This is a genomic window from Streptomyces sp. NPDC048506 (assembly GCF_040651315.1).
Lineage (GTDB): Bacteria > Actinomycetota > Actinomycetes > Streptomycetales > Streptomycetaceae > Streptomyces.
On sequence record NZ_JBEZIX010000027.1, the window covers coordinates 1 to 54,741 of the forward strand.

56 protein-coding genes, 2 pseudogenes and 1 riboswitch (1 of these 59 only partly in view) are annotated in these 54,741 nt (G+C 72.8%); of the genes and pseudogenes, 32 read left to right on the top strand and 26 right to left on the bottom strand.

Annotated elements, in window-relative coordinates; translation table 11 throughout:
- Positions 1 to 123 precede the first annotated feature (123 nt).
- From AB0C96_RS22220 to AB0C96_RS22235, 4 genes are all read left to right on the top strand, one after another.
- Positions 124 to 1,089: an aldo/keto reductase gene (locus AB0C96_RS22220; protein ID WP_362919420.1), complete on the top strand. Its 966-nt coding sequence runs from the start codon at positions 124 to 126 to the stop codon at positions 1,087 to 1,089.
- Between the two features lie 213 nt (positions 1,090 to 1,302).
- A complete protein-coding gene (locus AB0C96_RS22225) occupies positions 1,303 to 1,971 on the top strand; it encodes a uracil-DNA glycosylase (RefSeq protein WP_362919526.1) in 669 nt (222 codons plus the stop codon).
- A 164-nt stretch (positions 1,972 to 2,135) separates the two neighbouring features.
- Entirely contained in the window at positions 2,136 to 2,684 is a 549-nt protein-coding gene (locus AB0C96_RS22230; protein ID WP_362919528.1) for a hypothetical protein, read from the top strand.
- 178 nt (positions 2,685 to 2,862) lie between these two features.
- Positions 2,863 to 3,771 carry a Gfo/Idh/MocA family oxidoreductase gene (locus AB0C96_RS22235; RefSeq protein WP_362919421.1) on the top strand — a complete coding sequence of 303 codons (909 nt, stop codon included), beginning with the start codon at positions 2,863 to 2,865 and terminating at the stop codon, positions 3,769 to 3,771.
- Here AB0C96_RS22235 and lnt read toward each other — a convergent pair.
- From lnt to AB0C96_RS22260, 5 genes are all read right to left on the bottom strand, one after another.
- Positions 3,740 to 5,272: an apolipoprotein N-acyltransferase gene (gene lnt, locus AB0C96_RS22240; protein WP_362919422.1), complete on the bottom strand. Its 1,533-nt coding sequence runs from the start codon at positions 5,270 to 5,272 to the stop codon at positions 3,740 to 3,742. The genes AB0C96_RS22235 and lnt overlap by 32 nt on opposite strands.
- Before the next feature lie 119 nt (positions 5,273 to 5,391).
- Complete coding sequence (locus AB0C96_RS22245; RefSeq protein WP_362919423.1) at positions 5,392 to 5,874, bottom strand: nuclear transport factor 2 family protein; 483 nt, start codon at positions 5,872 to 5,874, stop codon at positions 5,392 to 5,394.
- Between the two features lie 75 nt (positions 5,875 to 5,949).
- The gene (locus tag AB0C96_RS22250) at positions 5,950 to 7,929 is read right to left on the bottom strand and encodes an ABC transporter ATP-binding protein (RefSeq protein WP_362919424.1); all 1,980 of its coding nucleotides are present in this window, start codon (positions 7,927 to 7,929) and stop codon (positions 5,950 to 5,952) included.
- A 247-nt stretch (positions 7,930 to 8,176) separates the two neighbouring features.
- Positions 8,177 to 9,718: a GAF domain-containing protein gene (locus AB0C96_RS22255; protein ID WP_362919425.1), complete on the bottom strand. Its 1,542-nt coding sequence runs from the start codon at positions 9,716 to 9,718 to the stop codon at positions 8,177 to 8,179.
- Between the two features lie 42 nt (positions 9,719 to 9,760).
- Positions 9,761 to 10,285, bottom strand: coding sequence for a helix-turn-helix domain-containing protein (locus AB0C96_RS22260; RefSeq protein ID WP_362919426.1), 525 nt, complete (start codon positions 10,283 to 10,285; stop codon positions 9,761 to 9,763).
- Between the two features lie 104 nt (positions 10,286 to 10,389).
- Between AB0C96_RS22260 and AB0C96_RS22265 the strand changes: the two genes are divergently transcribed.
- Both AB0C96_RS22265 and AB0C96_RS22270 read left to right on the top strand, forming a co-directional pair.
- Positions 10,390 to 11,178 (top strand): methyltransferase domain-containing protein, encoded by a 789-nt coding sequence (locus tag AB0C96_RS22265; RefSeq protein WP_362919427.1) that lies wholly within the window; start codon positions 10,390 to 10,392, stop codon positions 11,176 to 11,178.
- Positions 11,179 to 11,417: 239 nt separating this feature from the next.
- The gene (locus AB0C96_RS22270; protein ID WP_362919428.1) at positions 11,418 to 11,858 is read left to right on the top strand and encodes an STAS domain-containing protein; all 441 of its coding nucleotides are present in this window, start codon (positions 11,418 to 11,420) and stop codon (positions 11,856 to 11,858) included.
- Positions 11,859 to 11,870: 12 nt separating this feature from the next.
- Here AB0C96_RS22270 and AB0C96_RS22275 read toward each other — a convergent pair whose 3' ends face one another.
- From AB0C96_RS22275 to AB0C96_RS22285, 3 genes are all read right to left on the bottom strand, one after another.
- Entirely contained in the window at positions 11,871 to 12,359 is a 489-nt protein-coding gene (locus AB0C96_RS22275; RefSeq protein ID WP_362919429.1) for a glutathione peroxidase, read from the bottom strand.
- On the bottom strand, positions 12,319 to 12,630 hold the full coding sequence (locus AB0C96_RS22280; protein ID WP_362919430.1) for a hypothetical protein: 312 nt from the start codon (positions 12,628 to 12,630) through the stop codon (positions 12,319 to 12,321). Before AB0C96_RS22280 ends, AB0C96_RS22275 begins: the two co-directional genes overlap by 41 nt.
- A 204-nt stretch (positions 12,631 to 12,834) precedes the next feature.
- Positions 12,835 to 14,475, bottom strand: coding sequence for an FAD-dependent monooxygenase (locus AB0C96_RS22285; protein ID WP_362919431.1), 1,641 nt, complete (start codon positions 14,473 to 14,475; stop codon positions 12,835 to 12,837).
- 255 nt (positions 14,476 to 14,730) lie between these two features.
- Between AB0C96_RS22285 and AB0C96_RS22290 the strand changes: the two genes are divergently transcribed.
- The 7 genes from AB0C96_RS22290 to AB0C96_RS22320 all read left to right on the top strand — a co-directional run bounded on the left by AB0C96_RS22290 (position 14,731) and on the right by AB0C96_RS22320 (position 20,132).
- Positions 14,731 to 15,849: a SchA/CurD-like domain-containing protein gene (locus tag AB0C96_RS22290; RefSeq protein ID WP_362919432.1), complete on the top strand. Its 1,119-nt coding sequence runs from the start codon at positions 14,731 to 14,733 to the stop codon at positions 15,847 to 15,849.
- 71 nt (positions 15,850 to 15,920) lie between these two features.
- On the top strand, positions 15,921 to 16,355 hold the full coding sequence (locus AB0C96_RS22295) for a cupin domain-containing protein (RefSeq protein WP_362919433.1): 435 nt from the start codon (positions 15,921 to 15,923) through the stop codon (positions 16,353 to 16,355).
- 100 nt (positions 16,356 to 16,455) lie between these two features.
- Positions 16,456 to 17,724, top strand: coding sequence for a beta-ketoacyl-[acyl-carrier-protein] synthase family protein (locus AB0C96_RS22300; protein WP_362919434.1), 1,269 nt, complete (start codon positions 16,456 to 16,458; stop codon positions 17,722 to 17,724).
- Positions 17,721 to 18,971 (top strand): ketosynthase chain-length factor, encoded by a 1,251-nt coding sequence (locus AB0C96_RS22305; protein ID WP_362919435.1) that lies wholly within the window; start codon positions 17,721 to 17,723, stop codon positions 18,969 to 18,971. Before AB0C96_RS22300 ends, AB0C96_RS22305 begins: the two co-directional genes overlap by 4 nt.
- A 15-nt stretch (positions 18,972 to 18,986) precedes the next feature.
- Entirely contained in the window at positions 18,987 to 19,271 is a 285-nt protein-coding gene (locus AB0C96_RS22310; RefSeq protein WP_362919436.1) for an acyl carrier protein, read from the top strand.
- Between the two features lies 1 nt (position 19,272).
- The gene (locus tag AB0C96_RS22315) at positions 19,273 to 19,743 is read left to right on the top strand and encodes an SRPBCC family protein (protein ID WP_362919437.1); all 471 of its coding nucleotides are present in this window, start codon (positions 19,273 to 19,275) and stop codon (positions 19,741 to 19,743) included.
- A 56-nt stretch (positions 19,744 to 19,799) separates the two neighbouring features.
- On the top strand, positions 19,800 to 20,132 hold the full coding sequence (locus tag AB0C96_RS22320; RefSeq protein WP_362919438.1) for a TcmI family type II polyketide cyclase: 333 nt from the start codon (positions 19,800 to 19,802) through the stop codon (positions 20,130 to 20,132).
- A gap of 127 nt (positions 20,133 to 20,259) precedes the next feature.
- Here the strand turns inward: AB0C96_RS22320 and AB0C96_RS22325 are convergent, their stop codons facing one another.
- The 4 genes from AB0C96_RS22325 to AB0C96_RS22340 all read right to left on the bottom strand — a co-directional run bounded on the left by AB0C96_RS22325 (position 20,260) and on the right by AB0C96_RS22340 (position 23,688).
- The gene (locus AB0C96_RS22325) at positions 20,260 to 21,288 is read right to left on the bottom strand and encodes a methyltransferase (RefSeq protein ID WP_362919439.1); all 1,029 of its coding nucleotides are present in this window, start codon (positions 21,286 to 21,288) and stop codon (positions 20,260 to 20,262) included.
- A gap of 70 nt (positions 21,289 to 21,358) precedes the next feature.
- Positions 21,359 to 22,420, bottom strand: coding sequence for a right-handed parallel beta-helix repeat-containing protein (locus tag AB0C96_RS22330; protein ID WP_362919440.1), 1,062 nt, complete (start codon positions 22,418 to 22,420; stop codon positions 21,359 to 21,361).
- 125 nt (positions 22,421 to 22,545) lie between these two features.
- Positions 22,546 to 22,791: a hypothetical protein gene (locus AB0C96_RS22335; RefSeq protein WP_362919441.1), complete on the bottom strand. Its 246-nt coding sequence runs from the start codon at positions 22,789 to 22,791 to the stop codon at positions 22,546 to 22,548.
- 96 nt (positions 22,792 to 22,887) lie between these two features.
- Positions 22,888 to 23,688: a TetR/AcrR family transcriptional regulator gene (locus tag AB0C96_RS22340; RefSeq protein ID WP_362919442.1), complete on the bottom strand. Its 801-nt coding sequence runs from the start codon at positions 23,686 to 23,688 to the stop codon at positions 22,888 to 22,890.
- An 80-nt stretch (positions 23,689 to 23,768) separates the two neighbouring features.
- On the opposite strand from AB0C96_RS22340, the gene AB0C96_RS22345 reads away from it, so the two are divergent.
- Both AB0C96_RS22345 and AB0C96_RS22350 read left to right on the top strand, forming a co-directional pair.
- Positions 23,769 to 26,078, top strand: coding sequence for an excinuclease ABC subunit UvrA (locus tag AB0C96_RS22345; protein ID WP_362919443.1), 2,310 nt, complete (start codon positions 23,769 to 23,771; stop codon positions 26,076 to 26,078).
- 73 nt (positions 26,079 to 26,151) lie between these two features.
- The gene (locus tag AB0C96_RS22350) at positions 26,152 to 27,054 is read left to right on the top strand and encodes a siderophore-interacting protein (protein ID WP_362919444.1); all 903 of its coding nucleotides are present in this window, start codon (positions 26,152 to 26,154) and stop codon (positions 27,052 to 27,054) included.
- Positions 27,055 to 27,099: 45 nt separating this feature from the next.
- Here AB0C96_RS22350 and AB0C96_RS22355 read toward each other — a convergent pair whose 3' ends face one another.
- Positions 27,100 to 27,477: a VOC family protein gene (locus AB0C96_RS22355; RefSeq protein ID WP_362919445.1), complete on the bottom strand. Its 378-nt coding sequence runs from the start codon at positions 27,475 to 27,477 to the stop codon at positions 27,100 to 27,102.
- 283 nt (positions 27,478 to 27,760) lie between these two features.
- Between AB0C96_RS22355 and AB0C96_RS22360 the strand changes: the two genes are divergently transcribed.
- Complete coding sequence (locus tag AB0C96_RS22360) at positions 27,761 to 28,144, top strand: metalloregulator ArsR/SmtB family transcription factor (protein WP_362919446.1); 384 nt, start codon at positions 27,761 to 27,763, stop codon at positions 28,142 to 28,144.
- Between the two features lie 6 nt (positions 28,145 to 28,150).
- Entirely contained in the window at positions 28,151 to 28,546 is a 396-nt protein-coding gene (locus tag AB0C96_RS22365) for a hypothetical protein (RefSeq protein WP_362919447.1), read from the top strand.
- A 115-nt stretch (positions 28,547 to 28,661) separates the two neighbouring features.
- Here the strand turns inward: AB0C96_RS22365 and AB0C96_RS22370 are convergent.
- Positions 28,662 to 29,361, bottom strand: a pseudogene (locus tag AB0C96_RS22370) (leucine zipper domain-containing protein); the annotation flags it as partial.
- A gap of 49 nt (positions 29,362 to 29,410) precedes the next feature.
- Positions 29,411 to 29,809 (bottom strand): VOC family protein, encoded by a 399-nt coding sequence (locus tag AB0C96_RS22375; RefSeq protein ID WP_362919448.1) that lies wholly within the window; start codon positions 29,807 to 29,809, stop codon positions 29,411 to 29,413.
- 92 nt (positions 29,810 to 29,901) lie between these two features.
- On the opposite strand from AB0C96_RS22375, the gene AB0C96_RS22380 reads away from it, so the two are divergent.
- Positions 29,902 to 30,891, top strand: coding sequence for a YafY family protein (locus tag AB0C96_RS22380; RefSeq protein ID WP_362919450.1), 990 nt, complete (start codon positions 29,902 to 29,904; stop codon positions 30,889 to 30,891).
- Between the two features lie 265 nt (positions 30,892 to 31,156).
- Here AB0C96_RS22380 and AB0C96_RS22385 read toward each other — a convergent pair whose 3' ends face one another.
- Positions 31,157 to 31,906, bottom strand: a complete 750-nt coding sequence (locus tag AB0C96_RS22385; protein ID WP_362919451.1) for a CDP-alcohol phosphatidyltransferase family protein — start codon at positions 31,904 to 31,906, stop codon at positions 31,157 to 31,159.
- Positions 31,907 to 32,016: 110 nt separating this feature from the next.
- On the opposite strand from AB0C96_RS22385, the gene AB0C96_RS22390 reads away from it, so the two are divergent.
- The 5 genes and pseudogenes from AB0C96_RS22390 to AB0C96_RS22410 all read left to right on the top strand — a co-directional run.
- Positions 32,017 to 33,006: a zinc-binding alcohol dehydrogenase gene (locus AB0C96_RS22390; RefSeq protein WP_362919452.1), complete on the top strand. Its 990-nt coding sequence runs from the start codon at positions 32,017 to 32,019 to the stop codon at positions 33,004 to 33,006.
- An 89-nt stretch (positions 33,007 to 33,095) separates the two neighbouring features.
- Positions 33,096 to 33,494, top strand: coding sequence for a 6-carboxytetrahydropterin synthase (locus AB0C96_RS22395; protein WP_362919453.1), 399 nt, complete (start codon positions 33,096 to 33,098; stop codon positions 33,492 to 33,494).
- Positions 33,491 to 34,612 carry a glycosyltransferase family 4 protein gene (locus tag AB0C96_RS22400; protein WP_362919454.1) on the top strand — a complete coding sequence of 374 codons (1,122 nt, stop codon included), beginning with the start codon at positions 33,491 to 33,493 and terminating at the stop codon, positions 34,610 to 34,612. The genes AB0C96_RS22395 and AB0C96_RS22400 overlap by 4 nt, the downstream gene beginning before the upstream one ends.
- Positions 34,609 to 35,484, top strand: a complete 876-nt coding sequence (locus tag AB0C96_RS22405; protein ID WP_362919455.1) for a class I SAM-dependent methyltransferase — start codon at positions 34,609 to 34,611, stop codon at positions 35,482 to 35,484. Before AB0C96_RS22400 ends, AB0C96_RS22405 begins: the two co-directional genes overlap by 4 nt.
- A pseudogene (locus tag AB0C96_RS22410) lies at positions 35,484 to 36,401 on the top strand (lysylphosphatidylglycerol synthase transmembrane domain-containing protein); the annotation flags it as partial. The gene AB0C96_RS22405 and the pseudogene AB0C96_RS22410, both read left to right, overlap by 1 nt.
- Before the next feature lie 34 nt (positions 36,402 to 36,435).
- Here AB0C96_RS22410 and AB0C96_RS22415 read toward each other — a convergent pair.
- Both AB0C96_RS22415 and AB0C96_RS22420 read right to left on the bottom strand, forming a co-directional pair.
- Complete coding sequence (locus AB0C96_RS22415; protein ID WP_362919456.1) at positions 36,436 to 37,311, bottom strand: RibD family protein; 876 nt, start codon at positions 37,309 to 37,311, stop codon at positions 36,436 to 36,438.
- Positions 37,304 to 38,086 (bottom strand): creatininase family protein, encoded by a 783-nt coding sequence (locus AB0C96_RS22420; RefSeq protein ID WP_362919457.1) that lies wholly within the window; start codon positions 38,084 to 38,086, stop codon positions 37,304 to 37,306. Before AB0C96_RS22420 ends, AB0C96_RS22415 begins: the two co-directional genes overlap by 8 nt.
- A gap of 218 nt (positions 38,087 to 38,304) precedes the next feature.
- On the opposite strand from AB0C96_RS22420, the gene ribA reads away from it, so the two are divergent.
- Positions 38,305 to 38,913: a GTP cyclohydrolase II gene (gene ribA / locus AB0C96_RS22425; RefSeq protein WP_362919529.1), complete on the top strand. Its 609-nt coding sequence runs from the start codon at positions 38,305 to 38,307 to the stop codon at positions 38,911 to 38,913.
- 91 nt (positions 38,914 to 39,004) lie between these two features.
- Here ribA and AB0C96_RS22430 read toward each other — a convergent pair whose 3' ends face one another.
- Together AB0C96_RS22430 and AB0C96_RS22435 are read right to left on the bottom strand one after the other, a co-directional pair.
- Complete coding sequence (locus AB0C96_RS22430; protein ID WP_362919458.1) at positions 39,005 to 39,754, bottom strand: CbtA family protein; 750 nt, start codon at positions 39,752 to 39,754, stop codon at positions 39,005 to 39,007.
- A 15-nt stretch (positions 39,755 to 39,769) separates the two neighbouring features.
- A complete protein-coding gene (locus tag AB0C96_RS22435) occupies positions 39,770 to 39,988 on the bottom strand; it encodes a CbtB domain-containing protein (RefSeq protein ID WP_362919460.1) in 219 nt (72 codons plus the stop codon).
- A 63-nt stretch (positions 39,989 to 40,051) separates the two neighbouring features.
- A riboswitch (cobalamin riboswitch) is annotated at positions 40,052 to 40,137 on the bottom strand.
- 157 nt (positions 40,138 to 40,294) lie between these two features.
- On the opposite strand from AB0C96_RS22435, the gene AB0C96_RS22440 reads away from it, so the two are divergent.
- The 5 genes from AB0C96_RS22440 to AB0C96_RS22460 all read left to right on the top strand — a co-directional run bounded on the left by AB0C96_RS22440 (position 40,295) and on the right by AB0C96_RS22460 (position 47,200).
- A complete protein-coding gene (locus AB0C96_RS22440; RefSeq protein ID WP_362919461.1) occupies positions 40,295 to 40,867 on the top strand; it encodes a histidine phosphatase family protein in 573 nt (190 codons plus the stop codon).
- Between the two features lie 137 nt (positions 40,868 to 41,004).
- Positions 41,005 to 41,445: an SPW repeat protein gene (locus AB0C96_RS22445; protein WP_362919462.1), complete on the top strand. Its 441-nt coding sequence runs from the start codon at positions 41,005 to 41,007 to the stop codon at positions 41,443 to 41,445.
- Positions 41,446 to 42,048: 603 nt separating this feature from the next.
- On the top strand, positions 42,049 to 43,089 hold the full coding sequence (locus tag AB0C96_RS22450) for a methyltransferase (RefSeq protein WP_362919463.1): 1,041 nt from the start codon (positions 42,049 to 42,051) through the stop codon (positions 43,087 to 43,089).
- A gap of 159 nt (positions 43,090 to 43,248) precedes the next feature.
- Positions 43,249 to 45,075, top strand: coding sequence for an alkyl sulfatase dimerization domain-containing protein (locus AB0C96_RS22455; protein WP_362919464.1), 1,827 nt, complete (start codon positions 43,249 to 43,251; stop codon positions 45,073 to 45,075).
- A 94-nt stretch (positions 45,076 to 45,169) separates the two neighbouring features.
- A complete protein-coding gene (locus tag AB0C96_RS22460) occupies positions 45,170 to 47,200 on the top strand; it encodes an NB-ARC domain-containing protein (protein WP_362919465.1) in 2,031 nt (676 codons plus the stop codon).
- A gap of 40 nt (positions 47,201 to 47,240) precedes the next feature.
- Here the strand turns inward: AB0C96_RS22460 and AB0C96_RS22465 are convergent, their stop codons facing one another.
- The 5 genes from AB0C96_RS22465 to AB0C96_RS22485 are packed head-to-tail and all read right to left on the bottom strand — an operon-like array spanning position 47,241 to position 51,069.
- Positions 47,241 to 48,278, bottom strand: coding sequence for a serine hydrolase domain-containing protein (locus tag AB0C96_RS22465; protein WP_362919466.1), 1,038 nt, complete (start codon positions 48,276 to 48,278; stop codon positions 47,241 to 47,243).
- The gene (locus AB0C96_RS22470; RefSeq protein ID WP_362919467.1) at positions 48,278 to 49,198 is read right to left on the bottom strand and encodes a hypothetical protein; all 921 of its coding nucleotides are present in this window, start codon (positions 49,196 to 49,198) and stop codon (positions 48,278 to 48,280) included. Before AB0C96_RS22470 ends, AB0C96_RS22465 begins: the two co-directional genes overlap by 1 nt.
- Positions 49,195 to 50,178: a hypothetical protein gene (locus AB0C96_RS22475; RefSeq protein ID WP_362919468.1), complete on the bottom strand. Its 984-nt coding sequence runs from the start codon at positions 50,176 to 50,178 to the stop codon at positions 49,195 to 49,197. Before AB0C96_RS22475 ends, AB0C96_RS22470 begins: the two co-directional genes overlap by 4 nt.
- Positions 50,175 to 50,876: a hypothetical protein gene (locus AB0C96_RS22480; protein ID WP_362919469.1), complete on the bottom strand. Its 702-nt coding sequence runs from the start codon at positions 50,874 to 50,876 to the stop codon at positions 50,175 to 50,177. The genes AB0C96_RS22475 and AB0C96_RS22480 overlap by 4 nt, the downstream gene beginning before the upstream one ends.
- A 10-nt stretch (positions 50,877 to 50,886) precedes the next feature.
- Positions 50,887 to 51,069, bottom strand: coding sequence for a hypothetical protein (locus AB0C96_RS22485; RefSeq protein WP_362919530.1), 183 nt, complete (start codon positions 51,067 to 51,069; stop codon positions 50,887 to 50,889).
- A 584-nt stretch (positions 51,070 to 51,653) separates the two neighbouring features.
- Between AB0C96_RS22485 and AB0C96_RS22490 the strand changes: the two genes are divergently transcribed.
- The 3 genes from AB0C96_RS22490 (at position 51,654) to AB0C96_RS22500 (ending at position 53,494) form a co-directional block, all read left to right on the top strand.
- Positions 51,654 to 52,205: a MarR family transcriptional regulator gene (locus tag AB0C96_RS22490; protein ID WP_362919470.1), complete on the top strand. Its 552-nt coding sequence runs from the start codon at positions 51,654 to 51,656 to the stop codon at positions 52,203 to 52,205.
- Positions 52,206 to 52,273: 68 nt separating this feature from the next.
- Positions 52,274 to 53,017, top strand: coding sequence for a dienelactone hydrolase family protein (locus AB0C96_RS22495; protein ID WP_362919471.1), 744 nt, complete (start codon positions 52,274 to 52,276; stop codon positions 53,015 to 53,017).
- Positions 53,018 to 53,086: 69 nt separating this feature from the next.
- Entirely contained in the window at positions 53,087 to 53,494 is a 408-nt protein-coding gene (locus AB0C96_RS22500) for a TOBE domain-containing protein (RefSeq protein WP_362919472.1), read from the top strand.
- Positions 53,495 to 53,525: 31 nt separating this feature from the next.
- Here AB0C96_RS22500 and AB0C96_RS22505 read toward each other — a convergent pair whose 3' ends face one another.
- Positions 53,526 to 54,741: the 3' portion of a PucR family transcriptional regulator gene (locus AB0C96_RS22505; RefSeq protein WP_362919473.1), read on the bottom strand. Its footprint extends 308 nt past the window's final position; 1,216 of the gene's 1,524 nt are visible here — the last part of the coding sequence; its start codon lies off the right edge, out of view; the stop codon is at positions 53,526 to 53,528.

Sequence of the window (54,741 nt, forward strand, 5' to 3'; positions counted from 1 at the left end):
GGGGGGGGGTGTGCTGCGGTGGTTTTTTTGGTTTGGTGGGCCACCCTGTTGTCTTTGGGGGGGGGCGGGGCCGGGCCGCGCCCCCCACCACCCGCGTTCGCGGACCTGCCACGGAGGCACGCCATGCACTACCGCACCCTGGGCGGCGACCACGGGCCCCGGATCAGCGCCGTCTGCCTGGGCGCGCTGCCGTTCGGCACCACCGTCGACGAGCCGACCTCGTACGCGATCCTGGACCGCTTCGTGGAGGCCGGCGGCACGTTCATCGACAGCGCGAACGACCACGGCCGCTGGGTGCCCGGTGCCACCGGGGACGAGAGCGAGCTGCTGCTCGGCCGCTGGCTGCGCAGCCGAGGCGCCGCCGGCCGCACCGTGCTGGCCACCAAGGCGGGCGCCCGGCCCGATCCGGCCCGCGGCGACCGGTGGCCCGACAACGCCGAGGGGCTGGGCGCCGCGGCCGTACGCGCCGCCCTCGAAGGCAGCCTCCGCCGCCTGGGCACCGAGCGGGTGGACCTGTACTACGCGCACATCGAGGACCGCGGCACGCCCCTGGAGGAGACCGTCGGCGCGCTGGCCGCCCTGGTGCAGCACGGCGCCGTGGGCACCCTCGGGGCCAGCAACCACCGGACCTGGCGGCTCGCCGAGGCCCGGCACACCGCCGCCGGCCGCGGGCTGCCGGGCTTTCGCGCCGTACAGCAGCGGCACACCTATCTGCAACCGCGCCGGGGCCTGCTGCCCGACGTCCAGGTGGAGACCGACGAGGAGCTCCTCGACTACGCCGCGGCGCACCCGGACCTGACGCTGCTCGGCTACGGGACCCTGATGGCGGGCGCCTACACCCGTGCGGACCGGCCGCTGCCGGAGCGCTACGACCACCCCGGTTCGGTGCCGCGGCTCCGGGTGCTGGCGGAGGTCGCGGCGGAGTGCGGGGCCACCCGGAACCAGGTGGTGCTGGCCTGGCTGATGGGCGGCCCGGTGCCGGTCGTGCCGGTGCTCGGCGTGAGCTCGGTGGCGCAGCTGGACGAGTGCCTGGCGGCCCTCGACCTGCGCCTGGACCCCGTCCAGCGGGCCCGGCTCGACACGGCGTGAGGCGGCGCGGCCGGACTGCCGCGGCCCACGGGAGGCCGCCGACGGCCGCCGGCGGCCGGGCCGGCAGCGACGGGGTGGCAGCGACGGGGTGGCAGCGGCGGCGCGTCCCTCCGGCCCGCCCCCTCGGCCCGTGGTCGGCGTTGTCAGTGGTCGCCGGTAGGTTCTGTGAGGAGAACGCAACGCACACCGGAGGTTGTTGACGTGGTGACCGACATGCTGCCCGAGTCCTGGCGCGGGGTACTCGGCGAGGAGTTGGCGAAGCCCTACTTCAAGGAGCTCACCGACTTCGTCGAGGAGGAGCGGGCCAAGGGTCCGGTCTACCCGCCCCGCGAGCAGGTCTTCGCGGCGCTGGAGGCGACGCCCTACGACCAGGTGAAGGTGCTCATCCTCGGCCAGGACCCGTACCACGGCGCGGGGCAGGGCCACGGCCTGTGCTTCTCGGTGCAGCCCGGTGTGAAGACGCCGCCGTCGTTGCGGAACATCTACAAGGAGATGAAGGAGGAGCTGGGCCACCCGATTCCGGACAACGGCTATCTGATGCCCTGGGCCCAGCAGGGCGTGCTGCTGCTGAACGCCGTCCTGACCGTGCGCGAGGCCGAGGCCAATTCGCACAAGGGCAAGGGGTGGGAGAAGGTCACCGACGCGGTGATCCGCGCCGTGGCCTCCCGGCCCGACCCGGCGGTCTTCGTGCTCTGGGGGAACTACGCCAAGAAGAAGCTGCCGCTGATCGACGAGGAGCGGCACGCCGTGGTGCAGGGCGCGCACCCCTCCCCGCTGTCGGCGAAGAAGTTCCTCGGCTCCCGCCCCTTCACCCAGATCAACGCCGCGGTCGCCGCGCAGGGCCACGCCCCGATCGACTGGCGCATTCCTGACCTGGGCTGAGCCGTCCGGCCCGGCCGGCGGTGCGGGGCCGGGGCCGCGCCCCGAGCCGCCGGACGGCCCGTACCACCCGGTGCGTCGCACACATCGCGCGAAGGTCTTCTCCGGCGGTTAGCGTCGAGGGAACGGCACTGACGGTGGTCAGCGAACACGGGGAGTGCGCGGTGGTGGACAAGCTGCGGGAGGCGACGCCGGAGGACGCCGTGCTGACCCGGATCGGCCAGGCGATCATGCTGCATCGCGCCGGTGACCGGGAAGAGGCACGCAACCGACTCTCGGACCTGTGGCAGGAGATCGGGCCCCAGGGCGACGCCTTCCACCGCTGCACCCTCGCCCACTACATGGCCGACACCCAGGACGATCCCCGGGACGAGCTCGACTGGGACCTCAGGGCCCTGGAGGCGGCCGAGGGCTTCGTCACCGAACGGCCCGGCGGCCCGGGTGGCCCGGGTACCGCCTCCGGGGAACCGAGCGTCGCCGACGGCCCGGGCCCCCGCCACCCGCTCGTGGCGCTGCGGGCGTTCTTCCCCTCGCTGCACCTCAACATCGCCGCCGACTACGCCGCCCTCGACCGGCCGGCCGACGCGCGCCGCCAGCTCCGGCGGGCCCGGGCGTCGATCAACGCCCTCGCCGACGGCCAGTACCGGCAGAGTCTCCGGGACGCGATCGACCGGTTGCAGCTGCGGCTCGACGGTGCGGCCGGGCACGCTCCATGAGCGTGCCCCTCAGCGGGCCTCGGCGGCGGCTCAGCGGACCTCGGCGGCGGCCAGGGCCTTCGCCCGACGACGGGTGAGCCGCCGGAGCGCTCCGTCCGGCACGACCGCGTAGCAGACCACGGACGTATGCTGCCGGGACGCCGGGCACCAGGACCGCGGCGCTACCCAAGGAGCATGAGTGAAGGTCGGCTGCATCGGACTCGGCGACATCGCCCAGAAGGCGTACCTCCCCGTACTGGGCGTCCAACCGGGCCTCGAACTGCACCTGCACACCCGCACCCCGGCCACCCTGCAACGGGTCGGCGCGGCTCACCACCTGGCCGGGGACCGGCTCCACACCGACCTGGACACGCTGCTCGCCACGGGCCTCGACGCGGCCTTCGTGCACGCGGCGACCGCGGCCCACGCCGAGATCGTGACCCGGCTGATCGAGGCCGGCGTCCCGACCTACGTGGACAAGCCGATCTCGTACGAACTCGCCGAGTCCCAGCGGATCATCGCGCTCGCCGAGGAGCGGGGCGTGGGCCTCGCCGTCGGTTTCAACCGCCGCTACGCGCCCGCCTACGCGCAGTGCCGCGAGCACGCCCGCGACCTGATCCTGATGCAGAAGAACCGGGTCGGGCTGCCCGAGGACCCGCGCACGCTGGTGCTGGACGACTTCATCCACGTCGTCGACACCCTGCGCTTCCTCGTCCCCGGCGAGGTCGACCACATCGACGTCCGTGCCCGGATCCGCGACGGGCTGATGGAGCACGTGGTGTTGCAGCTCTCCGGCGACGGCTTCACCGCCATCGGCACCATGAACCGCCTCAGCGGCTCCGCGGAGGAGATCCTCGACGTCTCCGGGAAGGACACCAAGCGGCAGGTCGTCAACCTCGCCGAGGTCATCGACCACAAGGGGCAGCCCACCGTGCGGCGCCGCGGCGACTGGGTGCCGGTCGCCCGCCAGCGCGGCGTCGAGCAGATCGTGCTGGCCTTCCTCGACGACGTCCGCGCGGGCCGGCAGCCGTCCGCCCAGGACGCACTGCGCACCCACGAGCTCTGCGAGCGGGTGGTCACCGACGCGCTCGCGCAGGCCGCCGGCTGAGCGCGCGGACGCCGACGTACGCCCCGGAGAGCGCCAGCGCGCCGACCGCTCCGTGGACCGCCCAGTCACCGAACCGGGCGTACGGGCTGGTGCCCTCGGCGAGCGGCAGGTCGTAGACGGCGGCCGCGCTGCGGTTGGTGCCGAGCCGCTCGCCGATCCGCTCGCCCCGGGGCCCGTACACCGCGCTGACGCCGGTGAGCGTGGCGTGCACCATGGGGCGCCAGGTCTCCGCGGCGCGCAGCGCCCCCAGGGAGGCGTGCTGCTGGGGTGCCCAACTGCCCTGGAACGTCGAGGTCGAGGACTGGGCGACCAACACCTGGGCACCGTCGCGCGCCAGGTGGCGGCTCATGTCGGGGAAGGCGGTCTCGAAGCACACCAGCGGACCGATCCGCAGCCCGCCCGCGGAGGCGACCGGCATCACCACCTGGTGCGAGCCGCGTATCCGGTCGGTCGTGGCGGCCCGGCCCACCTTCGTCGCCCACCCCAGTACGGACCGCAGCGGTATGTACTCGCCGAAGGGCACCAGCCGCATCTTGTCGTAGCGCTCGCCGGTGAGCCCGTCCGGGCCGATCAGCTCGGCGCTCTTGTAGATGCCGGGCCCGCCGATGCGCGGCGCATCGGCGTTGACCAGCAGGTCGGTGCCCGTCCGCCGGGACAGTGCGGCCAGTCGGGCGGCGAGCGCCGGTCGGTCGGTCGGGTCCTGGTAGAGGCTGCTCTCGCCCCACACCACCAGGCGCACCCCGCGGCCCGCGATCGACCGGGTCAGCTCCTCGCTCCGGGCGAGCCGCTGGGTCGGGGTGCCGGTGAGGCCCGGCTGGACGACCGCGATCCGCACCGTGCCCGCGGGGCGGGGGACCGGTGCCCAGAACCAGACCGCGGTGGTGGCCAGCGCGCACACCAGCAGCCCGGCGACGGCCGGCGGTCGCGCCGCCGACGCCGCCACCAGCTCCGCCACCGCGGTGTTCACGGCCACGATCAGCAGGCTGACCAGCCACACCCCGCCGATCGACGCCAGCCGCAGCGCGGCCGGCACCTGCCACTGGCTGGCGCCCAGCAGCCCCCACGGCCCGCCCAAGTACTCCCAGGACCGGACCAGTTCGACCATCAGCCAGCCCGACGGCACCAGCACCAGCGCGGCGGCGCACCTCCCGGCGCGCGGAGCACCGCCCAGCAGCGCCCGCACCAGCAGCCCCCACGGCGCCCACAGGGCACCGAGCAACAGGGCGAGCACCAGGATGAAGACGTGCAGGTTCGGGAGCAGCCAGTGGTGCACGGCCAGCATGAAGCCGGCGCCGCCCAGCCAGCCGTCCAGCGCGGCCCGCCCGAACGTCGGCGCCGACCGGACCAGCAGCAACCAGGGCACCAGGGCGACGTACGCCAGCCACCACCACGACGGCGCGGGGAAGGTGAGGGCCGGTACCGCACCGGCCAGCGCCGCGGCGGCCCCGCGCCCCCAGGGAGAGGCGAGCCATCGCGTCCGGAGGGCGGGCGAGCTGTCCATGCGGCCTCCCTGATGCCGGTTCCGGCCGGTCGGACGATCAGTCTGCGCAGGTGGGGGCGATCAAGGAAAGGGGGTGTCGCCAGGACGGCCGATTCGCGTCGCCGGGCAGGACCGCCGGGTCAGTGAGCGGCGACCCGCAACTGCCGCCACTTCTCGTGCACGACGACCCCGGTCAGCCGCCAGCCGTCCGGGGTCCGGCGGGCGAAGAACTCATAGCGGCCGGCGCAGGTGTAGTTGGGGGCGGTGGGGCCGCCCTCGGCATCGTCCGCGGAACCGGCCAGCCGCATCGGATTGAGGTAGTCGGCCTGGACGGTCGCGGTGTCGCCCGGTGCGCCGTCCCGCCGGGACAGCGTGATCCTGCGGTTGACGATCAGATGCTGCCGTATCGCGAAGTGTTGCAGCATCTCGGCGAGCCAGGCCGCGATCTCCTCGGCACTGCCCTCGATACCGCCGGCCGAGCGGTAGTCGACCCGGCCGTCCGGGGTGAACAGGGCCCGGTAGCCCGTCCAGTCGCCGTCGTCCACGGCGACGGCGTAGCCGGTGACCAGATCGTCGATGGCGAGGCGGTCCATGACCGTGGCGTGTTCCGCGCGCTGCGTCATCTCTTCAGTTTTCGGCATACGGAAGGCCCCCGCCAAGGGGCGGGGGCCCACTGGAGCTGCGTCGGTCCGCCGGCCTCAGTTCACCAGCGCCGACTCCGCGGCCGGCTCCGGACCGGGGGCCGTGCGCACGGCCGCCTCCGGGTGCTCCTGCCCGGCCTGCGGCACGGCGCCCGTCCCGGCCTCCCGCGGGTCCACCGAGTCCGTGAACTGCGTCCGGTACAGCTCCGCGTACCTGCCGTCGGCCGCCAGCAGCGTTTCGTGCGTGCCCCGCTCGACGATCCGCCCGCCCTCGACGACCAGGATCAGATCGGCGGCCCGCACCGTCGACAGCCGGTGCGCGATGACCAGGGCCGTACGGCCTTCCAGGGCCTCGGTGAGCGCCTCCTGCACCGCCGCCTCGGAGGTGTTGTCCAGGTGCGCGGTCGCCTCGTCCAGGATCACCACCCGGGGGTGGGCCAGCAGCAGCCGGGCGATGGTCAGCCGCTGCCGTTCGCCGCCCGAGAGGCGGTAGCCGCGCTCGCCGACCACGGTGTCCAGGCCGTCCGGCAGCCCGGCGATCAGCTCCTCCAGACGGGCTCGGCGCAGCGCGTCCCAGAGCTCGTCCTCGGTCGCCTCCGCGTTGGCCAGCAGCAGGTTCGCGCGGATCGAGTCGTGGAAGAGGTGCCCGTCCTGGGTGACCATGCCGAGGACGTCCCGCAGTGAGGCGGCGGTCAGATCGCGGACGTCCACCCCCGAGAGCCGCACGGCCCCCGCATCGGCGTCGTACAGCCGGGGCAGCAGCTGGGCGACGGTCGACTTGCCGGCGCCGGACGAGCCGACCAGGGCGACCATCTGGCCGGGCTCGGCGCGGAAGGAGACGCCGTGCAGGACCTCTTCGCCGCCGCGGGTGTCCAGGGTGGCGACCTCCTCCAGTGAGGCCAGCGAGACCTTGTCGGCGGACGGGTAGCCGAAGCGTACGGAGTCGAACTCCACCGACACCGGGCCGTCGGGCACCGCACGGGCGTCCGGCTTCTCGGTGATCAGCGGCGTGAGGTCGAGCACCTCGAAGACCCGCTCGAAGCTCACCAGTGCGCTCATCACCTCGATGTGCGCGCCGGACAGCGCGGTGAGCGGGGCGTAGAGCCGGGTGAGCAGCAGGGCGAGCGACACGATGGCGCCGGCCTCCAGCTGTCCGCGCAGGGCCAGGAACCCGCCCAGGCCGTAGACGACGGCCAGGGCCAGCGCGGAGACCAGGGTGAGCGCGGTGACGAAGTACGTCTGGACCATGGCCGAGCGGACACCGATGTCACGGACCCGGCCGGCCCGGGTGGCGAACTCCGCGGACTCCCGGGTCGGGCGGCCCATCAGCTTGACGAGGGTGGCGCCCGGTGCGGAGAACCGTTCGGTCATCTGCGTGCCCATCGACGCGTTGTGGTCGGCGGCCTCCCGGCGCAGGTCCGCCAGCCGCCGGCCGACCCGTCGGGCCGGCAGCACGAAGACCGGCAGCAGCACCAGCGCGATCAGCGTGATCTGCCAGGACAGGGTGAGCATCACACCGAGCGTGAGCACCAGCGTCACGATGTTGCTGACGACGCCGGACAGGGTGTCGCTGAACGCCCGCTGGGCGCCGATGACGTCGTTGTTCAACCGGCTCACCAGCGCCCCGGTGCGGGTGCGGGTGAAGAATGCGATCGGCATCCGCTGGACGTGGTCGTACACGGTCGTCCGCAGGTCCAGGATCAGGCCTTCCCCGATGCTCGCCGAGAGCCACCGGGTCACCAGGCCCAGCCCGGCCTCCGCGAGCGCGATCACGGCGATCAGCCCGGACAGCCCGACGACCACCACCGCCGCGTCACGGCCCACGATCGCGTCCACCACCCGCCCGGCGAGCAGCGGGGTCGCCACCGCGAGCATCGCCGTCACCGTGCTCAGCACCAGGAACCACACCAGGTGCCGCCGGTGCGGCCGGGCGAACGTCGCGATCCGGCGCAGCGTCGCGCGCGAGAACCGTCGCCGGCCCTGCTGCGCCGTCATCGTGCTGTGCAGCGAATGCCAGGCGGTGACTTCCATGTCCATGGTGGTCTCCTGTCTGTCGGGTCTTCACGGGATCGCCGTGCGTGACCGGCGACATAAAAGGAACCTAGGACCTCAACCAATATTGAGGTCAAGGGATTCCCGAACGGGTCACCCTCCAGGACGCCTGACGGGCGGCGGATTCATCGGGGAGACGGCTGCGGTGCCGGGGTGACAGAGACTCAACAACCTTCGAGTGCGAGGGCGTCACGCCCGTGGAGCCGAGTACGGAGCTCGCCGAGGAGCCGCGTCAGAGCGGGCGTTCCCAGGTCAGCGGGGTGGTCGCGGCGTCCGGGCGGGTGACCGTCAGGCGTACCGCGGGGCGGCCGTCGGGGAGGGCGGTCGCGGCGTCGACGACGATCTCGGTACGCGGGGCAGCGGCGGCCGGCAGCGCCGACGCCGAGGTCAGCGCCTTGCGGAGGGCGGTCAGCAGCGCCCGACCGGTCTCCTCGTCGATGCGGGCGTCGACCGGGCCGACGAAGTGCACCGACGGGCGGGCGCCGAGCGCCTCGGCCGCCGCGCCGGCCTCGCGCAGGACCCGGGTGCGGAGTCCCGGCGGTGCCTCCGGCGGGCCCTGCTGTAGGGCGATGATCGTCGTGCGGATCTCCTGGATCGTCGCGTCCAGTTCGTCGACCGCCTGGCCGAGGCCCTCGCGCACCTCCGGCAGCACGGCCCTGCGCTGGGCGCTCTCCACCAGCATCCCGGTCGCGAACAGCCGTTGGATGACCAGGTCGTGCAGGTCGCGGGCGATCCGGTCGCGGTCCTCGTAGACCGCGAGCCGCTGGCGGTTGCGGTGTCGGTCGGCGAGGACCAGCGCCAGTGCGGCCTGGGCGGCGAACTGCGTGCCCAGGGTCCGTTCGGTCTGGCTGAAGCGGCGGCCTCCGGACATCCGGCACAGCGCCAGGGCGCCCAGCACCCGTCCGTTGCTGCTCAGCGGCAACAGCATGGTCGGCCCGTAGTGGCGGGACAGCGGGGAGATCGACCGGGGGTCGGTGGCGAAGTCGTCGGCGAAGATCGCGCGTCCGGCGTCGATCTCCTGGAGGACCGGGCTCTGCGGCGGGATCCTGCCGCGGTACGCCTCGGTCCGTACCGCCTCGGACAGCTCGGTGGAGATCGCCACCACCTCCATCCCACCCTCGGAATGGGGCAGCAGCACCGCTCCGGTGGCCGCCTCGGCGAGCTCGCGGCCCTTCTCCGCGACGACCGTGAGGGCGTTCTCGGTCGTCTGGTGGGCCTCGGGGCCGGCCAGCAAGGCCGTGGTGACGGAGGCGGCGCCGTCGATCCAGCGGGTGCGCTGTCGGGCGGCGGCCCGCATCCGGGCATTGCCCATCGCGATGCCTGCCTCCGTGGCCAGCACCCGCACCAGGTGCAGATCCTCCTCCCCGAACGCCACGCCGTGCCGCTTCCCGGTGACGCGGAGGGAGCCGAGGGTCTCGCCGTGGAACGTGACGGGCGCCTCCAGGAAGGCGCCCCGGGGCAGCGGGCCCTCGGACGCGGGGGAGTCGCCATGGGCAAGCGGCTCGCCGGGCTCCTCGCCGTCCGCGCGGAGCAGCTCGACGGCGGCGTGGCGCGCACCGGTGAGCGAGGCGGCGGTCTCGGCGATACGGGCCAGGGCGCGGCGCAGATCGTGGTCGGAGCCCACCGCGGCCATCGCCTCCAGCAGCTGCGGAAGCCGGGAGACCGGCCCGCCGGCCGGCTCGTGCCGGCTCTGCGCGGTGCATTCGGCGGGATCGGCTGCGGCGTCGGCGGGCGGCTCGGCTGCCGGGTCGGGCGACTTCAGGGCACACCTCACTCTTTCGGGCGATTCGGCCAGTCTAATTCGCCCCAAAGAGGGTTATGCGTGGGGGTTGGTTCCGTCGGTCGCGCGGGAGGCGAGCAGCGGTCCGATCACCCGGGTGCCGGGCCCCTCCTGGCCTCCGGGGCCAGGTAGCTGGGTGGTGTTGTCCGAGGTCAGCGGCTCGCCGCAGTGTGCGCAGGTGGCCACCATCGTGGTGTCCCGGTCGCAGTCGTGGTGATGGATACGGGCTGGTGGGCCGGCCTCGCCCGCGTACCAGCGGTCGCCCCAGGTCATCAGAGCCAGCAGGACGGGGTAGAGCTCCTTGCCCTTCTGTGTGGCGACGTACCGCTCGCGCGGCGGCCGGTCCTGATAGCGCTCGCGGGTCAGCACGCCCTCCTCGACCAGCCGCGCGAGACGGACGGTGAGGACCTTGCGGGAGATGCCGAGGTCGTGCGCGAGCTCGTCGAAGCGGCCGATCCCGGTCAGCACGTCGCGCATGATCAGCGCCGTCCAGGCGTCGCCGAACAGGTCCGTGGCGCGGGCGATCGAACAGGCCACATCGGAGAGCGGGGTGCGCGTCATGCGACCACCGTATCGACGTTCCCTGAGGGAACGGTGAATGATAAGTTCCCTCAGGGAACTCGGATTGCCCATTGTCCCGGTCGGTGTGGAGGGGGGACGACGTGATGACGGCGAAGGTGAGGGGCGGCGCTCCGCGGATCGCGCTGGACTCGGCCGACCCGGGGGCGGTGGACGGGCGCCAGATCCGGGCCGCCGCCTTCCAGGGTGTCCGGCTGGAGTACACGGCCGAGGTGCTGGCCCGGCACGGCCGGGCGGCGAACGGGCGCGCGCTGGTCGTGGGGAGCGGGCGCGGGCTGCTGGCGCACGGGCTGGCGGGGCTCGGTTTCGAGGTCACCGCCGTCGACCCGTCGCCGGCCGCGACCGCGCTGGCGCGGGCGGCCGCGGCACGGAACGGCCTGGCCGTCGAGCACCGCACCGCGCCGGCCGAGCGGCCCGGCGTGCCCGAGGTCGCCTTCGACCTGGTCTACCTCGCGGACACCCTGGAGATCACCGGGGACCCGGACCGGGTGATCGAGGAGGCCGCCCGTGGGCTCGCTCCCGGGGGCCTCCTGGTGTACGACACGGTCAACCGCACCCCGGTCTCCCGGCTCGTCTACCTCGTGGCGTTCCAGCGGCTGCCGATGACGCGGGTGGTGCCGGCCGGCCGATACGCCGCGCGCCGGCTGCGCACGCCGGCCGAAGTCGCCGCGCTGCTGGCGCGCCACGGGCTGACCGACGGCGGCATCTGCGACTTCAAGCCACGCAGCGTCCGCAGCCTGATGGCGGGGATCCTGGCCCGCCGCAGCGGCCGGATCGACGACGATGCGCTCCAGGACCTGGTCGGCTTCGCCCTCGCGCCGGAGGGCAGGCCCGTGGTGACCTATCTCGGCCATGCCCGCAAGGGGCGACTTTGAGACAACCTGGAGTTGTGGCGTGCGCAGCGACTTGAGGCGGCGGTCCGCGGGTAAGCCGTAGTCAACTATGGGCGCAGCTGCAGAAACGTAGGGAACAGCAGAAACGAAACCGCACAACGGACGACCCGGCAACGGGCCGACCCGCCCGGATCGCGCCGGGCGCCCCCCACACCCTCCGTATGTCTCCGCCGGGACGCGTGGCCATATCTCGCGCCTCGGCATGAAAGTGGGTCGGGCCGATGGACGAAGGTCAGTACTACCCGAGACTTGTGGGTCCCTGCCGTGCCGCGGGCGGCGTGACCGTCCTCGAACTCCGCGGTGACCTGGACATTCTCGCCGTCTCGGTGCTCGCCGACCGGCTGGACGAGATCACCGGTGCCCAGGGCCTCGACCTCGTCGTGGACCTGCGCGCGGTGACCTTCCTCGACTGTGCCGGGCTGTCGCTGCTCAGCCGTGCCCGCTACCGGACGCGGCAGCGCGGCGGACGCCTCCGGCTGGCCGGCGTCGTCGCCGGTGGGAGCGTCGCCCGGCTGTTGCGGATGACCGGGCTGACCGGCGAATTCGAGACCGTGCCGGACGACGTGGTGGCCCGCGAGGTCAGGGCCTGTGAGGCCCTCGACCCGGACCCCGCCCGCGACACCGACGGCACGGCTCAGGCCACGGACATCGCCGTGGCCTGACGCCCGCCCGGCTCAGGCCGGCAGCGCCGCCTCGATGGCCGCGACCAGCTCCTCGGCCTCCGGCTCGGTGCGCGGCCGGAAGCGGCCCGCCACCGCACCCTCGGCGTCGATCAGGAACTTCTCGAAGTTCCACTGCACCTCTCCGGCCGCCCCGTCGGCGTCCGCGGTGCCGGCCAGCTCCGCGTACAGCGGATGCTGCTCCGGGCCGTTGACGTCGGTCTTCTCGAACAGCGGGAAGCTGACGCCGTACGTCGCGGAGCAGAACGTGGCGATCTCCTCGGCGCTGCCCGGCTCCTGGCCCGCGAACTGGTTGCTGGGGAAGCCCAGCACGCTGAAGCCACGGTCCCCGAAGCGCTGCTGGAGCCGCTCCAGACCCGAATACTGCGGGGTCAGCCCGCACTTGGACGCCACATTCACCACCAGCAGGGCCTTGCCGCGGTAGTCGGCGAGCGAAGCGGGCTCACCGGCCAGGGTGCGCAGGGGGATGTCGTACAGGCTCACGGTCGGACTCCTCGTCACGGATGTGCGGATAGGGGCGGCCATCATCGGTCCCAACAGCCGTCCCCGCCCCGATCTTCCCCGGATCGTCGACCGGCCAGGAAACGACCGGACGCAGTGTGCCCGCCTGCCACTCCTTCAGCAGCTGGTCGAAGATCGGCGTCTCCTGTCCGACCGGGCGTCGCGCCGCCGGGACCGGCGGCGGCAGCCGCGGGGGCTGGTGCGGGTGGGAGATCCGCCGGAAGGGGTGCATGGCGGGCTTCTTGACGTCCATGCCCGGACTCAACCGGAATTCGGTCCCCGGGTTGCGGGACGCGGCCGGGACCGACGGCAGATGCCCCTGCGGTGATGACGGGCAGAAGATACGTTCCCGAGGGGCGGGGGACCGGCGGGCGTCCCGCCGGCCCCCGCCGTTCACGGCTCCCGGCCACCCCGCGGTGACGGCGCGTTCCGTACCTGATCGAGCGGGCCGGCCGCGTCAGTCCAGGCAGAGCAGCGCCTCGAAGACCTCCGCGAGCGCCGCCTCCGGGTCCGCCACCCGGCCCTCCGCCCGCCAGGCCACATAGCCGTCGGGGCGTACCAGCACGGCACCCTCGGGCGTCGTGCCGTGCTTCTCGGCCCAGTCGGCGCCCTCCTCCGGAGCCAGGTCGTCGTCCGGCCCGGTGCCGATCAGATGGCAGTCCAGGCGCACCGAGAACCGGTGGACGGCGCCCTTGGCCGCGGTACGCCACAGCTCGCCGTCGTCGGAGCCGGTCAGCAGGGTGAAGGAGGTCTCGTAGAGGTCGAGGGTCGAGCGGCGCTCGCCGTCCTTGGTGCGCAGCCACATGTGCGGGGCGCGGGTGCCCGGCTCGCCCGTCAGCCGCAGCTGGTCGGGTACCACCGGCAGCTCGGGGTCGGCGCCGACCACCGCACCGGACGGGTAGCAGTAGCCGAGGGCCACGGTGAGCACGCCGCGCTGCCGGCCGCCGCCCGTGCCGGGAGCCGGGACGTACCCGGGGTGGCTGTGCTCGGCGGAACGGGCCGAGGCGCGGGCACTGGTCTCGCGGGCCACCGGCCGCCGCTCCGCCTCGTACGTCGCCAGCAGCCCGGGACCCGCCGCGCCGTCCAGCACCGTCGCCAGCTTCCAGGCGAGGTTGTGGGCGTCCTGGATGCCGGTGTTGGAGCCGAACGCCCCGGTGGGGGACATCTCGTGGGCCGCGTCGCCGGCGAGGAAGACCCGGCCGACCCCATAGCGTTCCGCGACCCGCTCTGCGGCGTGCCACGGCGCCTTGCCGGTGATCTCCACGGCCATGTCCGGCACGCCCGTGGCCCGGCGGATGTGGTCGATGCACCGCTCGTCGGTGAAGTCCTCCAGGGTCTCGCCCCGATCGGGGTGCCAGGGCGCGTGGAAGACCCAGTCCCGCTCGTTGTCCACCGGCAGCAGCGCGCCGTCCGCCTCCGGGTTGGTCAAGTAGCAGGCGATGAAGCGGCGTTCACCCACCGCCTCGGCCAGCTGCGGAGCGCGGAAGGTGATGCTCACGTTGTGGAACAGGTCGCCCGGTCCCGTCTGGTCGATGCCGAGCCGCTCGCGGACCGGGCTGCGGGGGCCGTCGGCCGCGATCAGGTACTCCGCCCGCACGGTCGACTCCGCACCGGTCTCCCGGCTCCTCAGGAGCGCCGTCACGCCCTGCGCGTCCTGTTCGAAGGAGACCAGCTCGGTGGAGAACCGCAGCTCACCGCCGTGTTCACGGGCGCAGCGCACCAGGACCGGCTCAAGGTCGTTCTGGCTGCACAGACACCAGCCGGCCGGGCTGATCCGGGCCAGCCCGCCGCCCGGGTCGATCTCCTTGAACAGCCACTCCTGCTCGTCCCCGGTCAGCGAACGGGCCTGAAGGATGCCGTGGTTGTCGGCCAGTACCGAGGCCGCCGCACGGATCCGCCGCTCGGCCCCGGCGACCCGGTACAGCTCCATCGTCCGGACGTTGTTCCCCCGGCCGCGCGGGTGGTGCGAGGTGTCCGGGTGCTTCTCGACCAGCAGGTGCCGCACACCCAGGCGCCCGAGGAACAGCGAGGTGGACAGGCCCACCAGGGACCCGCCCACGACGAGTACGGGCACCTGGTCTTCGGCAGTGGGATTCATGGCGTGCTCCAGCTCCAAGGGCGCATTGAGGGCAGATGGGGCACGAATGCCCTGGTATGCCGGTGTTCGATCACGATTCACCTGCATGGCTCACAGATCTCGCGCCCCTGGAGGGCGGCGGCCACGATCGAATCCGGGAAGCCCCCGGATTCACCGATCAGGGCGCCCTCCATCCGGCTCAGTCACCCGGATCGCACCGGAACTGACGACGCACCACAGGAAGGGCCATCGGCCCCGAAGGAGATGCGTAGAAAGATGACATCGCTGTCGGAACGAATATCCCAGTCAGCCTTCGACGGCTCCCGGCTCAGGGTCGTACTGCTCCTGGATCTCCACGACGGAGCCCAGCAGCGCTTCCTGGAAGCCTATGAACACCTGCGCAATCAGGTCGCGTCCGTCCCCGGGCACATCACCGACCAGCTGTGCCAGTCCATCGAGAACCCGTCCCAGTGGCTGATCACCAGCGAGTGGGAGAGCGCACCGCCCTTCCTCGCCTGGGTCAACAGCGAGGAACACGTCAAGATGGTGCAGCCGTTGCACGCCTGCGTCCGCGACACCCGCTCGCTGCGCTTCAGCGTGCTGCGCGAGACCTCGAACGTCTCCGCCCTCGCCCCCGAGCCCCTCAAGGGCCGGCTACAGGCCGCCCCCCGCGTCGGTGACGGTGTGGTCCGGCACGCCCTGACCTTCACCGTGAAGCCCGGCAGCGAGGAGAAGGTCGCCGAGATCCTCGCCGGCTACACCTCCCCGGAGGCCCGGGTCGACGACACCACCCGGCTGCGCCGCACCTCCCTGTTCATGCACGGCAACCGCGTCGTGCGGGCCGTCGAGGTGCAGGGCGACCTGGTCGCCGCGCTGCGCCACGTCTCCCGGCAGCCCGAGATCCGGGCCGTCGAGGAGGCGATCAACCCGTACCTGGAGCAGGACCGCGACCTCGGCGACCCGGACTCCGCCCGGGTGTTCTTCACCCGCGCCGCCCTGCCCGCCGTGCACCACGTCGCGGCGTACGGCGCACCGCCCGAGGGCGTACGGCGGCACGCGCTGCTCTACCCCGCCAAGGAAGGGTGCGGGATGCCGCTGGCCAGGATGCTGGCCCGGCAGGACGAGCTGGCCGCCGACGACGCCTCGTGCCCCGTCGCCGGCAGCACCGTCTTCCAGCGCGACGACATCGTCGTCCGGCTGGTCGATCTGAAGATCCCCCTCGACGCCGACCCCCTGCTGTCGCTCGGCGTCCGCGGCCCCCGCAAGGCGGCCGTCCTGCGGCGTCTGCTCGACATCGACGTGGCCGGCGGTCTCTCCACCGACCGTGAGGTCGCGAGCTTCCTCGCCCGCTCCGACATGACCCTGATCACCGACCGCCGGGCCCCGGACGCCTGACCGCATCCGGGCTCGGCAGCAGGTCACCCGTCCCCACCCCACCGCCGGCACCAGCCCTGGAGGAATCAGCCATGACCACGCACCGCCCACGCATCGTGGACCTCAGCGAGACCCAGCCCAACCGCCGGCGCGGAGGCGATCTGCGCGCCATGCTGACACCCAGTGCGGTGGGCGCCACGAGCGGCTTCATGGGGATGGCATTCGTACAGCCCGGCGAGCGCATCGGTGAGCACTACCACCCCTACTCCGAGGAGTTCGTGTACGTCGTTCAGGGCGCCCTCGAAGTGGACCTGGACGGGGAGACCCATGCGTTGCGCCCGGACCAGGGGCTGATGATCCCCCCGTACATGCGGCACCGGTTCCGCAACGTGGGGGAGACGGAGGCGCGGATGGTCTTCCACCTCGGCCCGCTGGCCCCGCGCCCCGAGCTGGGCCATGTCGACACCGAGGGCACCGAAGAGAGCACCCGGGCGGTGCCCCCCGAACGAACGGAGCCGGTGTCATGAGCGAGCGCAGCATGGGGCTCCCCCCGGTCGGAGACCGGGGGAGAGTCGTCGAAAGGTGCGCGCTTCGCGAATGCGGGGCCGAGCGGAGCGAGGTCGCGGCATGAGCCGGCGCGTGGCCGTCACCGGGGTCGGGATCGTCGCGCCCGGCGGGGTGGGAGTGCCCGCCTTCTGGGACCTGCTGTCCGCCGGTCGTACGGCGACCCGGGGCATCACCCTCTTCAACCCGGAGGGGTTCCGCTCGCGCATCGCCGCCGAGTGCGACTTCGACCCCGAGGAACACGGGCTGACCCAGGAGCAGATCGCCCGCTCCGACCGGTACCTCCAGTTCGCCCTGGTCGCCGTCCAGGAGGCACTGCGCGAGGCCGGTCTGGACACCGGGCAGGAGGACCCGTGGCGCATCGGGGTCTCCCTGGGCACCGCGGTCGGTGGCACCACGCGCCTGGAACACGACTACGTCGTGGTCAGCGACCACGGCAAGCGGTGGGACGTCGACCACCGCCCGGCCGGCCGCTATCTGGAGCGGGCGTTCTCCCCGAGTTCGCTCGCCTCCGCGGTGGCCGAACGGGTCGGCGCGCACGGCCCGGTGCAGACCGTCTCCACCGGCTGCACCTCCGGCCTCGATGCCATCGGGTACGCCTTCCACGCGATCGAGGAGGGACGGGTCGACGTCTGCATCGCCGGTGCGTCGGACTCGCCGATCTCCCCGATCACCGTGGCCTGCTTCGACGCCATCAAGGCGACCTCGGAGAACAACGACGACCCCGCCCACGCCTCGCGTCCGTTCGACGCCCACCGTGACGGGTTCGTCATGGGGGAGGGCGGCGCCGTCCTCGTCCTGGAGGAGCTGGAACACGCCCGCGCCCGCGGTGCGGACGTCCTCTGCGAGATCCGCGGCTACGCCACCTTCGGCAACGCGTACCACATGACCGGGCTCACCCAGGAGGGCCTGGAGATGGCCGAGGCGATCAACTGCGCCCTCGCCCACGCCCGGCTCGACGCCACCCAGATCGACTACGTCAACGCGCACGGCTCGGGCACCCAGCAGAACGACCGGCACGAGACGGCCGCGGTCAAGCGGTCGTTCGGCAAACACGCCTACGACGTGCCGATGAGCTCCATCAAATCCATGGTGGGCCACTCGCTCGGCGCGATCGGCGCCATCGAGATCGTCGCCTGTGTGCTGGCACTGACCCACCAGGTCGTGCCGCCCACGGCCAACTACGAGACACCGGACCCGGAATGTGACCTCGACTACGTGCCCAGAACGGCACGGGAGCTGCCGCTGCGCTCGGTGCTCTCGGTCGGCAGCGGGTTCGGCGGATTCCAGTCAGCGGTCGTACTGACCCGACAGGGTGGGAGGGCCCGATGAGCTCCCCGAAAGCCAGACGCTCGGTCGTCACCGGCATCGGCGTGATCGCCCCCAACGGCGTGAGCACCGAGGCCTTCTGGAAGGCGACCACCGAGGGCATCTGCGTCCTCGACCGGGTGACCCGCGAGGGCTGCGAGCACCTGCCGCTCAAGGTCGCCGGTGAGGTCCGCGACTTCGAACCGTCGGATCTGATCGAGGAGCGCTACCTCGTGCAGACGGACCGTTTCACGCACTTCGCCATGGCGGCGGCCAACCTCGCGCTGGACGACGCCCGGCTCGGCCGTGCCGACTACAACGACTCGCCGTTCGCGGTGGGGGTCGTCACGGCCGCCGGCTCGGGCGGCGGCGAGTTCGGCCAACGGGAGCTGCAACGGCTCTGGGGCCAGGGCTCCCGCCATGTCGGCCCGTACCAGTCCATCGCCTGGTTCTACGCGGCCAGCACCGGACAGATCTCCATCCGCGGCGGCTTCAAGGGCCCCTGCGGAGTCGTGGCCAGCGACGAGGCGGGCGGCCTGGACGCCCTGGCGCACGCCTGCCGCACCATCGCGCGCGGCACCGACGCCGTCGTCGTGGGCGCCGCCGAGGCGCCCCTGGCCCCCTACTCGGTCGTCTGCCAGCTCGGCTACGACGACCTGAGCAAGGTCGACGAACCGGACCGCGCCTACCGCCCGTTCACCAGCGGCGCCTGCGGATTCGTGCCCGCCGAGGGCGGCGCGATGCTGGTCGTCGAGGAGGCGGCGGCGGCCGTGCGCCGCGGCGCTCCGGTCCGGGCCCTGCTGTCCGGGCACGCCGCGACGTTCACCGGGGCCTCGCTGTGGGAGGAGTCCCGCGACGGGCTCGCCCACGCGATCCGCGGGGCACTGGAGGAAGCCCGGTGCGAACCGGAGGAGATCGACGTGGTGTTCGCCGATGCGCTCGGTGTCCCGTCGGCCGACCGGGCCGAGGCACTGGCCCTCGTCGACACCCTGGGCCGGCACGCCGCACGGGTCCCGGTGACCGCGCCCAAGACCGGCACCGGCCGGGCGTACTGCGGCGCCCCCGTCCTGGACATCGCGGCCGCGGTGCTCGCCATGGAGAACGGTGTGGTGCCGCCCACCCCCAACGTCGTCGACGTGTGTCATGACATCGACGTGGTGACCGGCCGGGCCCGCCCCGCCGAACTGCGCACGGCGCTGGTGCTGAGCCGGGGGCTGATGGGCTCGAACGCGGCGATGGTGCTGCGGCACGGCCCGACGCCCCCCTCGTGAGAAGGAGAACCCGTCATGACCGCTCAACTGACGCTCGACGAGCTGGCGGCGCTGATGAAGTCGGCGGCCGGTCTCACCGTCGACCCGAACGACCTGGCCGACCGGGCCGAAACGTCCTTCGCCGAGTTCGGCCTCGACTCGCTCGGCCTGCTCGGCATCGTGGGCGAGCTGGAGAACCGGCAGGGTCGGCCGATGCCGACCGATGCGGAGCGTTGCAAGTCGCCGCGCGCCTTCCTCGACCTCGTCAACTCCCACCACATCCACGCCGCAAAGGCGACCGTGCCTACGACAGGAGCCTGATATGCCCGGCCACACCGAGAACGACATCACCATCGCCGCGCCCCTCGACCTCGTCTGGGACATCACCAACGACATCGAGGAGTGGCCGCAGCTGTTCAGCGAGTACGCCTCGGTCGAGGTCCTGTCCCGCGAGGGCGAGAAGACCACCTTCCGGCTGACGATGCACCCGGACGACAACGGCACCGTGTGGAGCTGGGTCTCCGAGCGCGTCATGGACCGCCGGAACCGCTCCGTCCGCGCCCGTCGGGTGGAGACCGGCCCGTTCGAGCACATGGACATCCACTGGAAGTACGCCGAGATCCCCGGCGGCACGTCGATGCACTGGACCCAGGACTTCGCCATGAAGCCGCAGGCCCCGGTCGACGACAAGGGGATGACCGAGCTCATCAACCGCAACTCCCGGATCCAGATGGAACTCATCCGGGACAAGATCGAACAGCGGGACCGCGAGCTCCGCTCCACCGTCAGCTGACGGTCCGTCGGATCGCGTCCGGACCGCCACCCGGCGGCAACGAAGGGAACCCCCCGATGCATCACGCTCTGATCGTCGCTCGTATGAAGCCCGGCTCGGCTCCGGACATCGCCGAGGTCTTCAATGCCTCCGACCGTACCGAACTGCCGCACCTGGTCGGCGTCTCGCGGCGGACCCTCTTCCAGTTCGGTGACGTGTATCTGCACCTCATCGAATCCGACCGGCCGCCGGGACCGGAGATCGCCAAGGTCACCGAGCACCCCGAGTTCCGCGCGGTGAGCGACAAGCTGTCCGCCTTCGTCAGCGCGTACGACCCGGAGACCTGGCGCAGCCCCAAGGACGCCATGGCCCAGGAGTTCTACCGCTGGGAGCGCGCCGGCAGCGGCTGACGCGCGGACGGCGCCGGGGCGATGGGAAACCGGCGCGGTCGCCCGGCGAGGAGACTGCTCCTCGCCGGGCGACCGGCCGCGTCCCGGCTTCGGTATGGGTCCCGGCTTCGGCATGGCGCGGACCGCCTCACGCCGGGACGGTGCACTCGAAGGCGTGCAGGTACGGGTTGACCACGAGGATCTCGCCGACCTCCAGGCCGGCCTCGGTCATCTGGTCGACCAGGCTCGCCTTGGAGTGCTTGGCACCGCCGACGTTCAGGAGCAGCAGCAGGTCCATGGCGGTGGTGAACTTCATCGACGGGCTGTCGTCGACCAGGTTCTCGATGATCACCACCCGGGCGCCGGGGCGGGCCGCCGCGATGACGTTGCGCAGCGTCCGGCGGGTGCTGTCGTCGTCCCACTCCAGGATGTTCTTGATGATGTAGACGTCGGCCCGGACGGGGATCTCGTCCCGGCAGTCGCCGGGCACGAGCCGCACCCGGGAGGCGAGCGAGCCGCCGTCCCGCAGCCGGGGGTCCGGCTGCGCCACGACCGTGGGCAGGTCGAGCAGGGTGCCTTCCAGGTCGGGGTGCTTCTCCAACAGGCTGGCCAGGACGTGCCCCTGACCACCGCCGATGTCCGCCACCGACCGTGCGCCGGTGAGGTCGAGGAGTTTGGCGATGTCCTCGGCCGACTGACGGCTGGAGGCGGTCATGGCCCGGTCGAAGACCCGGGCGGAGTCCCGTGCGTCCTCGTGGAGGTAGTCGAAGAAGCCCTTCCCGTACAGGTCGTCGAAGACGTTCCGGCCCGAGCGCACCGCGTCGTCGAGCCGGGGCCAGGCCTCCCACGTCCACGGCTCGGTGCACCACAGGGAGATGTAGCGCAGGCTGTTGGGGGCGTCCTCCCGCAGCAGTCGGGACATCTCCGTGTGCACGTACGTCCCGTCCTCGGTCTCCGCGAAGATCCCGTAGCAGGACAGCGCGCGCAACAGCCGCTCCAGCGGGCGCGGCTCGGCGTGCGTCGCGGTGGCCAGCTCCTCGGCGGTGAGGGGCCGGTCGCCGAGGGCGTCGGCGACGCCGAGCCGGACCGCGGCCCGCACGGCCGCCGCGCACGCGGCGCCGAAGACGAGTTCGCGCAACCGCATCACCGGCTGGGGGGTGGGACTTACGGTGGTCATTGCCGCCTCTCTTCTCCCGTTGAAGGTCGGTGCAGCCGGTGCACTCCGCGCGGCCCGCTCCGCCGGGCCGTCAGCACGTCCGGCCCGGCTCCGACGGCTGGCACATGTTGCGGACGAAACGGTTGCCCTTGCCGGCGGTGTCCGCGTTGATCAGGTTCGCCGGCTGGTTGCCGTGCAGGAAGTTGTCGGCGATGACGTTGTTCTCGTTGGGAGCCTTGACGAAGCTGGGGAAGAGCACGATGCCGCCGGAGAGCGGGGACTTGCCCACGTTGTCCCGGACCGAGTTGTGCGAGACCAACGCCTTCTCGGTGCCGGTGAGGACGATGCCGGAGCCCTGGAGGAACGGCAGCCGGGGGTTCTTGGGACAGTACTTGTTGTTGTGGGAGACGTCGTTGTCCCGCACGGTCAGCGCACCCGCCCGGGGGCGTGACTCGTCACCGACGACGAACATCCCGGCGCAGTTCCCGGACATGGCGTTGTCGACCACCGTCAGGTTCCGCACCCGCCGGACCGTCAGGCCGATCCGGTTGTCCCGCAGGTTGTTGTGGCGGATCTCCGCGCCCCGGGTATCGGTGGCGCCGCCCTCCTGGTCGACCATGTTCGCCAGGAAGATGCCGGCGTCGCCGTTCTCGGCGGCGTCGCTGTCACGGATCGCCGTGCGGGTGGACCTCTCCTGCGCGATGCCCCACACGCCGTTCTTCCGTGCGGTCACGTCGTGGACGGAGAGCCGGTCGGTGCCGGAGGCCCAGATGCCGCTCTTCTTGAAGCCCAGGACGGTCAGCGAAGCGATCTTGACGTTCTGGAGCGGGTGGTCCGCGCGGCCCAGGACGCAGATGCCGTTGCCGCTCTGTCCGCAGGCGTTCCCCGCCCGGGTGCCGGCCGGCTTGATCACCGTCTTCGCGCCCGAACCGACAAGCTGCACACCGGACGTGTGGATCAGCACGCTCTCCTGGTAGACGCCGGGCGCGAGCACGACGGTGTCACCCGGACGTGCCGCGTCCACCGCCCGCTGGATGGACTCGCCGGGGTGGACGTCATGCCGTCCCACAGCGTCGCTCGGAGCGGCCGCGCCCAGTCCGCCGGCCACCACCGCCGCGACGCAGCCCATGTATGTCATCTGTCGTAGCGCCATGAAGCGAAGCTATGGGCGATCACCACCGCTCGCCACACATGCTCACCCGATGACGCGGGCACGTGCCGCGGCCGGGTGTCGACAGGCCGTCAACTCCGCTGCCCGGCCGGTCGACGGATCGCCCATCAGCGCCGGTCAGCGGGTTGCTCCGGCCGTTCGCCGGCACCGGTGGCGGTGTCGGTGGCCGGCCGGGGATCGGCCGGCCCGCACTCGCCTGACCGGGTATCGGGCGGCGCGCCGGACCCCGCTGCGGACCGGCCCCCGGCGTCGGCGTCCGACGGGGCATCGGCCGGCCCGTCCGGCCACACCTCGGTCAGTAACGCGGCGAGGCTGGACGGCAGGAACCACGGTCGGACGCGGAAGAGGGTCATGGACGATCAACGTCCGGAGCCCGGCCGACGACACCCGTCCAGGGGCCCTGAGCCCGCTTCATCACCCCAACGGCCGCGGGGCCGGGGAGGCCCGCCCTACCGGGCCCGGGCGACCGCCGCCTCGATCCCGTCCAGCACGACGGCCAGGCCGACCTCGAATGTCTTCCTCGCCTCCCGTTCCACATACGGCCCAGCGTCGTCCTCGCTCGGGGTGGCGCCCTCGGTCTCCATCCGGATCAGCAGCGGGAAGCGCTCGTCGAAATCGGGGACCACCTCGGTCAGCATGCCGGAGCGGGCCTGCCACCACTCGTCGTCGGACACCCCGGTCGACGCCGCGGCCAGCCGCGCCTCCGCGACGGTCTGCGCGGCGCCGCGCACGAAGTGGACCAGCGTGCCGACGACCCGCCGCAGTACCGCCGAGCCCAGCTCCGTGGCGTACAGCAGCCGCAGCAGCGTCTCCAGGGCGCGGTATTCGTGGGGCCCGAGCACCGGGCGGGCCTGGGAGACCTGGAGCACCCAGGGGTGGCGCAGATAGAACTCCCAGGTGTCCTCGGCCCAGGAGGTCAGCGCGGTCCGCCAGCCCGGGGTCAGGTCGTAGTCGTCCGGGAGCTCGGCCATCACCTGGTCGTACATCAGGTCCACCAGCTCGCTCTTGCCGGGGACGTAGGTGTAGAGCGCCATCGCCGTGCGTCCCAGCCGCTCGCCGACCGCGCGCATGGACAGGGCCGCCATGCCCTCGGCGTCGGCGACGGCGATCCCGGCGTCGATGATCGCCGCCACGCTCAGCGCCGGTTTGGGGCCGGGCCCCCCGCGCGGACGCGTTCCTTCGGCGCCCTCCGCGCGCCAGAGCAGCGACATTGAACGGCGGGCATCGCCCTGGCCGGCGAATACGACCACTTGCAGACTCCTTACGGCATAAAGTAACGTCGCCGAGCGAACTCTTTATGGTGTAAGGATATCAGGAGGGGGCATCCGACATGGGGGCCGAGGGACACCGTGGACGATCGGACAACCGAGGGAGCACCGCAGCGGACAGCCACGACGTGATCGAGGTCCGGGGCGCCAGGGAGAACAACCTCGCCGAGGTCTCGCTCGACATTCCCAAGCGCCGCCTCACGGTTTTCACCGGCGTCTCCGGCTCCGGGAAGTCCTCCCTGGTCTTCGGCACCATCGCGGCCGAATCACAACGGCTGATCAACGAGACCTACACCGCCTTCGTCCAGTCCTTCATGCCGAGCCAGAGCCGCCCCGACGTCGACGCGCTGCGGAACCTGAGCGCGGCCATCGTCGTGGACCAGGAGCGGATGGGCGCCAACGCGCGCTCCACGGTCGGCACCGCGACCGACGCCCACGCCATGCTGCGGATCATCTTCAGCCGGCTGGGCACCCCGCACGCCGGTACCTCCACCGCCTTCAGCTTCAACAGCGCCGAGGGCATGTGCCCCGCGTGCGAGGGCCTCGGCAAGGTGTCCACGATCGACGTCGACCAACTGGTGGACACCGAACTCTCGCTCAACGAGGGCGCCATCACCGCCCCCGGCTTCACCGTCGACTCCTGGCACTGGCAGACGCTCGCCCACTCCGGATTCTTCGACCCGGACGTCAAGCTGAAGGACTACACCCCCGCCCAGTGGGACGACCTCCTCCACAAGCCCGCCACCAAGATCAAGGTGGGCACGTCGAACCTCACCTACGAAGGCGTGCTGGTCCGGGTGCAGCGGACCCACCTGGCCAAGGACCGGGAGTCCCTCCAGCCGCACATCCGGGCCTTCGTCGACCGGGCCGTGACCTTCACCGCCTGCGGTGCCTGCGACGGCGCCCGACTCAACCCCGCCGCGCTCGGCTCCCGCATCGCCGGCCGCAACATCGCCGAATGCTCCGCACTACAGATCAGCGACCTGGCCGACTTCGTCCGCGCCATCGACGAACCGTCGGTGGCCCCGCTCGTCGCCACCCTCTGCCACACCCTCGACTCACTCGTCGAGATCGGCCTCGGCTACCTCAGCCTGGACCGGGAGTCCGCCACCCTCTCCGGCGGCGAGGCCCAGCGGGTGAAGATGATCCGCCACCTCGGCTCCAGCCTCACCGACGTCACCTACGTCTTCGACGAGCCCACCACCGGGCTGCACCCGCACGACATCCAGCGGATGAACGACCTGCTGCGCCGGCTGCGCGACAAGGGCAACACCGTGCTGGTCGTCGAGCACAAGCCGGAGACGATCGCGATCGCCGACCACGTCGTCGACCTCGGCCCGGGCGCCGGCCCGGCCGGCGGACAGCTCTGCTACACCGGCGACGTCACCGGCCTGCGCGCCTCCGGCACCCTGACCGGACGCCACCTCGACCACCGCGCCCGGCTGCGCGAGACGGTCCGCAGGCCCACCGGACAGCTCTCCATCAGGGGCGCGAACACCCACAACCTCAAGGACGTCAGCGTCGACGTCCCGCTCGGTGTGCTGACCGTCGTCACGGGCGTGGCCGGGTCGGGCAAGAGCTCCCTGATCCACGGCGCACTGCCACGCAGGGACGGGGTGATCGTCGCCGACCAGTCCCCGATCCGCGGCTCCCGGCGCTCCAACCCGGCAACCTACACCGGGCTGCTCGGTCCGGTGCGTACCGCCTTCGCCAAGGCCAACGGCGTCCGGCCGGCCCTGTTCAGCGCCAACTCCGAGGGCGCCTGCCCGACGTGCAAGGGCATCGGACTGGTCTACACGGACCTGGCGATGATGGCTGGGGTGGCCTCGGTCTGCGAGGAGTGCGAGGGCCGGCGTTTCACGCCGAAGGTGCTGACGTACACCCTGCGCGGCAGGAACATCAGCGAGGTGCTGGCGATGTCCGTGGCCCAGGCGCGGGAGTTCTTCCCCTCCGGGCAGGCTCGCACCGTCCTCGACCGGCTCGCGGAGGTGGGCCTGGGCTACCTCGGCCTGGGCCAGCCGCTCACCACCCTCTCCGGCGGCGAGCGCCAGCGGCTCAAACTCGCCATCCACATGGCCGAGAAGGGCGCCGTCTATGTGCTCGACGAGCCCACCACCGGACTCCACCTCGCCGATGTGGACCAGCTCCTGGGCCTGTTGGACCGGCTCGTCGACGACGGCAACACCGTCATCGTCATCGAGCACCACCAGGCCGTGATGGCCCATGCCGACTGGCTGATCGACCTCGGCCCGGGCGCGGGCCAGGACGGCGGACGGGTGGTCTTCACCGGCACCCCCGCCGACCTCGTCGCCACCGGCGATTCGCTGACGGCCCGCCATCTGCGGACGTACCTGCGACGGCCCGCCGTCTGACCCCGTTTCCGGGCCGCCGCGGCGCGCTCCGAGAGACCTACCAGCCCCCTCACTTCCCTTACTGGAGGACCCGATGGCGGACGTTCCCGTCGCGCTCATCCATGTCACCGACGTCCGGCGGATCACCCCGCGGATGGCCCGGATCACCTTCGCCGGAGACGGCCTCGACGCCTTCCCCACCTGGCCCGACCAACAGCTCAAGCTGCTGTTCCCCCGGCCCGGGCAGTCCGCGCCGCGGCTGCCCGACGTGCCCGCGGACGGCGACGCGATGCGCTGGTACCAGGCGTTCTGCGCACTCCCCGAGGACGAACGGCCGTGGATGCGCAGCTACACCGTGCGCTCCTACGACCCCGACCGGCAGCGCCTGACCGTCGACTTCGTCCTGCACGGCGGCTTCGTCCTGCACGGCGGCGCGGAGGCGGAGGCGACGACCGGCCCGGCGACCCGCTGGGCGGCCACCGCCGCCGTGGGCGACACCCTCGCCCGGTACGGGCCGGCGGCGGACTACGCCCGGCCGCTGCCGCTCGGCACCGCCGACTGGCTGCTGTTCGCCGGCGACGAGACCGCACTGCCGGCCATCGGCTCGCTCGTCGAGGCGCTGCCACCCGGCACCCGCGCGCTGGCCTGCATCGAGGTCGCCAACCCCGCCGAGGAGCAGCGGTTCACCACCGCAGCCGACCTCACCGTCCGGTGGGTGCACCGCGACGGCGGGGCGGCCGGACCCGGCGACGCGCTGCCGGCAGCCGTCCGCGCACTGCCCTTCCCCTCCGGCTCGGTCTTCGCCTGGCTCGCCGGAGAGGCGGGCACGGTGCGGACGCTGCGGCGCCATCTCGTCGAGGAACGCGGTGTCGACAAGCGGCAGATCGACTTCGCCGGCTACTGGCGCCGGAGGCTCACCCAGGACGACGCCCCCACCGCCGAGGACCTCGCCGAGGCACGGGAACGCATCGAGGCCGCCCCCACCGCGCAGCAGTGACGCGACGTCTGACCGGTCCTACGGAGTGGTCCTACGGAGCGGTGCTCACGGCTGCGACCGCTCCGCCGCGCTGCGCTCCACGCAGAACTCGTTGCCCTCGATGTCGGCCATCGTCGCCCACCCCGTGCCATCGGGCCTCCGGTGGTCGGCCACCAGCGTCGCGCCGAGGGCCAGCAGCCGCTCGACCTCCTCGTCCCGGCTCCGGTCCTGCGGCTGGAGGTCCAGGTGCACCCGGTTCTTCACGGACTTGGCGTCCGGCACGGAGAGGAAGAGCAGCCTGCCGCCCGCGGAGACGACCGTGGCCTCCGGATCCCCGGGAAGGTCGTCCTCGGCGAGGGAACCGTCCAGCACCTCCGCCCAGAAGCGCGCCAGCCGGTAGGCGTCGGAGCAGTCGATCGTGACATGGCGTATCCGTGAAGTCATGTGCGTCACTATGCGGTTGGGCGGTGGGGCTGTCCACCGCGTACCCCGGTACGGGCGCGCCGGCGGCCCGTCCGCGGCGCCGGAGTGCGTGGCCGGTTCGCTCACGGGCATTCAAGTCGCCCGCCCTCGTCGTCTAGAGTTGCAGAATTCCGCAATTCAACAGGTGACGCGATGGCCGGTCGGCCGGACCGCGGAGGACAGGCGTGGGCGTTTTCGCCGATTCGGCAGGGGATGGGGTGCGCGCGGCACACGTCGCGGACGGGCCCGGGAGCGGGGCGCGGACGTGAACGGCGCCTGGGTACCCCGCTGTCAGGCCAAGGCCGACTTCTTCCGGATGCTGGGTCACCCGCTCCGCGTCCGGGTGCTGGAACTGTTGCAGGACGGGCCGATGCCGGTCCGCCGTCTGCTCGCCGAGCTCGAAGTGGAGCCGTCCGCGCTCTCCCAGCAACTGGCGGTGCTGCGCCGGGCCGGCATGGTCGTGGCCACCCGCCGCGGCTCCACCGTCAGCTACGCGCTGGTCGGCGGCAACGTCACGGGGCTGCTGCGGGCCGCCCGACGGGTCCTCGCCGACGTGCTCAGCGGGCAGCACGCGCTCCTCGCCGAGCTGCGGCAGGCCGAGGCCGACGCGGTCCCGGCCGACGCGGTTCCGGCGGCCGGGGCGGGGTGATCGCGGATGTCCGGCGTATCGAGGCGCAAAGGGCCGCCGTCCTGGCGGGCGGTCCGCTCCCGCACCTGCATACCCTCGCCCTCCGGGCCGGGTGCCGTCCGCCCCTGCCGGGGCCGGCCTCCGGGGCGGGGACCGCTCCGCACGGCACGCGGGCACGGCCGCGGCTGCCCGGAGACCGGCGCCCGCCGCCGAGGCTCGCCGCGGCGCGGCGTCCACCGGGCCGGAACCACCGCGGTCCGGCCGGGGGCCCAACTGGCCCGGCTGCCGGGCGCGCTACTGGTGCCCCACCGCACGCCCCACCGCGGCCCATGGCGACAGGCGTTGCTCGTGGTCGTCGTCACCAACCTGGTGCTGGTCTTCCTGGCACTGGTCGTCTACCTGGGGCGGCACGCGGGGACCTAGGCGTGGTGTCTCGGGACCTTGGTTACGTGAAGTCCTCGAAGGTGAGCTGCTGCGGGATGTCCGCGAGTGGTTCGGGCGGCTGGTCGAAGACGATCCGGTAGTCGCTCCTGGCGGTCCGGCTGACGGGCGGTCGGCCGCCGAGTGCGGCGTGCGGCCGCTCGTGGTTGTAGTAGTTCGCGAACTCCGCGAGTGCGACGCGGCGTTCACGCTCGGTTGTGTCGTCGCGGACGTACGCCCACTCGCGGGAGAGCGTCCCGTCATACCTCTCCGCCTTCCCGTTCGTGCGCGGCGTGTACGGCCTGGTCCGCTTATGCTTCGTACCGGTCGCGGCGAGCGCGTCAGCCCAGGTCGCCGACCGGTCGTGTTCGTAGCGAATGACCTCGCGCAGCTGCTCGCCGGTCGGTGGATCGAGGTCCCGGAGCCGGCGCACGTCCTCGCCTCACCAGGATGCGGTGGACGGTCGCCGGCGCGACCGTGACCCCATGCAACCGCTGAAGGTCGGCGGCGAGCCGCGCGGGCCCGTGCTCGGTCTGCCGCCGCAATGCCTCCACCAGGTCAGCGATGTCCTCGGCGGTGCGGGCCGGGCTGGTGGAGGGGCGGGAGGAGTGGTCGAGCAGGCCGTTCACGCCGTGCGCGCGCCAGCGGGCGTACCACTTGGCCAGGCAGCGGCGCGATAGCCCGGCCTCGGCAGCGACGTGCGCGATCGGCCGGCCGGCGTCGATCCGCAGGCACAACCGCAGACGCCCCTCGGGGGTCAGCGGTGCGTTCCGGTGCCCCCTGCTGGTGACGCTCCTGGACCCGGCGGCCGCGTTCACCGGGAGCCCGGGGATCTCAGGGCTCCCGTTTGAGCGGCTGTGCGTGGCGTCAGCGTGCGAACTTTTCGATGGCCGCCGGCGTGACGGGGGTGAAGAAGTTGACGAGGTTGCCGTCGGGGTCGCGGAACAGCAGCGACCGGTTGCCCCAGGGCATCGTGGTGGGCTCGTTGACGAAGTCGGTGACGAAGCCGGTCAGGTTCTGGTGAACGCGGTCCACGTCGTCGACGAGGAACTCGGTGATCACGCTGTGGTTGTCCGCTGGACGGGCAGAGCCCGGGGCGAACAGCGGGACGGTGCGGGTGCCGGCGATCGCGAGGGTGGCGCCCGCGGTCTTGAGTTCGGCGAAGTCCTCGGTGGCCCACATCGCCTGCACCCCTGTGGCTCGCTCGTAGAACTCGACGAGGCGTGCGACGTCGCCGGTAATGATGCGGATCGAGACGAAGTCCATGGTGATCTCCTTGGCAGGTGGAATCGCTGTACGTCGCAGGCTAGGAGAAATAGTGGACAGAATCGGTCCTGTATTCGCGTTAGGCTGCGAACATGCCTCGACCCACCGGCCGCGTGCTGACACTCCTGGAGCTGCTGCAGTCGGGCGGCACCCGGACGGTGGCCGAACTCGCCGACCGGCTCGGCGTCGAAGGGCGCACCGTGCGGCGGTATGTGGACCAGCTGATCGACCTCGACGTGCCGGTGGAATCGGTGCGCGGGCGCTACGGCGGGTACCGGCTCGCCCCCGGGTACCGCCTGCCTCCGCTCATGCTCAGCGACGACGAGGCGCTGGCCGTGCTGCTCGGCCTGGTCGCCGGTCGCCGAGCGGGGTTGACGACGACGGAGCACACGGCGAGCGAGACGGCATCGGCGAAGATCCGGCGGGTGCTGCCCAAGCACATCGCCCGCCGGCTCGACACGCTCCTGGAGGCCGTCGCCTTCACGGATCAGCCCGGTCAGTTCGACGCCCCGGACGCTGGGGTCCTGCTCACCATCGCCGATGCGGTGCGCCACCGCCGGCCGGTCTCGATCCGCTACACCGATCGCGACGGACGGCGCGGTGAACGCACGTTGCACGCGTACGGGGTCGTCGCCCACGCGGGCCGGTGGTACGTCACAGGCCAGGACGCCCGGATCGGCGAGGACCGAACCTTCCGGCTCGATCGCATCGCAGACGCACGAACCCTGCCCGGCTCATTCGAAGCGCCCGCGGGTCCCGATCCGGCACATCGCCTGTTGTCGGCCTTCGCCACGGCCGAGTACCGGCACGAGGTGACCTTGCGGATCCACGGGACAGTTGAGCAGATCCGCGCCCACCTTCCCGCCAGCGTCGCGAGCCTGGAGGAGCACGCGCCCGTGGCAGGCGAGCACCGGGCGACCGAGCGCTGGCTGCGCGTCGAGCTGCGGGCGGAGCGGCTCGATTGGTTGCCTCCGGTACTCGCCTCACTCGACCGGCCGTTCGTCATCGAGCGCCCCGATGAACTGCGCAACCTCGTCATCGCGCTCGCCGATCGCCTCGCGTCCTACGCCCGCCAAGCCTGACCGCGAGGAACCAATGTCATGAGAGGGCACGCCTAGGGGGTTCCCTACGCGGGGACTTCGGAGCTTCGCCGCATAGGGTCGTATGGGATGCAAGGGGTGTAGGGGACGTAGGGGGCGTAGGAGCTCCCTAGGGGGTGGGGGAACAGATCCCGTAGGGGGTGGAAGGGCCCCCTGCGGGGCCACAACGGGGCGGGGCGAGGGGATGTTCCCGTGGCGCACACCCTGCCCTGGGGCGTCGCCGCGGTGCGTGGACCGGCGGCGGGCGTCACACCGGCTCCGCGCCGGCCACCCGGCTCCCGACCCGCCACAGCCACACCATGTCCCGCCCGAACGACCACACCAGCAGCGCCAGCGCCCCGGCCACCGCGGCCGCCGCCGGCGTCCGCGGCACGATCCCGGAACCGGCCACCACCAGCACCACGCCCTGGAGCGCCGCCACCGTCTTGCGGGCCATGCTGTGCGGCAGCGCACCGCGCAGCCAGGGCAGCACCCAGGACGCCGCGACGAACGCGTACCGCATCAGACCGATGCTCAGCACCCAGGCGCCCAGCGGCACCGCGACGTGGACGCAGAGCACCAGGATCAGGAAGGCGTCGACCTCCATGTCGAAGCGCGCGCCCAGCGGCGTCGCGGTACCGGTGCGCCGGGCCACCTGACCGTCCACGGCGTCCAGGACCAGCGCGACGGTCGCGAGCGTGACCAGCACCGGCACCGGCGACGGCCGGTCGAAGGAGTCGGCGACCAGCGCCGTCACCCCGCCGACCAGGATCGTCCGGGCCAGGGTGACGCGATTGGCCGGGCCGAAGGGCCCGGTCCACGACCGGTGCAGTGCGACGGTGAGCAGAGCCCACGTGACCACGGCGAACACGCAGCCCGTCAGCCACCCCGCGGTACCCAGCCCCACCGCCCGGCAGAGCACCTCCAGCACCAGCAACTGCACACCGAAGCCCGCCGCCGTGTCCGGTTCCAACGGCCTTGCGACGGCGTGCCCTTGTACGCGCTCCTGTACGGCCACGGTGCCTCCCGGGGCTTGTGGCGGACTCGGTGGGCGCCGCGTAGGGTGACGGCGTCCTTCATGATCCCCAGCATCAACGAACCCTCGCCACAGCGTCCAGGAGGATCCCGATGCCGCGCGTCGCTTGTGCCTTTTGGCTAAGGGCTCCAGGTCAGGGCGAGATCCGGACAGTATCGCTGCCGGAACCCGGCCCGGACGAGGTGCTGGTGCGCACGCTGCACTCGGCGGTGAGCCGCGGGACGGAGACGCTGGTCTTCCGCGGCGGCGTCCCGGAGAGCCAGTACGGCGCGATGCGGGCGCCCTTCCAGGACGGCGACTTCCCCGCTCCGGTCAGGTACGGCTACCTCAATGTCGGCGTCGTCGAGGAGGGGCCGCCCGCGCTCCGGGGCCGCACGGTCTTCTGCCTCTTCCCGCACCAGACGCACTACGTCGTCCCCGCCGGAGCCGTCACCCCCGTACCGCCGGCCGTTCCCGCCGCGCGCGCCGTCCTCGCCGGCACGGTCGAGACCGCGGTGAACGCCGTGTGGGACGCCGCACCGCAGGTCGGCGACCGGATCGCGGTGGTCGGCGGGGGCATGATCGGCTGTAGCGTCGCGGCGCTGCTCGCCCGATATCCGGCGGTCCGGGTGCAGTTGGTCGACGCCGACCCGGCGCGCGCCGCCACCGCCCGGGCCCTGGGCGTCGACTTCGCACTGCCGGCCGAGGCGCTGGGGGAGTGCGACCTCGTCGTGCACGCCAGCGCGACCGAGGAAGGGCTGGCCCGGTCGCTCGACCTGCTCGCCCCGGAAGGCACCGTCATCGAGCTGAGCTGGTACGGCGACCGACGGGTCAGCCTGCCGCTGGGGGAGGCCTTCCACTCCCGGCGGTTGGTCGTCCGCAGCAGCCAGGTCGGCGCCGTCTCCCCGGCCCGGCGCGCCCGCCGCAGCGTCGCCGACCGGCTCGCGCTCGCCCTCGACCTGCTCGCCGACCCCGCCTTCGACGCGCTGATCAGCGGCGAATCTGCCTTCGAGGACCTGCCGACGGTGCTGCCCCGGCTCGCCTCCGGCGACCTCCCGGCGCTCTGCCACCGCATCCGGTACGCGCCCCCGGACACCGCCTAGCGCACGAGGCAGGAGACCGCCCGAAAACCGCCCCCACACCACCGCCCCGACACCGTCACTGAGACCGACATCACACCGGAGGTACGCCCGTGTTCAGCATCACCGTCCGCGACCACCTCATGGTCGCGCACAGCTTCCGCGGCGCGGTCTTCGGGCCCGCCCAGCGTCTGCACGGCGCGACCTTCATCGTGGACGCCACCTTCCGCCGGGCCGAGCTCGACGCCGACAACATCGTCGTCGACATCGGCCTGGCCACCCAGGAACTCGGCGGTGTGGTCGGCGAGTTGAACTACCGCAACCTCGACGACGAGCCCGCCTTCGCCGGCATCAACACCTCCACGGAGGCCCTGGCGAAGGTCATCGCCGACCGGCTCGCCGACCGCATCCACGCCGGCAACCTCGGCGAGGGCGCCCGCGAACTGACCGGCATATCGGTCACCCTGCACGAATCGCACATCGCCTGGGCGACGTACGAGCGCACGCTGTGACCCGCGCCGGCACCACCGTGCCGGCCGCACGCGTGGTGCACCTCGTGCTGCCCGCCGGCGTCGACGATCCGGCGCGGCCCAGCGGGGGCAACACCTACGACCGCCGGATCTGCCGCGACCTCCCGACGGCGGGCTGGCAGGTGCACCCGTACGCCGTGCCCGGGAGCTGGCCGCAACCGGACGCCGCCGCCCGAACGGAGCTGGCCCGGCGGCTGGCGGCGCTGCCCGACGGTGCCCTGGTTCTGCTCGACGGACTGGTCGCCTGCGCGGTGCCCGAAGTCCTCGCCCCCGAGGCCGAACGGCTGCGGCTCGCCGTACTGGTCCACCTGCCGCTGGGCGACGAGGCCGGGCTCGATCCCGGCACGGCGGCGGAGCTGGACGCCCGCGAACGCCGCGCGCTGCACGCCGTGGCGACCGTGGTGGCCACCAGCGCGGCGGCGGCCCGCCGGATCGCCGGGCACCACGGGCTGGCGCCCGAACGCGTGCACATCGCCCGGCCCGGCGCCGACCCCGCCCCGCTCGCGCCCGGCGCCGACGGCGGCGGCTCGCTGCTGTGCGTCGCCTCGCTCACCCCGCGCAAGGGGCAGCACCGGCTCATCGAGGCCCTGTCGACCGTCGCCGACCTGCCCTGGACCTGCGCCCTCGTCGGAGGGCCCGGCCACGACCCGCACTACCCCGGCCAACTGCGCTACCGGGCCACGGAACTCGGGCTCGCCGACCGGATCGACTTCGCCGGACCCCGCGCCGGCGCCGAGCTGGCCGCCCGCTACGCCGCCGCCGACCTGCTGGTGCTCGCCTCGTCCGCCGAGACCTACGGCATGGTCGTCACCGAGGCGCTGGCGCGCGGGATCCCGGTACTGGCGACGGCCGTTGACGGCGTGCCGGAAGCCCTCGGGCGGGCGCCCGACGGCAGCCTGCCCGGGCTGCTGGTGCCGGCCGGTCGACCGGAGGCGCTGGCCGGCGCGCTGCGGGACTGGCTCGGCGATCCCCTGCTGCGCCACCGGCTCAAGGAAGCGGCACGCGGACGGCGTGCCATGCTGGAAGGGTGGGAGATGACCTCGCACAGTCTGGCCGAAGCGTTGGAACGGCTTCGACACGAACCCCGGAGCGCGCGATGAACGCCGTCGGCAGCACCCGATTCGCCCCGCAGTGGCTGGAATTGCGGGAGCACGCCGACGCCGCGGCCCGGGCCCCCGAACTGCTGCGCCCGCTGCGCGCCCGGCTGTCCGGAAGGTCCGACCCGACCGCGCCCCCGGAGCCGCCGCACGGCCTGGTGATCCGCGACCTCGGCTGCGGCACCGGCTCGATGGCGCGCTGGCTCGCTGTCCGGCTGCCCGGCCCGCAACGCTGGATCCTGCACGACCACGACCCCGCACTGCTCGCCCACGCCATCGGGCGGATGCCCACGACGGCCGCCGACGGCACGCCGGTCAGCGCCGTCGCCGAGCACGGCGACCTGGCCGCCCTCACCGCCACGGACCTGGCCGGCACCTCACTGGTCACCGCGTCCGCGCTGCTCGATCTGCTCACCCGCGACGAGGTGGCGGCGCTCGCCGCGGCCTGCACCGGTGCCGGCTGCCCCGCGCTGCTGGCGCTCTCCGTCGCCGGCCGCGTCGAACTGACCCCGGCCGACCCGCTCGACGACGACCTCACCGACGCCTTCAACGCGCACCAGCGCCGCAGCGACCGGGGCCGGAGCCTGCTCGGTCCGGACGCGGTCGGGGAGGCCGTCACCGCGTTCGAGCGGTGCGGGGCGACGGTCCACGTGCAGTCCAGCCCCTGGCGGCTCGGCGGTGCGGAGTCCGCACTGATCGCCGAGTGGCTGCGCGGCTGGGTCGGCGCCGCACTCGCCCAACGGCCCGAACTGGCCCCCGCGGCCGTCGCCTATCTGCGGCGCCGGCTGGCGCAGTGCGCGGCGGGGGAGCTGGCGGTGACGGTGCACCACACCGATCTGCTGGCACTGCCCGGGCAGCCGTCCGAGGAGGCGTGATGCGCCGGCCCGGCTGGGCGGCGTGGCTGCGGATGCTCACCGGAGCGGGCATCCTCGTGGCACTGGTGTGGCACCTGGGGTCCCAGGCGTTCCTGGACGGGCTGCGCCGGATCGATGCCGCCACCGTCCTGGCCGGCCTCGGCATCGGCCTGCTGACCACGGTGTGCAGCGCCTGGCGGTGGTGCCTGGTGGCACGCGGCCTGGGCCTGCGGCTGCCGCTGCGCCGGGCCGTCGCGGACTACTACCGGGCGCTGTTCCTGAACGCGGCGCTGCCCGGCGGTGTCCTGGGCGATGTGCACCGCGCGGTCCGGCACGGCCGTAGCTCCGGCGATCTGAGCCGGGGCGTCCGCGCGGTGGTACTGGAGCGCACCGCGGGCCAGGTCGTGCTGCTCGCCGCCGGGGTGGGGGTGCTGCTGGTCCGGCCGTCACCGGTGCTGGCGCCGGTCGTCCGCTTCCTCGCCTCACCCGCCGTCGCCCTGTCCGCGGGAGCGGTGGGGCTGCTGGTGGTCGCGACCGCCGGCTGGCTGCGGCTGCGCCGCGGCGCCTCGCGCGCCGAACGCGCCCTGCGCACGGCGCTGTCGGAGGCGCGCCGGGGCCTGCTCGGGCCGGGTGTCTGGCCCGGTGTCGCGCTGTCGTCCGCGGTGGTGCTGCTGGGCTACCTCGCGATGTTCGTCCTGGCCGCGCGCGTCGCCGGTGCCACCGCGCCGGTCGCCGAACTGGTGCCGCTGGTCGTGCTGGCGCTGCTCGCCATGGCGCTGCCGCTGAACGTCGGTGGCTGGGGCCCCCGCGAGGGCGTGGCCGCCTGGGCCTTCGGCGCCGCCGGGCTCGGCGCGGCGCAGGGACTCGCCACCGCCGTGATCTACGGAGTGCTCGCCTTCGTCGCCAGCCTCCCCGGCGCCGCGGTGCTGCTCGGCCGCCGGGGAGGACCGGAACGACCGGCGGCGGGAGACCTCAGCCGGCGGTGAGCCGCTCCGGGACGGGCCCGGAGGTCTTGAGTTCCCGCAGATCGAGCTCGAAGAGCGTGTCCTCGCCGAGCCGGGCGCTCCGCAGCGGCGGGCGCAGCGCCTCCCGCATCACCGGCGTACCGGGGAACCGCAGCCCCGGGACGCCGTCGCCGATCAGCACCGGTGCGACCGTCAGATACAGCCGGTCCAGTGCCCGCTCGCTCAGGAAGCGCGACACCGTGACACCGCCCCCCTCGACCAGGACCCGGCCCAGCCCGCGCCGCGCCAGCACCGCCAGCAGCCGCCCCGGGGCGAACGCGTCCCGGTCCGGCAGCACGAGCACCTCGACCCCGACGCCCCCGCCGGCCCGGTTCGCGGCCTCGGAGTCCGCCCCCACCACCCACAGCGTCGGCGCTGCCCCGTCCGTGAACACCCCGCAGTCCCGTGGCACCCGGCCGCGCGGATCGAGCACCACCCGTACCGGGTTCTCGCCCGCACAGGCCCGTACGGTCAGCCGGGGATCGTCCGCGACGGCCGTACCGGCACCGACCACCACCGCGTCTGCCAGCGCCCGCAGCCGGTGCAGATGGCGGCGGTCCGCGGGGCCGGTGACGAAGTCGGCGTCGCCGGTGCGGGTCGCTATGAAGCCGTCCAGGCTCTGCCCGAGCTGCGCGAACGCGATCCGTGGACCGGCCAGGCAGAGCGGCAGATAGCGCGCAGCGAGCTCCGCCGCCCCGGGCGAGGCGGCGGCCGCCCAGCGCAGTTGGCCGTCGCCGTCCGGTACCAGGCCCGCGGCCCGGGCATCCTCCGCGGTCCGGACCTGCCGCAACCGCTCCCAGGCCGCCGCGGCGTCCAGCACCTCGCTCCCCGTCACCTCATCCATCGGTGCCCCGCTCCCGCGCGTCGGCCCGGTCCCTCGCCGGTGCCCCGAACAGCGCGACGTATTCGTCGAATGCCTCGGCCAGCCCGGCCAGCAATTCCCGTCCCTTGTCGGCGGAGGCGAGCGAGGGGCGGCCGATGACCCCGGATGCGGTGTAAGCCGACATGCCGAGCGTCAGCAGATGTTTCCGGTCATCGGCGGTGCAATCCGCCGATGGGTAGCCGTCCTTGACCAATTCGGGGTGGGCGTGCAGAAGAATGGACGTCTCGACCTCTCCGGCATGCATATCGCTGTGGCCGGACGTCTGCACACCGGCCCGGGTACGGGCCGCTTCCCAGTCCGCCGTCCCGGGGAACAGCGCCATCCGCAGCCCGCTCCCGCCGGATTCCTGAACCACATTGCGCAGTACGTAATTGCCGCCGTGCCCATTGACCAGAATCAGCGTGCCGATGCCGGAGCGGCGGAGCGAATCGGCGACGTCCGTGACCACCGCGTGCAGCGTCCGCGCCGAAATGCTGACGGTGCCCGGCCAGTCGGCGTGCTCGTGCGAACAGGACACCGTCAGCGGCGGCAGCAGCAGGACCGGGTGGGCGGCGGCCAGCTCCCGGGCGATGGTGCAGGCGACGACCGTGTCGGTGGTCAACGGCAGGTGGGGGCCGTGCTGTTCGAAGCTTCCGATCGGCAGAACGGCCAGCACGGGCCGCCGGGCCCGTACGTCCTCGGTGGTGTCCGCCGGCAACAGGCCGGCGGACGGGGTCGGTTGTCCCGGAGCGGTCATGGTGTGCTGCCGCCTTTCGCCGTCGGCCGCCGAGTCATGGGCCTCGCAGCATACTTGCCGGGGTCGTGCGGCAGTGTTGTTGTGTTTCTGAGCGATCTCTGCCGCTCGATTCCCCGCGCGGGTACCATCGCGCCATGACGGACCCCGACGATGTTGCCGCCGGCCCCGGCCCCGACCTCGCTGTCGCATTCGAGGACGCCACCGATCGGAAACCGGGTGTGGAACGGGTGGTGGTGGTCCGACTGCCCACCACATACGGGGAATTCCGTGCGGTGGGCTATCTCGACCGCCGGACCGGAATCGAGCAAGTGGCGCTGGTGCACGGTGAGGTGTCCGGGGAGCGGACGCTGACCCGGGTGCATTCGGAATGCCTGACCGGTGATGTCTTCGCCTCCACGCACTGCGAATGCGGCGATCAATTGTCCGCGGCACTGCGGGCGATCGTGGCGGCCGGCAGCGGAATTCTCGTCTACCTCCAGGGCCATGAGGGCCGCGGAATCGGGCTTTTGGCCAAACTCCGGGCCATGCGGTTGCAGGAGGAGGGGCTCGACACGGTCGAGGCGAACATCGCCCTCGGACTGCCCGTCGACGCCCGGGAGTACCGCGTCGCGGCGGAGATCCTCAAGGACCTCGGCGTGCGGTCGGTGCGGCTGTTGTCGAACAACCCCCGCAAGCGCGCCGCGCTGGTGCGGCACGACGTCGCCGTCGCCGAACAGGTCCCGCTGCTGATGGAACCCCGTGCCGAGAACATCCGCTACCTGCGGGCCAAAAGGGAGCGCCTGGACCACGACCTCCCGCACCTGGACGGCATCCCGGGGCTCTCCTGAGCCTCGCGCTCCGGCACCGGTCCGCCGCCCGCCACGGCATGTGCGGGGGCCCGCGACGGATCGTCACGGGCCCCCGCGGAGGGTGCTCGACTCAGGAGGTGACGGGTGCCGCCTCCGCCGTGGGTGCCTCCCGGGGCGCCTGAAGGACACGCTCCGCCAGGTGTCCGAAGACCAGCCCGAAGGCGGCCCACAGCACCAGTTGGACGGCGAGCGCCGACAGCCGGAACTGCCACAGCAGGGTGGCGGAGAACCCGGCCGGCACCTCGTTGACGGCCGGCAGGAAGGCGTACGCCAGGCCGATGGCCGCCGCGAAGCCGACGACGGCCGCCACCGTGGCGTTCCAGTTGCCCAGTCGGGGAGCCAGCCGCCGGCCGAGGAGCGTGGCGGCGACGGCCAGCAGGACGCCGAGCAGCATCATCAGGAAGTACAACGTGGTCCGTTTGCCGATGGTGTCGGGGTCGCCGACCGACGGCGGGTTGGCCGGGTACTTGAGGAACGGGACGACGTAGACGCTGAGCAGCGCCGCCGCGGAGAGCAGCGCCGCCGTGGCCCGGGCACCGAACCGGCCGATCCGCCCCAGGGCGAAGCAGAAGGCCAGTGCGGCGATCCCGCCCAGGGCCACGCCGTAGACCAGTACGCCGGTGGCCAGCCCCGCGGTGGACTGGAGACCGCGGCTGACGACCTCCATCTCGTGTTCGTGGCTGTGTGCCTCCTCGAACGCGATGGCGGCGTCCACCTGTGGTTCGCCCAGCAGGTAGGCGACGACGAGGGCCAGGACACCGGCGGCCAGTCCGGCGAGCATCCCCCGGACCAGGAGGTTTCTGACAGTTGTGGAGTTCATGGGGGCGGCGCCGGTTCAGTGGCAGGGGAAGCCGAGCAGGTGGCGTCCGTCGTGGACCCACTCATGAACGTCCGTACCGGAGAGCAGCGAGGTGGCGCCCTGCTCGGCGCCGACGAAGTAGAGCAGGACCAGCATCAGGACGCCGACGAAGAGCGCCCAGGGGGCGATCGCCTTGAGGGGGAGCGGGGCGGGGGCGGCGGCGCCGGTTGCCGGGGGTGCGATGGTCTGAGCCATGGCAGAACCTCCTGTGAGGGGAACTCGCGTCCCTGTTTCGTGGAGTGCGTGACGACATGCCGGGTCTGGCTCATCCGGTCCTGGCCCCGTTGGGCTGGTAAAAACCGGACATACAGTGGCGCGACCGCGCCGGAATTCCACCGGCTTCCGTCATGTCGTCGTCAATATCATCGGGAAGGTACCGCGAGCCGCGCCTCCGGCCAATACCGAGGAGGGGGCGGAGAGGCGCAGGACAGGGCGCATCGCATGGGCAACTCCCGTGTGGGCAGGGCTGGTTGGCGGTCCGACGGGAGTGAGGAAGTGGGCATGACAACTCGGGTGATGTTGGTCTCACCGGCGGCGGGCGCGTCCCAGCGCGAGGTGCGCTTCGACGACGGCGGCCCGTTGAGCGAGGCGGGGGTGCGCCGCGCCCGCGCCGCCGCCGGGTCGCTTCCGGTGGCCGACCGGGTCTTCGCCTCACCCTCGGTGCGGTGCCGGGACACCGCCGTGGAGCTCGGGCTGTCCGCCCGGCCCGAGGCGGAGCTGGCGGGCTGTGCGATGGGCGACTGGGGCGGCCGGGCCCTGGCGGAGGTGGCCGCCGCCGAACCGGTGGCGGTCTCCAGCTGGCTCCGTGACCCGGACTTCGACGGGCACGGAGGGGAGTCGCTGCGGCAGCTGTGCGACCGGATCGCGGGCTGGCTGACCACGATGGCCCTGGACGCGGGCCGGGTGCTGGCGGTGGTGGAGCCGGACGTGGTGCGTGCCGCGGCGGTGTGCGCGCTGAGGGTGCCGGCGGACGCGTTCTGGCGGCTGGACGTGGCGCCGTTGACCGTGACCGAGCTCAGCGGCCGGGGCGGGCGCTGGAACCTGGGGCTGGGGCGGGCGCTGGACCGCGGATGAGGGGCGCATGACGGGAACGCTTCAGAATTCACCTGTCCCTTCATCTACACATAAAGGCGGCATAAGCGCAGAATAAAGGTGCGCGGCCCGATGCCACGCGAAAACGGCCGGACTTGCGAACGAAGGAGGCGAGTCGAATGGCCGACGTCTCACACCACAGGGGAGATCTCGCAGGTCACCCCGACGTATCCGAGATGCAGGCTCGGTACGAGCGGGTTCTCGTCGGGCGTGACGTGGTACTCGTCGACGGCCCGGTGTTCCTGGTCGGTCTGTACTGCGCCGCTTCTCCGTTCATCGTCCACTTCGCCGCCGCACAGCCCGCGCTGATGGCCCACAACCTCATCATCGGTGTCGCGATCGCCCTGCTGGCGGTCGGTTTCACCGCGGCCCCTGAGCGGATGTACGGGCTGAGCGGTGCGATGTGCGCGATCGGTGTCTGGATGGTCATCTCGCCCTGGATCGTCGGGACCAGCCCCGATGCCGGTGTCATCTGGAACAACATCGTCATCGGTGCCCTGACGTTCCTGCTGGGTGCCTTGTGCGTCGCCGTGGCGTCGAAGAGTCGCCGCACCACGTGAGGTGCGCTCCCCCGTAGCGGGGGCGTGGGATGGGCCGCCGGCCCGCTCGTCCTTCTCTGGAGGGCGAGCGGGCCGGCGGCTGTGCGTCATCTGTCGTGACCGGGGGTGACGGGGGCGCGGCGGGCGCGGTCTACCGCCGGTGGTCGCGGCTGCCGGCGGTCAGGCGCCCGGTCAGGCCGGCCAGCACCAGCCCGCCCGCGATGAGCAAGCCGTGGGACAGCGCGATCCCGGCGGCCAGGCTGCCGGCCGCGGCCGCCGGGATCAGCCAGGACAGGCTGCGAGGGCGAGGGCATGAGCGGGGCGGGCGGCCGGCCCACGGGGCGCGAGAGCGGGCGTACGGGGTGTCGGTGCGTCGGAACAGCTCGGCGAGCTCGCCGAAGGGGCGGTCGTCATAGGGGGACAGCGCTGTCCCTCCTCTCCCGGGGGTGCATGCAACGCGCGCTGCGGGCAGGGCGCATACGAGGGGGCATTGCTCCGGCGGTCGGGTGAAGCCGGGGTCACCCGACCAACGGGTGAGAGGGGTTTCGGGGAATCAACGTCACCTGCATTGTTGTGCCCTGGCACGCCCTGCCCGTAACGCCGTTGAACGAGAGGTGTCGCATCATGTCGAACCAGAACCGGACATCGGACGAGGCCCGGGACGCGCTGGTCGCGATCGTCTTCGGGGCCATGGCGGCGCACACGGTGGGCGCCGCCGCCCGGCTGCGGATCGCCGATCTGATCGGTGACGGCGCGCGCAGCGCGTCCGAACTGGCCGCGGAGTGCGCGGCCGAGCCCGGGGCGATGGGCCGGTTACTGCGGGCGCTGGCCGGGCTCGGGCTGCTCGTCGAGCAGGCCCCGGGCGTCTTCGCCGCCACCCCGGGCGGTGCCCGGCTGCGCGCCGACCACCCCGAGTCGCTGCACTCCTTCACCCGGATGTTCACCGATCCCACCATGCTCCGGGCCTGGGAGCGCCTGGACGACAGCGTGCGCACCGGTGAGACCTCCTTCGACGCGGTCTTCGGCACCGACTTCTTCGGTCACCTCGCCCAACAGCCGCAGCTCTCCGCCGACTTCAACGCCGCGATGAGCCAGGGCACCCGTGACACCGCCGCGCTGGTGCCGTCGTCCTGCGACTTCGGCCGCTTCTCGACGGTGGCCGACATCGGCGGCGGGGACGGCACCCTGCTCGCCGCGGTCCTGCGGGCGTACCCCACCCTCACCGGCATCCTCTTCGACACCGCGGAGGGCCTCGCCCAGGCCCCGGCGCGGCTGGCGCACGAAGGGGTCGAGGACCGCTGCACCCTTGTCACCGGCGACTTCTTCGCCACCGCTCCCGAGGGCGCCGACCTCTACCTCCTCAAGAGCGTGATCCACGACTGGAGCGACGAGCGCTGCGCGGACATCCTCCGGCACTGCCGCCGGGTGATCCCCGACGGCGGCCGGCTGCTGATCGTCGAGCCGGTGCTGCCGCCGGTCGTCGTCCCCTCGGCGCCCGGCGCGGTCTACCTCGTCGACCTGAACATGCTGGTCAACGTAGGGGGCCGGGAGCGCACCCGGGACGAATTCGAGCGGCTCTGCGAGGCCGCGGGCTTCGCCGTCCGCACCGTCACACCGCTCCCCGCACCCAACCGCTTCTCGCTCATCGAGGCCGAGCCGGTGTGATCGGGACGCGGGGCGGGGCCGGTCGACCGGGGTCGGATCCGCCCCGCTGCCGGGGTGGCGGCGGACGCCCCGACCCCACACGTGCGGTGGCTCGCCAAATTGGGTTAAATCGGTTATGGGGGACGGCTTCGGCCGGCCGCCTCGGAGAGGGAGCACCCCGTGACCGCTCTGCCCGTGGATGACCACGAAGACTTCGTCGACGCCGACCGTGGCTTCATCGCCGCGCTGGACCCGCCCGAGATCACCATGGACGACGGCCGGGTGGTCTGGGACGCCGAGGCGTACGGATTCCTCGCCCAGAACTGCCCCGACACCGCCAACGAGAGCCTGTGGCGTCAGGGCCGGCTGGTGAGCCACCAGGGCCTGTACGAGGTCACCGACGGCATCTACCAGGCCCGTGGCCTGGACCTGTCCAATATGACCATGGTCGAAGGCGATCACGGCGTGATCGTCATCGACCCGCTGATCTCCGCCGAGACCGCCGCCGCGGCCCTGGAGCTCTACCGCAAGTACCGCGGCGACCGGCCGGTCACCGGCCTGATCTACACCCACTCGCACGCGGACCACTTCGGCGGCGCCCGGGGCGTACTGCCGCACGGCCACCAGCCCGTTCCGGTGCTCGCACCCGCCGGCTTCCTCGGCCACGCGGTCAGCGAGAACGTCTACGTCGGCACCGCGATGACCCGCCGCGCCGTCTACATGTACGGCGCCGAACTCCCCAAGGGCCCGGAAGGCCAGATCGGCTGCGGCCTGGGCGCCACCCACTCCACCGGCACCCTCAGCCTGATCCCGCCGACCGTGGGCATCACCAGCACCGGCCAGGAGGAGATCCTCGACGGGGTACGCATCGTCTTCCAGCTCACCCCCGGCACCGAGGCGCCGGCCGAGATGAACTTCTGCTTCCCGGCGCACCAGGCCCTCTGTCTGGCCGAGAACGCCACCCACACCATGCACAACATCCTGACGCTGCGCGGCGCCGTGGTCCGCGACACCCGCGCCTGGTCGCACTACCTGGGCGAGGCCCTCGCCCTCTTCGCCGACGAGGTGGAAGTCGCCTTCGCCTCCCACCACTGGCCGACCTGGGGCAAGGACCGGATCAAGGCCCTGCTGGCCAACCAGCGCGACCTGTACGCCTACCTCCACGACCAGACCCTGCGACTGATCAACGAGGGCTGCACCGGTGCGGAGATCGCCGAGGAGCTACGCCTGCCGCCGGGCCTGGAACGGGTGTGGGCCAACCGCGGCTACTACGGCTCGCTCAGCCACAACGTCAAGGCGATCTACCAGCGCTACATGGGCTGGTTCGACGGCAACCCCGCCCACCTGTGGGAGCACCCGCCCGTCGAGCAGGCCAAGCGCTACGTGCACACCCTCGGCGGCGTCGAGGCCACCGTGGACGCGGGCAAGCAGTACGCCGCCGAGGGCGATCTGCGGTTCGCCGCCACCCTCCTCAACCACGCGGTCTTCGCCGACCCCAAGAACCTCCGCGCCCGCCGCGAACTCGCCGCCGTCTACGAACGACTGGGGCACGGCTGCGAGAACGGCACCTGGCGCAACTTCTACCTCACCGGCGCCATGGAGCTCCGCGGCACCATCGCCGACGTGCGACTGGACACCACCAACCCCGAGATGGCCCAGGCCCTCACCGTCGACCAGCTCATCGACTCGCTCGCCATCCGCATCGACGGCCCGCGCGCCTGGTCCACCGCGCTCACCCTCGACCTCTACCTCCCCGACGAGGACCGGACCTGGCAGCTGACGCTGTCCAACGGCGCCTTGACGTACCTCAGTTCGCCCGGACCCCCGACCGTGTCCGACGACCGCAGCCCGGACCTGACGCTCACCCTCACCAAGCCCCAGCTGCTCGACCTGCTCGCGGGCCGCGGGCCGTCCGACGCCGTACAGTACGGCGAGACCGGCGTGCTCGACCAGCTCCTTGGCCTCCTCGGCACCCCGAACCCCACCTTCCCCATCGTCACGCCCTGACCACAACAGCCCGTCCACCGGCGTCAACGCCATGCCACCGCCAGGCTTCGCCACCCTGCGCCACCCGAGGCCGAAGCTGGGGCAAACTGGGCGGGTGGCGAGCATCATTCCCGAGGAATCGACCAGCTTTGTCGGCCGGCGCACCGAACTGGGGCAGATCGGCCGGCAGTTGACGGAACACCGGCTGATCACCCTGACCGGCCCCGGCGGTGTGGGCAAGACCCGGATCGCGTTACGGGCCGCACGCGCCGCGGCACCACGTTTTCCCGACGGGGTCTGCTGGGCCGATCTGTGGCCGTTAGACGGCGAAGGGCTGCTGCTGGCCACGGTCTGTGACGCCGTCGGCCTGGCCGACCACACCGCCCGTACCCCGGTGGCGGCGCTCTGCGAATGGCTCGTGGACAAGCGGCTGCTGCTGGTCCTGGACTCCTGCGAACACCTCGTCGACGCCTGCCGGGACCTCCTCGGCGACCTGCTCACGGCCGCCCCCCACCTGCGGGTGCTGGTCACCAGTCGCCAGCCGCTGGAACTGGCCGGCGAGGCGATCACCGAGATCGGCCCGCTGCCCTGCACCGGTGACAACGACGCGCTCACCCTGTTCACCGACCGGGCCGGCGCCGCCGACCCCGGGCTCCGGTTCACCGACCCCCTGCACGCGGCCGCCGCCGAGGTGATCTGCCGCCGTCTCGAAGGCATTCCGCTGGCCCTGGAGCTGGCCGGAGCCCAACTGGCGAACAGCTCCGTCGAGCGCATCGCCGAACGGCTCACCTCCCGCTTCGACGCCCTCGACGGCGACCGGCCGATGCGCCTCCCACGGCACCGGACGCTGCGCTGCGCCATCGGCTGGAGCCATGAACTGTGCACGCCGCTGGAGCGGCTGCTGTGGGCCCGGCTCTCCGTCTTCCGCGGCACCTTCGACGAGGAGTCCGCCGGCGCGGTCTGCGCCGGCGGCCCGCTCACCGAGCAGGGCGTGCGCACCGCACTGGCCGGACTGGCCGTCAAGTCGGTGGTCACCCGCGAGGGCTCCCGCTACCGCATGCTCGACACCCTGCGCGAGTACGGCCGCCTCTGGCTCGGCGAACTCGACGAGGTCTCCGACCTGTCGGACCGGCACGCCGCGCACTTCGTCGCCTTCGGCCGCCGCGCCGAGCGGGGCTGGCTGGGCCCCGAACAGGTCAGCTGGTACGGCAGGGTCGCCGACGCCCATGTCGACCTGTGCACCGCCCTGGACCACCTCCTGGTCACCGATCCGGAACGGGCCCAGGAGCTCTGCGCCGCGGTCGGGTTCTTCTGGAGCTGCTGCGGCCATCTGCACGAGGCCCGCGACTACCTGGCCCGCGCCCTCGACGCGCACCAGGGCCCGAGCCGGGCCCGCACCCGGGCGCTGTGGGCGCTCGGCGTCGCCGTACTGCTCCAGGGCGACCTGCCGTCGGCCGACTCCCTGGGCCTCGCGTGCACGCGCGCCGCACGGGCGGGCGAGGACACGGAGGCGGTGCTCCAGGCCGCCTACCTCGTGGGCCTCACCCATCTGATGGCCGGCCGGCCGATGTCCGCGCACACCGTCGTGGACCAGATCCTCGGTCCGCCGCCGGGCGCCCCGTTCGACTCCGCCGGGCGGCTGCGCTGCCACCTCGTGCGGATCTTCGCGCTCACCGCCCTCGGTCGGCTCGCCGAGGCCCGCGCCGAGGCCACCGCCCTGCGCCGCGGCTGTGTGCAGCGCGGCGAGCACTGGACCCGCTCCTACACCGACTACCAACTCTCGCTGATCTCGCTGTTCCAGGGCCGCCCCGAGGAGTCCGCGGACCACGCCCGCGCCATGCTCGCGGGCAAGCAGGACATCGGCGACAAGTTCGGGATCGCCCTCGGCCTGGACCTGCTCGCCGCCGCGGTCGCCGCCCAGGGCGACGGTGCGGCCGCCGCCCGGGTCTACGGCAGCGGACAGGCCATCTGGCGCACCGTCGGGCACCCCCAGCGCGGCACCCCCGAACTGCGCGCGGTTCGCGAGGAGTGCGAGCGGCGGGCCCGCGCGGCCATCGGAGACGAGGCCTACGCGGAGGCCTTCCGCCAGGCCAGCGAGGAACGCCCCGGAACCTCCCTCCCCCGGATCCTCGCGGGCGACCTCTGACCGCTCGCCTCGCCCGCCCGCTCCGGCCCGGGCCCCGCGGTCAGACCGCCGGCTCGCCGGCCAACGCGTACAGCAGCTCGTAGGCGGTGCTGATCATCCGGCAGGTGCGGCCGCGCCGGGTCGCCAGCGCGACCAGCCCGGTGTGCGTGGCCGGGTGGTAGCCGAGGAACGCCTGCTGCCCGAACGTCGCCCCGACGTGGAAGAGCAACGGCCCGTGCGGCGCCGGATGGTGATACCACGTCAGCGTGTGGGTGTTGCGGTACCGCCAGCCGCGGCGCAGCAGCGGGACCTGCACGTCGCGCAGCGGCCCGGACAGCGGCGTGGCCTCGGGGGAGAGGTGCGCTTCGAGGTAGCCGAGCAGATCGCCGGGGGTGGCCCGGACCGAGCCGGCGGCGGCGAACGCGCCCATGTCGGCGCCGGGCACCGGCGTCACCCCGTTCGTCCGGTGGCCGATGGCGTCGGTACCGGTGGTGCCCGGGCCCAGCGTGGTGTCGGCCAGCCCGAGCGGTCCCAGCACCCGGTCCGCGAGCAGCTCGGGGTAGGCGGCGCCCGCGGCCCGGGACATGGCCGGACCGAGCAGCGCCAGCCCGAAGTTGGAGTACCGCCAGCGGGTGCCCGGACGGTGCCGGGGCCGGGTGCGGGCGAAGGTGCGCAGCAGCCGCTCGGTGTCGTAGGAGGCGTACCCGTTGGCGTATGGATGCAGCAGGGCTCCGGCGATCAGGTCCGCGGGGATCCGCGGCAGCCCCGAGGTGTGGGTGGCCAGGTGCCACAGGGTGATCCGGCGCGAGCGCGGGTGCGGCAGTGGCAGGCCCGGCAGATGGGCAGCGAGCGGATCGTCCAGGGCGAGCACCCCGGACCTGGCCAGGCCGGTCAGCAGCAGCACGGTGAAGGTCTTGGACAGCGAGCCCAGTTCGTAGTGCAGCGCATGGCGCGGGGTGGGCGGGGACAGCGCGGTCCCACCGGTGACGACGGTCCGCACGCCGCGCCGGGTGGCGGCCAGCACGACGTCCGGGGCGTCGATGCGGGTGACCGCGTCGGCGAGGCGGTCGGCGAGCGCGGCGCCGCGTTGCGGACCCATCAGACCGCGGACATCGCGCGGGAGGTGGCCATCGCGGAGGCGAACGCGGCGACCAGGGTGGGGTGGTGGACCAGGTCGAAGACGCGTGCCGGGTCGCCCTGCGGCATTCCGCGCTGGATGGGCATCGCGCCGCTGTCCGACTGGGCGGCGGCGTACCGCTCCCACAGCCCCGCGTCCAGCGTGGGCCGCGGCAGGCAGGCGTCCACCACGAGGAGTTCGCCCAGCAGGTCCCAGTGTTCCAGGTCCGCCCAGTCGTCCAGCCAGGCCGGCAGGTAGTGGGTGAGGTAGTCGGCGATCTCCGGCGGGATCTTCCCGGGGGACTCGCCCCAGTTGGTGAGGTGGAAGACGCTGTGCGTGATGTCGTAGGCGATGTGCAGCTGTACCGTCCACGGCTCGGGCAGCTGCCCCAGCCAGGTGCGCGCCACCGCCTCGTCGAAGTCGCTGCTGGGCACCAGCCCCAGCTTGCGCTCCGCGTTGAGCACGCCGAGCCGCCGGTTGGGCATCATCTCCAGCGCCGTCCAGGTGACGGTGCGCCGGCAGCCCTGTAGCGCGGTCTCCAGCCCCGGATGGCGGTGGCCCAGCTCGTGGAAGGTCGCATAGACCTCCAGCGGAACGGGGGACAGCGGCTCGTCGTGCTGCAACCGGGCCAGCACGTTGCCGCCGTCCAGCAGCTCCCGCCAGGCGAAGTCCAGCAGCTGCCCGGCGCGGGCCTTCTGCCGGGAGCCGGCCACCCCCTCCCGGAACAGCACCTGCATGTTCAGCGCCAGCTCCCCGATGGGCTTGAGCCGTTCGACGACCGCGCCGTTGTCGACGAAGTCGTCGGGCGTCAGCCGGAAGTGCTCACGATGGTCGTCGAGCCAGGTCAGGGCCCGGTCGCCGACTCCGTGCAGCAGGGCGGGGGATGCGGCCGTCACGGTCACGGGGCACTCTCGCTTTCGCAGGGCGTCCGCCCGCCCACCAGCGCCGGGTCCCCGCCCGCCGGGCCGGTCCCGGCCTCGTCGGCGGCGATCCGGGCGAGCGTGGCGGCGAACGCGGTCACCAGGGTGGAGTGGTAGCAGGCGGTGAAGGTCTCGGCCGGGTCGCCCGAGGACGGCGCCGCACCCCATTCGGGCACGCTGCCGTCGGCCGCCTGCGCATCCGCCAACCGCTGCCAGGCCACCGGGTCGTACGGGGCCTTCGGCAGACAGGCGGTCACCGCCAGCAGCTCGCCCACCAGGTCCCACAGCTGTTCCTCCAGCCAGTTCTCCAACCAGGAGGGGAGCCACAGCCGCAGATAGCCGGCGAACTCGGGGGACAGCCGCTGCCGGTTGCGCCCCCAGTCGGTGAGGTGGAAGACGTCATGGGTGACGCCGTAGGCCGCCTTGCGGTCCAGCGCCCAGGGCTCCGGCAGCCCGCCGAGGCCGGTCAGTTCCAGCACGGCGGAGAAGTCGGCGTGCGGCCGCAGCCCGATCCGCCGCTCCGCCTTGAGCACCGCGAGCGTACGGGTGTGGTCCTCGCGCGCCACCCGCCAGCCGCGCAGCCGGGTGGTGGTCTGGAGCAGGTCGTCGACCTCGGCATGGCGCAGCCCGGCGTGGGCGAAGGTCCCGTAGAGCTCCACCGGATAGGTGGCGAACGGTTCACCGCGGATCAGGTCCGCGAACAGCTCGCCGTCCCGGGTCTCGTTCCAGGCGAAGGCGAACAGCCCGCGGGCGGTCTGACGGATCTCGTCGTTGGGGTGCAACACCCCGATCAGCTGGGTGAGTTCGGCGAGTTCGCCGAGCGGTTTGAGGGTGAGGTTGGGGTCGGCGTCGGTGGTCACGTTCGGCGGCAGGCGGAACCGGCCGCGCGCCTCTTCCAGCCACCCCAGGCTGCCGCGGACCAACTGGTCCAGCAGCCCGGGGTCGCTGTGGCCGGCGGTCACCAGCCCCGCCCGTAGAAGCGCTGGGCGGCCACGACGTGCAGCGTGACCCGCGGGTCGGCGCCACCCATCTGGCGGACGAACGCCAGCCCGCTGTCGAGCCCCAGGGTCTCCGGGACCTCGGGCAGCCGGGCCAGCCAGCGCGCCAGGCCGGCGGCCTGCAACCAGTCCCGGCGGCGGACCGCCCGGACGAAACCCCGGGCCAGGTCGTCGGTACGGGCGGCGAGTTGCTCGGCGAGACCCGGGGCAAGCCGGGGCAGCGCCAGCGCGGCGAGCTGCGACACCCGGTGCGACAGCTTCGGCCAGGGGTCGCTCTGGACCCAGCCGGACGGGGCCGCGGGTGCCGGCGGCCACTGCCGTGCGCCTCCGGGAAGATGGACGTGTGCGGCCTCGACGAGGCCCCGGTAGCTCCACACCGACACCTCCGAGGCATCGGCTTTCGGTGGATAGGCCGCGAGCGCCTGGCGGACCACCGCCTCGTCGTCCGCACCGATGGGCGCCGCAAGGTGCTCCATCGCGTACGGCGCGAGCGCGTCGGCGCCGAGCACCCGGACCGCGGCCGGGGTCAGCGCATCCTCCTGCCGCAGAATGCCGGACAGCGCATAAGGGTCGCCCTCACCCCGCAGGGCGAGGGCGACCCCGGTTGCGGCATCGGCAATCACAGCGCTCAGCGGGACTGCTCCCTGCGTCTGCTCAGCCAACGCTTTCCCCTCAGCGAGTGTCAGTCTTGGGCCGGGGGGTGGGCGGCGAGATCAGGAGCAGCGCGGCCAGCAGCAGCGCACCTCCACACTCGCGGGTATCGCGGAACACGCCGTCTGCCTCAGTGGGTTCGAGCAGTCCCTCGACCTCGGCCACAGTGGCCGTCTCGATCGGCGCTGTGCGATCCGTAACCATGCGATCAACTCCTTTGGCGATGGGGAATACCAGATTCACATCGGGATAAATGCATCGCAACGCGAAAAATCGTCTCATTAGCCATTTCGTGTGACCGGGTGTCAGGCTCCGGACCGTCATCTCCTGCCCCAACTCCCTTGATAAGGAAGGATGTTGGCGATCTTTTGGCCGTGCGACACGGAGCGGTGGACGAGGGGCCCTTAGGGTGAGTGGAGACCGGCCCATCGGGGTGCGAGCTCCTCTGAACGGGTGTCGCGGCGGCCGCGCCGATGCCCCCCGCGGAACCGCGACGACCCACCCCGAGGCGGCGGGCAGGGCTCCGGGCGGGGTGTCCCGGTCGGTTCCGGACCCCTCCGGCAGTCCCTGGCCGGACTCCGTAGACGGCAGTAGATTGGTTGACGTCAAGCAAGTACATGTCCCGGTGGGAGAGGGTGTCCCATGGGCAGGACTCCTGCTGATCCCGGCGGCCCGGTGCGCCCTCCGGCCCCGCGCCCGCCCCCGGTCCCTGCCGCGACACCCGGCCGCCGCCGTCCCCGCCGCCCCCGGACACCTAACCCCGTCGCCCGTCACCCCAGGAGCCCCCGATGGAGCGAACCGACGCCACGGTCGACGCGCCGGTGGACCCCGCACCGGAACCCGCCGAGCTGGCCGGGCGGTTGCGCGCGGTGATCCAGCAACTGCTGCCCCTGCTCCGCGGCCGGCTCCCGTACCGCGACCTCACGCCCAGCCGGACGGCCGCCCTCGCGGCGCTCGCCGCCCACGGGCCGCTGCGCATCAGCGAACTCGCCGCGCGGATGAACATCGCGTTGTCCACCACCTCCCGGATGGTGGAGCTGCTCGACGACCGAGGCTGGATCGCCCGCCGCCCCGACCCCACCGACCAGCGCGCCAGCCTGGTCAGCCTGAACGACGACGGGCTCGCGCTGCTCCGCGCGGTGCGGCGGGAGACCACCGGCCTGCTGGCCGAGCGGATCGGCCGACTGGCCCCCGACCGGCTGCGCCTCCTCCAGGACGCGCTCCCGGCGCTGGAAGATCTCGTCGAGGGGGCGCAGCCGGCGCCGGGCCGTCCGCACTCCGGGCGACCGGCGGACGGTCCCGCCGACACCGAGGACGGACACCCCGCCGAGGACCGGTGAACCGTCGTGACCGTCACCGCCGTCGGCCGCCCCACGACCCCAGCGACCGAGGCAAGGGCGAGGACCCCATGTACGACGCACTCCTGGCAGAGACCGTCACCCTCACCGGTCACCGCGGCGACCTCATCGAGGCCTACGCCGCCCGGCCGCTCGTTCCCGGGCCGGTCGGCGGGGTGGTGGTCATCCACCACATGCCCGGCTACGACACCGGCAGCAAGGAGATCACCCGGCGGTTCGCCGCCGAGGGCTTCGCCGCGGTCTGCCCCAACCTCTACAGCCGCGAGGCACCGGGCGCCGAGCCGGGCGAGGCCGCCGCGGTGGCCCGGGCGCGGGGCGGTGTACCCGACGAACGGCTGGTCGGGGACGTCGCCGGCGCGGCCCGCTATCTGCGCGGGCTCACCTCGTCCAACAGGCGGGTGGGCACCATCGGCTACTGCTCGGGCGGCCGACAGTCCTTCCTCGCGGCGTGCAGCCTGGACCTCCAGGCCGCGGTGGACTGCTACGGGGCCTTCATCGTCCGCCGCCCGCCGGAGGACTCGCCGCTCGCCGTCGAACCGATCCTGCACCTGACCAAGGACCTCGGCTGCCCCCTGCTGGGGCTCTTCGGCGCCGAGGACCAGCACCCCTCCCCGGCCGAGACGGCGGAGCTGGAGAACGCGCTGCGCAAACACGGCAAGGTGCACGCCTTCCACACCTACGACGGTGCCGGGCACGCCTTCTTCGCCGTGGACCGGCCGGGGTACCGCCCGCAGGTCGCGGGGGAGGCCTGGCAGCGGGTACTGGAATTCTTCGGGCGTCACCTCAGCGGGTGAGGCCCGCCGCGACGGTCGCCGACCGCTGCTCCTGGCGAGGGATCACGGGACACCCCTTAGAGTGCGGGGGTGCCGACGTACAGCATTGGTCAGGCAGCTGGGCTGCTGGGTGTGAGTTCGGAGACCGTCCGCCGCTGGGCCGACGGCGGGCAGCTGCGGATGGAGCGGGACGGTTCCGGGAACCGCGTCATCGACGGGGTGAGCCTGGCCGGGTTCGCCAAGGAGCGGGCCGCCGGGCTGCATCCGGTGCCCGGCGAGGTGCTGACGTCGGTGCGGAACGCGTTCGCCGGGATCGTCACCAAGGTGACCGTGGACGATGTGATCGCCCAGGTCGAGATCCAGTCCGGGCCGCACCGGCTGGTCTCGATGGTCAGCCGGGAGGCCGTGGAGGAGTTGGGGATCGAGGTGGGGGTGACCGCCACCGCCCGGGTGAAGTCCACCAACGTGCACATCGACCGCCCGGACGACCGGAGTTGAGCCGGGCCGCCGCGTACGCCCGCGCGGTCGGTCAGCGGCACAGCAGCGCCGCGTGCAGGTCGAGCTTGTGGTCGAGCCGGGACAGATCGCGGCCGGTGAGCGTCTCGATGCGCTGGATGCGGTAGTGCACCGTGTTCACGTGCAGATGGAGCGCCTCGGCCGTCCGCGCCCATGATCCGTGCTGTGCGAGGAAGACCTCCAGCGTCTCCAGCAGCATCCGGTGCGAGGCGGAACCGCCGCGTGCCAACGGGCCCAGCACCCGGCTGCTGAAGGCCGCGCGGACCTCGGACGGTACGCCGGCGAGCAGGGCACCCAGCGTGTCGAGGTCCTCGACACAGGTCACCCGCGCGCCGTCCGGGGCCCCGGCGCGGGCCGCCGCCAGGGCGTAACGCGCTTGGTCCAGCGCGGAGTCGAGCCCCTCCGCCGCGGGCACCGGGGCGCTGACCCCGGCGTGCAGCGGTGCCGGCGGGCGGCAGGCGTGCAGGGCCGGCCACGCCTCGTCGAGCGCGGCGAGCGTGCCGTCGTCCCGCGCGGCGCCGACCACGGCGGCCGCCTCGCCGCTCGCGAGCCGGCCGACCGCGCAGTCCGTGCCGGGGGAGTGCCGCAGCGCCTCCGCCAGCGCGTTCACCGCCTCGCCGGGCTCCTCGCCGGCCAGCGTGGCCACCACCACCCGGTACGGGCCGGTGGTCGGCAACCCGCAGGCCCGCAGCGCTTCGGCGAGCGCCGCGGCGTCGACCGGGCCGGCGTCGGCGAGCGCCAACAGCGCCTCGGCCGCCCGCCGTTCGGCCGCCTGCCGCAGCTCGGTGTGGTGCCGGTACTGGGCGATGACCTCGGCTATCTCGTGCAGCACACGAGGGGGGACGTCGGCCGCGCCGTGCAGCCGGAGGTGCCAGCCGTCGTACGGGCCGGCGGTCCCGTCGATCCGCAGGGCGGTGCCGGCAGCGGCCGTCCGCAGCTCCTGCGCGGCGCGACCTGCCGAGAGCTCCGGGGCGTCCGGGGTGCGGGCCAGCACCCGGCCGGTCGCCGTCAGCAGCGAGCAGGGCGCTCCGCCCAGGTGCGCGAAGGCGCGCTCCAGCAGGGCGTCCGGCCCGGCGTTCTCGGCGAGCAGCCCGGCCAGTTCGGTGCGGACGTTCTCCGGCAGCGCGGGGTGGCCGGTGGGCCGGCGGCTGAGGTCTCCCCACTGGCGCAGATACACCGCCTCCGTGATGGCGCGGAAGCTGGTGTGCGCGGGGACGGCCAGCAGCACG

Excerpts from the sequence above, each read along its gene's own strand:
- AB0C96_RS22220 (WP_362919420.1), top strand. The coding sequence starts at position 124 with ATGCACTACCGCACCCTGGGCGGCGACCACGGGCCCCGGATCAGCGCC.
- AB0C96_RS22225 (WP_362919526.1), top strand. The coding sequence starts at position 1,303 with ATGCTGCCCGAGTCCTGGCGCGGGGTACTCGGCGAGGAGTTGGCGAAG.
- lnt (WP_362919422.1), bottom strand. The coding sequence starts at position 5,272 with ATGGACAGCTCGCCCGCCCTCCGGACGCGATGGCTCGCCTCTCCCTGG.
- AB0C96_RS22245 (WP_362919423.1), bottom strand. The coding sequence starts at position 5,874 with ATGACGCAGCGCGCGGAACACGCCACGGTCATGGACCGCCTCGCCATC.
- AB0C96_RS22250 (WP_362919424.1), bottom strand. The coding sequence starts at position 7,929 with ATGGACATGGAAGTCACCGCCTGGCATTCGCTGCACAGCACGATGACG.
- AB0C96_RS22260 (WP_362919426.1), bottom strand. The coding sequence starts at position 10,285 with ATGACGCGCACCCCGCTCTCCGATGTGGCCTGTTCGATCGCCCGCGCC.
- AB0C96_RS22265 (WP_362919427.1), top strand. The coding sequence starts at position 10,390 with ATGACGGCGAAGGTGAGGGGCGGCGCTCCGCGGATCGCGCTGGACTCG.
- AB0C96_RS22270 (WP_362919428.1), top strand. The coding sequence starts at position 11,418 with ATGGACGAAGGTCAGTACTACCCGAGACTTGTGGGTCCCTGCCGTGCC.
- AB0C96_RS22280 (WP_362919430.1), bottom strand. The coding sequence starts at position 12,630 with ATGGACGTCAAGAAGCCCGCCATGCACCCCTTCCGGCGGATCTCCCAC.
- AB0C96_RS22285 (WP_362919431.1), bottom strand. The coding sequence starts at position 14,475 with ATGAATCCCACTGCCGAAGACCAGGTGCCCGTACTCGTCGTGGGCGGG.
- AB0C96_RS22290 (WP_362919432.1), top strand. The coding sequence starts at position 14,731 with ATGACATCGCTGTCGGAACGAATATCCCAGTCAGCCTTCGACGGCTCC.
- AB0C96_RS22295 (WP_362919433.1), top strand. The coding sequence starts at position 15,921 with ATGACCACGCACCGCCCACGCATCGTGGACCTCAGCGAGACCCAGCCC.
- AB0C96_RS22300 (WP_362919434.1), top strand. The coding sequence starts at position 16,456 with ATGAGCCGGCGCGTGGCCGTCACCGGGGTCGGGATCGTCGCGCCCGGC.
- AB0C96_RS22305 (WP_362919435.1), top strand. The coding sequence starts at position 17,721 with ATGAGCTCCCCGAAAGCCAGACGCTCGGTCGTCACCGGCATCGGCGTG.
- AB0C96_RS22310 (WP_362919436.1), top strand. The coding sequence starts at position 18,987 with ATGACCGCTCAACTGACGCTCGACGAGCTGGCGGCGCTGATGAAGTCG.
- AB0C96_RS22315 (WP_362919437.1), top strand. The coding sequence starts at position 19,273 with ATGCCCGGCCACACCGAGAACGACATCACCATCGCCGCGCCCCTCGAC.
- AB0C96_RS22320 (WP_362919438.1), top strand. The coding sequence starts at position 19,800 with ATGCATCACGCTCTGATCGTCGCTCGTATGAAGCCCGGCTCGGCTCCG.
- AB0C96_RS22325 (WP_362919439.1), bottom strand. The coding sequence starts at position 21,288 with ATGACCACCGTAAGTCCCACCCCCCAGCCGGTGATGCGGTTGCGCGAA.
- AB0C96_RS22330 (WP_362919440.1), bottom strand. The coding sequence starts at position 22,420 with ATGGCGCTACGACAGATGACATACATGGGCTGCGTCGCGGCGGTGGTG.
- AB0C96_RS22335 (WP_362919441.1), bottom strand. The coding sequence starts at position 22,791 with ATGACCCTCTTCCGCGTCCGACCGTGGTTCCTGCCGTCCAGCCTCGCC.
- AB0C96_RS22345 (WP_362919443.1), top strand. The coding sequence starts at position 23,769 with ATGGGGGCCGAGGGACACCGTGGACGATCGGACAACCGAGGGAGCACC.
- AB0C96_RS22350 (WP_362919444.1), top strand. The coding sequence starts at position 26,152 with ATGGCGGACGTTCCCGTCGCGCTCATCCATGTCACCGACGTCCGGCGG.
- AB0C96_RS22355 (WP_362919445.1), bottom strand. The coding sequence starts at position 27,477 with ATGACTTCACGGATACGCCATGTCACGATCGACTGCTCCGACGCCTAC.
- AB0C96_RS22365 (WP_362919447.1), top strand. The coding sequence starts at position 28,151 with ATGTCCGGCGTATCGAGGCGCAAAGGGCCGCCGTCCTGGCGGGCGGTC.
- AB0C96_RS22375 (WP_362919448.1), bottom strand. The coding sequence starts at position 29,809 with ATGGACTTCGTCTCGATCCGCATCATTACCGGCGACGTCGCACGCCTC.
- AB0C96_RS22380 (WP_362919450.1), top strand. The coding sequence starts at position 29,902 with ATGCCTCGACCCACCGGCCGCGTGCTGACACTCCTGGAGCTGCTGCAG.
- AB0C96_RS22390 (WP_362919452.1), top strand. The coding sequence starts at position 32,017 with ATGCCGCGCGTCGCTTGTGCCTTTTGGCTAAGGGCTCCAGGTCAGGGC.
- AB0C96_RS22405 (WP_362919455.1), top strand. The coding sequence starts at position 34,609 with ATGAACGCCGTCGGCAGCACCCGATTCGCCCCGCAGTGGCTGGAATTG.
- AB0C96_RS22415 (WP_362919456.1), bottom strand. The coding sequence starts at position 37,311 with ATGGATGAGGTGACGGGGAGCGAGGTGCTGGACGCCGCGGCGGCCTGG.
- AB0C96_RS22420 (WP_362919457.1), bottom strand. The coding sequence starts at position 38,086 with ATGACCGCTCCGGGACAACCGACCCCGTCCGCCGGCCTGTTGCCGGCG.
- AB0C96_RS22430 (WP_362919458.1), bottom strand. The coding sequence starts at position 39,754 with ATGAACTCCACAACTGTCAGAAACCTCCTGGTCCGGGGGATGCTCGCC.
- AB0C96_RS22435 (WP_362919460.1), bottom strand. The coding sequence starts at position 39,988 with ATGGCTCAGACCATCGCACCCCCGGCAACCGGCGCCGCCGCCCCCGCC.
- AB0C96_RS22440 (WP_362919461.1), top strand. The coding sequence starts at position 40,295 with ATGACAACTCGGGTGATGTTGGTCTCACCGGCGGCGGGCGCGTCCCAG.
- AB0C96_RS22445 (WP_362919462.1), top strand. The coding sequence starts at position 41,005 with ATGGCCGACGTCTCACACCACAGGGGAGATCTCGCAGGTCACCCCGAC.
- AB0C96_RS22450 (WP_362919463.1), top strand. The coding sequence starts at position 42,049 with ATGTCGAACCAGAACCGGACATCGGACGAGGCCCGGGACGCGCTGGTC.
- AB0C96_RS22465 (WP_362919466.1), bottom strand. The coding sequence starts at position 48,278 with ATGGGTCCGCAACGCGGCGCCGCGCTCGCCGACCGCCTCGCCGACGCG.
- AB0C96_RS22485 (WP_362919530.1), bottom strand. The coding sequence starts at position 51,069 with ATGGTTACGGATCGCACAGCGCCGATCGAGACGGCCACTGTGGCCGAG.
- AB0C96_RS22490 (WP_362919470.1), top strand. The coding sequence starts at position 51,654 with ATGGAGCGAACCGACGCCACGGTCGACGCGCCGGTGGACCCCGCACCG.
- AB0C96_RS22495 (WP_362919471.1), top strand. The coding sequence starts at position 52,274 with ATGTACGACGCACTCCTGGCAGAGACCGTCACCCTCACCGGTCACCGC.